This is a genomic window from Flavobacterium sp. LC2016-13 (assembly GCF_009707955.1).
In the GTDB taxonomy this organism is placed as follows: domain Bacteria; phylum Bacteroidota; class Bacteroidia; order Flavobacteriales; family Flavobacteriaceae; genus Flavobacterium.
On record NZ_WMDQ01000003.1, the window covers coordinates 288,358 to 346,028 of the forward strand.

Annotated in this window: 34 protein-coding genes (2 of these 34 only partly in view); 25 read left to right on the forward strand and 9 right to left on the reverse strand. The window is 33.9% G+C overall.

The window, feature by feature from the left end; genetic code table 11:
- The 10 genes from GKZ86_RS08395 to GKZ86_RS08440 form a co-directional block, all read left to right on the forward strand.
- A protein-coding gene (locus GKZ86_RS08395; RefSeq protein ID WP_154782666.1) for a hypothetical protein crosses the window boundary here: on the forward strand, positions 1–330 show its 3' portion. 309 nt of this gene lie to the left of the window's left edge; 330 of the gene's 639 nt are visible here — the last part of the coding sequence; its start codon lies off the left edge, out of view; its stop codon occupies positions 328–330.
- A gap of 410 nt (positions 331–740) precedes the next feature.
- On the forward strand, positions 741–1,340 hold the full coding sequence (locus GKZ86_RS08400) for an RNA polymerase sigma-70 factor (RefSeq protein WP_154782667.1): 600 nt from the start codon (positions 741–743) through the stop codon (positions 1,338–1,340).
- 67 nt (positions 1,341–1,407) lie between these two features.
- A complete protein-coding gene (locus GKZ86_RS08405; protein WP_154782668.1) occupies positions 1,408–2,508 on the forward strand; it encodes a FecR family protein in 1,101 nt (366 codons plus the stop codon).
- Positions 2,509–2,520: 12 nt separating this feature from the next.
- Positions 2,521–5,871, forward strand: coding sequence for a SusC/RagA family TonB-linked outer membrane protein (locus GKZ86_RS08410; protein ID WP_154782669.1), 3,351 nt, complete (start codon positions 2,521–2,523; stop codon positions 5,869–5,871).
- Positions 5,872–5,875: 4 nt separating this feature from the next.
- Complete coding sequence (locus GKZ86_RS08415) at positions 5,876–7,333, forward strand: RagB/SusD family nutrient uptake outer membrane protein (protein ID WP_228526568.1); 1,458 nt, start codon at positions 5,876–5,878, stop codon at positions 7,331–7,333.
- Positions 7,302–8,783: a hypothetical protein gene (locus GKZ86_RS08420; RefSeq protein WP_154782671.1), complete on the forward strand. Its 1,482-nt coding sequence runs from the start codon at positions 7,302–7,304 to the stop codon at positions 8,781–8,783. The genes GKZ86_RS08415 and GKZ86_RS08420 overlap by 32 nt, the downstream gene beginning before the upstream one ends.
- Positions 8,784–8,856: 73 nt before the next feature.
- Positions 8,857–9,999, forward strand: a complete 1,143-nt coding sequence (locus tag GKZ86_RS08425) for a cytochrome-c peroxidase (protein ID WP_228526567.1) — start codon at positions 8,857–8,859, stop codon at positions 9,997–9,999.
- A gap of 414 nt (positions 10,000–10,413) precedes the next feature.
- A complete protein-coding gene (locus tag GKZ86_RS08430) occupies positions 10,414–11,685 on the forward strand; it encodes a DUF6624 domain-containing protein (protein ID WP_154782672.1) in 1,272 nt (423 codons plus the stop codon).
- A 194-nt stretch (positions 11,686–11,879) separates the two neighbouring features.
- Entirely contained in the window at positions 11,880–12,497 is a 618-nt protein-coding gene (locus GKZ86_RS08435; RefSeq protein ID WP_154782673.1) for an outer membrane beta-barrel protein, read from the forward strand.
- A gap of 32 nt (positions 12,498–12,529) precedes the next feature.
- Positions 12,530–13,006, forward strand: coding sequence for a hypothetical protein (locus GKZ86_RS08440; RefSeq protein ID WP_154782674.1), 477 nt, complete (start codon positions 12,530–12,532; stop codon positions 13,004–13,006).
- Between the two features lie 64 nt (positions 13,007–13,070).
- Here GKZ86_RS08440 and GKZ86_RS25445 read toward each other — a convergent pair whose 3' ends face one another.
- The 5 genes from GKZ86_RS25445 to GKZ86_RS08465 form a co-directional block, all read right to left on the reverse strand.
- The gene (locus tag GKZ86_RS25445; protein ID WP_228526566.1) at positions 13,071–15,950 is read right to left on the reverse strand and encodes an RICIN domain-containing protein; all 2,880 of its coding nucleotides are present in this window, start codon (positions 15,948–15,950) and stop codon (positions 13,071–13,073) included.
- 256 nt (positions 15,951–16,206) lie between these two features.
- On the reverse strand, positions 16,207–17,832 hold the full coding sequence (locus GKZ86_RS08450; RefSeq protein WP_154782675.1) for a glycosyl hydrolase family 18 protein: 1,626 nt from the start codon (positions 17,830–17,832) through the stop codon (positions 16,207–16,209).
- Between the two features lie 178 nt (positions 17,833–18,010).
- Positions 18,011–20,680, reverse strand: coding sequence for a beta-1,3-glucanase family protein (locus GKZ86_RS08455; RefSeq protein WP_154782676.1), 2,670 nt, complete (start codon positions 20,678–20,680; stop codon positions 18,011–18,013).
- Between the two features lie 173 nt (positions 20,681–20,853).
- Positions 20,854–24,807 carry a family 16 glycosylhydrolase gene (locus GKZ86_RS08460; protein WP_154782677.1) on the reverse strand — a complete coding sequence of 1,318 codons (3,954 nt, stop codon included), beginning with the start codon at positions 24,805–24,807 and terminating at the stop codon, positions 20,854–20,856.
- Positions 24,808–25,269: 462 nt separating this feature from the next.
- Entirely contained in the window at positions 25,270–28,176 is a 2,907-nt protein-coding gene (locus GKZ86_RS08465; RefSeq protein WP_154782678.1) for a triple tyrosine motif-containing protein, read from the reverse strand.
- Between the two features lie 321 nt (positions 28,177–28,497).
- Between GKZ86_RS08465 and GKZ86_RS08470 the strand changes: the two genes are divergently transcribed.
- Positions 28,498–29,259, forward strand: coding sequence for a hypothetical protein (locus GKZ86_RS08470; RefSeq protein ID WP_154782679.1), 762 nt, complete (start codon positions 28,498–28,500; stop codon positions 29,257–29,259).
- Positions 29,260–29,370: 111 nt separating this feature from the next.
- Here GKZ86_RS08470 and GKZ86_RS08475 read toward each other — a convergent pair whose 3' ends face one another.
- On the reverse strand, positions 29,371–30,009 hold the full coding sequence (locus GKZ86_RS08475; protein ID WP_154782680.1) for an HAD family phosphatase: 639 nt from the start codon (positions 30,007–30,009) through the stop codon (positions 29,371–29,373).
- A gap of 81 nt (positions 30,010–30,090) precedes the next feature.
- On the reverse strand, positions 30,091–30,558 hold the full coding sequence (locus GKZ86_RS08480; RefSeq protein ID WP_154782681.1) for an NUDIX domain-containing protein: 468 nt from the start codon (positions 30,556–30,558) through the stop codon (positions 30,091–30,093).
- Positions 30,559–30,903: 345 nt separating this feature from the next.
- Here GKZ86_RS08480 and GKZ86_RS08485 point away from each other — a divergent pair, with 345 nt between their 5' ends.
- Positions 30,904–32,073: a DUF4861 family protein gene (locus GKZ86_RS08485; RefSeq protein ID WP_154782682.1), complete on the forward strand. Its 1,170-nt coding sequence runs from the start codon at positions 30,904–30,906 to the stop codon at positions 32,071–32,073.
- A gap of 187 nt (positions 32,074–32,260) precedes the next feature.
- Here the strand turns inward: GKZ86_RS08485 and GKZ86_RS08490 are convergent, their stop codons facing one another.
- Positions 32,261–33,298, reverse strand: a complete 1,038-nt coding sequence (locus tag GKZ86_RS08490) for a substrate-binding domain-containing protein (protein ID WP_370456754.1) — start codon at positions 33,296–33,298, stop codon at positions 32,261–32,263.
- A 200-nt stretch (positions 33,299–33,498) separates the two neighbouring features.
- Here GKZ86_RS08490 and GKZ86_RS08495 point away from each other — a divergent pair, with 200 nt between their 5' ends.
- From GKZ86_RS08495 to GKZ86_RS08555, 13 genes are all read left to right on the forward strand, one after another.
- Positions 33,499–33,948, forward strand: a complete 450-nt coding sequence (locus tag GKZ86_RS08495; protein ID WP_154782683.1) for a YhcH/YjgK/YiaL family protein — start codon at positions 33,499–33,501, stop codon at positions 33,946–33,948.
- Positions 33,949–33,952: 4 nt separating this feature from the next.
- The gene (locus tag GKZ86_RS08500; protein WP_154782684.1) at positions 33,953–34,615 is read left to right on the forward strand and encodes a bifunctional 4-hydroxy-2-oxoglutarate aldolase/2-dehydro-3-deoxy-phosphogluconate aldolase; all 663 of its coding nucleotides are present in this window, start codon (positions 33,953–33,955) and stop codon (positions 34,613–34,615) included.
- A 206-nt stretch (positions 34,616–34,821) separates the two neighbouring features.
- Positions 34,822–35,634 (forward strand): SDR family oxidoreductase, encoded by an 813-nt coding sequence (locus tag GKZ86_RS08505; protein ID WP_154782685.1) that lies wholly within the window; start codon positions 34,822–34,824, stop codon positions 35,632–35,634.
- A 271-nt stretch (positions 35,635–35,905) separates the two neighbouring features.
- Entirely contained in the window at positions 35,906–37,090 is a 1,185-nt protein-coding gene (uxuA, locus tag GKZ86_RS08510) for a mannonate dehydratase (RefSeq protein WP_154782686.1), read from the forward strand.
- A 236-nt stretch (positions 37,091–37,326) separates the two neighbouring features.
- On the forward strand, positions 37,327–38,958 hold the full coding sequence (locus tag GKZ86_RS08515) for a hypothetical protein (protein WP_154782687.1): 1,632 nt from the start codon (positions 37,327–37,329) through the stop codon (positions 38,956–38,958).
- Positions 38,959–39,127: 169 nt separating this feature from the next.
- On the forward strand, positions 39,128–43,231 hold the full coding sequence (locus tag GKZ86_RS08520; protein WP_154782688.1) for a hybrid sensor histidine kinase/response regulator transcription factor: 4,104 nt from the start codon (positions 39,128–39,130) through the stop codon (positions 43,229–43,231).
- Positions 43,232–43,443: 212 nt separating this feature from the next.
- Entirely contained in the window at positions 43,444–46,446 is a 3,003-nt protein-coding gene (locus GKZ86_RS08525; RefSeq protein ID WP_154782689.1) for a TonB-dependent receptor, read from the forward strand.
- Positions 46,447–46,640: 194 nt separating this feature from the next.
- Positions 46,641–48,155 carry a RagB/SusD family nutrient uptake outer membrane protein gene (locus GKZ86_RS08530; RefSeq protein ID WP_154782690.1) on the forward strand — a complete coding sequence of 505 codons (1,515 nt, stop codon included), beginning with the start codon at positions 46,641–46,643 and terminating at the stop codon, positions 48,153–48,155.
- Positions 48,156–48,326: 171 nt separating this feature from the next.
- Positions 48,327–49,505, forward strand: coding sequence for a glycoside hydrolase family 88 protein (locus GKZ86_RS08535; RefSeq protein ID WP_154782691.1), 1,179 nt, complete (start codon positions 48,327–48,329; stop codon positions 49,503–49,505).
- Positions 49,506–49,655: 150 nt separating this feature from the next.
- Positions 49,656–52,079: a glycoside hydrolase family 2 TIM barrel-domain containing protein gene (locus tag GKZ86_RS08540; protein ID WP_154782692.1), complete on the forward strand. Its 2,424-nt coding sequence runs from the start codon at positions 49,656–49,658 to the stop codon at positions 52,077–52,079.
- A gap of 156 nt (positions 52,080–52,235) precedes the next feature.
- Positions 52,236–54,053 (forward strand): glycoside hydrolase family 2 protein, encoded by a 1,818-nt coding sequence (locus GKZ86_RS08545; RefSeq protein WP_154782693.1) that lies wholly within the window; start codon positions 52,236–52,238, stop codon positions 54,051–54,053.
- Positions 54,054–54,115: 62 nt separating this feature from the next.
- A complete protein-coding gene (locus GKZ86_RS08550; protein WP_154782694.1) occupies positions 54,116–54,676 on the forward strand; it encodes a DUF2911 domain-containing protein in 561 nt (186 codons plus the stop codon).
- Positions 54,677–54,793: 117 nt separating this feature from the next.
- Positions 54,794–56,197: a serine hydrolase gene (locus GKZ86_RS08555; RefSeq protein WP_154782695.1), complete on the forward strand. Its 1,404-nt coding sequence runs from the start codon at positions 54,794–54,796 to the stop codon at positions 56,195–56,197.
- 602 nt (positions 56,198–56,799) lie between these two features.
- Here the strand turns inward: GKZ86_RS08555 and GKZ86_RS08560 are convergent.
- Positions 56,800–57,671: the final stretch of a xanthine dehydrogenase family protein molybdopterin-binding subunit gene (locus tag GKZ86_RS08560; RefSeq protein ID WP_154782696.1), read on the reverse strand. 1,339 nt of this gene lie beyond the right edge of the window; only the last 872 of its 2,211 coding nucleotides appear in the window; its start codon lies beyond the right edge, outside the window; it ends in the stop codon at positions 56,800–56,802.

A 57,671-nucleotide genomic window follows, 5' to 3' on the forward strand; every position in this document is an offset into this window, starting at 1 on the left:
TTGAAACAGAATATTAAAAAACTCACCATTACTCCAATAATAAGAGAAGATTTGTATAAAGAAGGCGCATCGTATACTATAAACGATTATTTATTAGGCAAATATCCATCTCTGGCAAAATCAAGATATTATTTTGAAGAGCTTCCTGAGAATAGAAAAAATCTTCCGTTGCCTGCTGACGGGTTCGAAAGGCAGGAATATTTTACGATGTTATATTCAAAACAAGAAATTATTAAAAATGCTGAACTTGTGCCCTGGATCTTGAACAATAGTCCTAATCCTGAATTAGCGCCGAGATTATCAAAAAACATAGACCTGATTCTGAATTGATTTTCACCATAATATTTTTTAAACCATATAAGTGATATAAGTTCATTTAAAGCTTTGTGTTTTTAGACAATCTTTTTTGATTTTTTTTTATTACGACTGCTTTTAACGGATTAAAATCCATTCTACGCAAACAAAATCGCCAATCTTTACGGAGTTTCTAGTGTGATCTTTCCTTCGTCAAGATGACAAAAATGCTACGACAAAAACAAACGTATAACTTAAAATGAACTTATATCACTTATATGGTTTAAAAATTTACGCATATTCTGAATAAATTTTTCTGGATTGTTCTTTATTTGAATTTTATTTAGAATTAATATAAATAATATTTTACATTTGCCGCATTCTAAGCAATTTCGGGTGGTTTTAATAAATTACTTATATTGCTTCTCAAAAATGAATTCCAGTAAATGAGCGATAATACCAGTTTTGAATCTAATCTTTTTGAATCTTTTAAAAAAGGAGATCAGGCTGCGTTTACTTATTTCTACGATAAATATTTTAGAAGAATTCAATCTTTTAGCGTTCAGTTTATTTATGATAAAGACGAGGCTGAAAATCTTGCTCAGGAAGCTTTGGTTTATTTATGGCAAAACAGAGAAAGTGTCGAATCTATAAACGGCATACAAGCTTTTCTTTATACTTACGCCAAATCGAAATGTTTAAATATGATTCGTCACAATAAAGTGAAAGATAAATTTAAAAGCGATGTTTTAAATCAAAAAGAAAGAGAACTTGATATCGAAATCTTAAACTCGATTCAGTTTGATACTTTAGAATTAACCGAATTAGAACGTATTATTCACGAATCTATCAACGATCTTCCACCAAAAACCCGCGAAGTTTTTATAAAAAAGCGGTTTGAGAATAAAAAAAATGCAGAAATAGCCGCAGAAATGGAAGTTACCTTAAAAGCTGTCGAAGCCCACATGACAAAGGCTTTGAAGATTTTAAAAACCAAATTATCTGATTATTTATTTTTAATTTTCATCCTTATTTGTAATAATTAAAAATAAAGGGTAGGGTTTTTTATTTCTGAAGTGTACTTACTAAAACGAGAAGTTTAAAAACTCATATATGACATCTGAAATTATTTATAAATATCTTTCTAACGAAGCTTCAGAACAAGAAGTTCACGCACTTTTTGAATGGATTGATGCTTCTGAAGAAAATAAAAAGCATTTTATAAATTTAAAAAAGACCTGGGCAATAGCTTCATTATCTGACGATATTAAAAGTGATGCTGCTCCGGTAATTTCAATTAAAAAGAAAAATAAAGTGGCAATCTATTTAAAATTTGCTGCGGTATTTTTAGTTCTTTTTGGCTTAACAAAACTGGCTTTTAATTTTACTCAAAAAACAAAATCTAAAGAAATTGTTTTAGAATTAGCCGATGGAAGTTCTGAATCTATCACCAAAAACAATCAATCTACATTAGTAAATGATAAAGGTGATTTGATTGCTAAAAAATTTCCAAACGAAATTATTTATTTCGGAAAAGTTCAGGATGAAAAGGTTTTATACAACTCGCTTACTGTTCCTTACGGAAAAAGATTCAAACTTATACTTTCTGATGGAACTGTCGTAAGTTTAAATTCAGGAACCACTTTAAAGTATCCGGAACAATTTGGCATTAACGGAAAAAGAAATGTTTTCCTGACGGGGGAAGCTTTTTTTGAAGTTACCAAAGACAAACAACATCCTTTTATTGTAAATGCAAATCAGGTTGATATTGAAGTTCTTGGAACTAAATTTAATGTGAGTGCTTATCCTGAAAACCCAACGGTTAATAGTGTTTTGGTTGAAGGAAGTATTCAAATATCTGAAATTGCAGATACTTCGAACTCAGTTTTATTAGCGCCAAACCAAATGGCAACCTGGCAAAACAATTCGAAAAAATTTGTTACAAAAGCAGTTGATGCAACCTTTTATTCAGCGTGGACAAAAGGAGAACTTGCTTTTAAAGACACTCCATTTTCTACTATTGCCAAAATAATTCAGCGAACGTACGACGTTGAAATTATTAATGAAAATGCTGTTTTGGCGAAACAGAGTTTTACGGGAACTATTAAAATCAGTGAGTCTAGTGTCGAAAATATTTTAGAACTTTTAAAACGCGACACGCCATTTAATTATACTATTAAACAAAACACCATCATCATCACCAACCAGCCATAACTTAAACTAAACATGACATTTTCTATACCCAATTTAAGAAAAATTCTATTTTTCTTAGCCCTGCTTTTATCCTGTTTTAAAGGTTTTTCTCAAAATAAATTAATCACTTTAAACGTAAAGAACAAACCTATAAGTTTGATAATCAAATCGATTGAAGAACAAAGTGATTTTAGGATTATTTATAATGCCAGAAAAATTGATGCTGATCAATTGGCTGATATTAATGTTCAGAATGCGACTTTAGAAACGGCTTTAACGCAGTTATTCAACGGTAAAAACATTTCATTTTATATTCAGAAAAAACAGGTTTTATTAACCAACGCTGCTCCTGCTGAAACTTCTAATACGCAGGAAACAGAAAGATTTATTAGTGGAATTGTTTATAATGCAAAAGATAAACTTCCGCTTCCGGGAGCAACAATACGTGTTCTTGGCACCGGAATGGGCGCAATAACAGACTTTAACGGTAAATTTGTTTATCAGTTAAAAGGAAATAATATTCAAAACATTGTGCTTGAAGTTTCATTTTTAGGAATGCAGACTCAGACTCAAAAAGCAGATCATAAAACAACGTTTGTTTTTAATCTTGAAGAAATAACGGATGAATTAAATCCGGTTGTAATCACTTCATCTTACGGAACTACAAAACTAAAAGAGGAAATTGTTGGGAGTATTTCTACTTTAAATGCGAAGGATATTGCCGTAGAACAGGCTTCTGAAAGTTTTGACAAAATGATTACGGGGCAAATTGCCGGAGTTTTAGTTGAAAACACTTCGGGTGTTGGTGGTCCCGTAAAGATTAATATTCGTGGACAAGGAACTTTACCTTCGTTTACAAATGCAAGAACGGGAACTTCTACGCAACCGCTTTTTATTGTTGATGGTATTGTAATGAGTGAAGAATCTGGCTTAGACGCTACTTATTTTACCGGAAATGGTGATTCTGCAGAGAACTTTTCTAATCCGTTAATGAAAATTGCTCCGGAAAATATCGAAAGTATTTCTGTTTTAAAAGATGCTGCCGCTGTTGGTATTTATGGTGCTGACGGTGCAAACGGTGTAATATTAATTACGACAAAAAAGGGTAAAAAAGGTAAAACGCAATTTGGCTTTTCAAATCAGCTTGGTATTTCATCAGCAATTAATCAAATTAAATATTTAAACGGAGAACAATATACGGAGTTGCGAAACGAATATGTAAAAAATACATCTCCGGGAAGTGTGCCTACTGCTTATAATGGTATTAATACTGATTGGTTTGATTTGCTAAACCGAACTGGTGTTTATAATAAGTATAACTTTAATGTTTCGGGATCTACATCAAAATTTTCATACCGTACTAATATCAGCTATACAAAAATAGATGAGCCTCAAATGGGCAATAATTTGAAACAATTAAACGCTGGAATTAATTTAGGGTACAGTCATAAAAAACTGGATATAAACTTAATGCTTAATCCTAGTTTTATTCAAAAAGATGCACCAAATATCTTTTATTCTTTTGCTTACCTTCCTACTCTTTCTCCTTATAATGCAGATGGTTCTTATTCGTATTTAGGCGCAAGCGGTGTTACGAGAGGAAATCCTCTTGCAGCTATTGAACAGAACAAAAATGAAACTAATACTTATGGCATTTTAGGAAGTTTAAATATTGGTTATCAAATTAATAAAGCCCTAAGATTCTCTACTCTTTTTGGACTTGATTATACCGATAAAGAACAAGATCGCTATTTTTCTGGTGAAAATGAAAGCGGACAGTTTCTAAGTACGTTTACATTAGGCGGAAATACTTACTCAAGATGGGGACGCAGGCTTATAAATCAAAGAAATTCTACAAAATGGAACTGGCAGGGACAACTTTTGTTTGACAAGCAGCTGAATGAAAACCATGCTATAGATGGCGTTATTGGTTTTGAACTTGCTCAGGACAAAACAGATTTCAATTATAAATCTGCAGTTGGTTTTGTGAATCCAAATCGAATTAATGCAATTTCAGATGCTATAATTGATGATAATCCGAATACTCCGTTGGATGAGTCAAAAAACAATCAAACTTTTGGAGATGATATCAATTATAATTCGAGAGTTTCAGCATTTTCTCAGGTAAATTATAATTACAAAAAACGTTATTACTTTTTAGCCAATTTCCGTCGTGACGAAAGTTCTGTTTTTGGCGATGATACCAATGTTGCCAATAATGGCGGAGCTGGTGTAAGCTGGATTTTAAGTAATGAAAAATTTCTTAAATCGAATTCGTGGATTGATTTCTTAAAATTAAAAGCGAGTTACGGTACAACAGGAAATTCAAGAATTGGTTCTTACAGATCAAAAGGTTTGTATACGATTCATCAAAATGGTTATAACGGTCTGGATGGAGCTGTTACGGATTTACCACCAAACGGAAATTTGAGCTGGGAAAAGAACACTAAATTCAATACCGGAATCGATTTTAATATTTTCAACAGACTTGATTTTTCTGTTGAATATTACTATAACGATTTGAGTGATTTAATTACAACTAGAGATATACCTACTGAAACAGGTTATAGTTCGCTTCAATTAAATGCTGCAAGTATGTATAATAAAGGTTTTGAATTTTCTGCAAGAATTAAATGGGTTAAAACCGATTCGTTTAAGTGGACATCTTCATTTAATATTTCAACAGTAGAAAATAAGGTTACAGATTTAAAAGGTTTAGGAAGCGATTATTCTCAGGCCGAAGTAGCTCTTGCACAAAAAGTAGGTTACAGTACTACAACAATATGGGGTATAAAATGGGTTGGAGTTGATCCTGCAACAGGAAGAGATCTTGTAGAAAAAAATGGAAAAATATATGATGCGATGACTTACAAATCTTTATATACTATAGCAGATTGGGAACCAATTGGAGACAGTCAGCCAGATGCTTTTGGAGGTTTTTATAATAGTTTTACATTTTATAACAATCTTGTTTTAGCGGTAAGAGGAGATTTTCAAATTGGAGGAGATTTCTTAGCACAAGATGTTCTTATCGATAAATACTCGAATACTTCTAACAGAAACCTTTCTGTAAATGCAGATGATCACTGGAGAAATCCCGGAGATATTGTAACACAATCTGCAGTTGCCAATTCGCCAATCATGGCAAATCTTAGTAAATATGTTTATGATGCTACCTATATAAGATTGAGCAATATTAATTTGAGTTATAATATACCTCTGAAAAATACATTTCTGGATGCGCTTTCTGTATTTGCAGATGCCACAAATGTAGCGTATTGGTACAAAGAAAAAAGCCCAAAAGGAATGAACGGAATACGAGAGTTTAATTATACTTATCCGCAAGCCAGAACAATCTCGCTTGGAATGAATGCTAAATTTTAAGACAATGAAATATTTAAAATATATAACAATTGCAATCCTGATTTTTTCAGTACAAAGCTGTAGTGATTTTTTAGAACAGGAACCTGGAAAAAAAACTTCTATAGATGAACTTTTGCAGAATAAAAAAGGCGTATTAACAGCTTTAAATGGTCTTTATCGTGATGTCGAAGCCAATACAAGAGGCGAACGTTATGCAGTTTATGCTGATTTACAAGGAGGAAATATAAAGTTTACTCCCACTTCATCAGGAAGCAGCAGAGGACAAATTACGCCGGGAACTAATATTAAAGACGCATATTCTTTTGAAGATTTAGCCGATACAAGCAACTTTCAATCATTTTATGATGATGGTTATAATATCATTAATGAGGCAAATTTAATTTTAGAATATACACCATCATTAAGCGATGCGACTGATAGTGAAAAAAATGAAATAATTGCCGAAGCTTTGACTATAAGAGCTTATACACATTTTTTATTATCATTAATCTACAGCCAAAATTACGGTTATACGCCAAATGCATCACATTTAGGTATTGTGTACAATACAGAATCTATTAAAGCAGGCTTAAAATATCCGGCAAGAAAAACGGCTGCAGAAACCTATTCTTTAATTATTAATGATTTAAAAACGGCTTTAAGTAATTATTCTGACAGTTCAGGTTTAACAGGACCATCTTACTCATTCTTCAATAAAAATAATACAAAGGCGCTCCTTGCAAGAGTTTATCTTCATAAAAATGATTGGGCAAATGCTTATGAAACAGCAAATAATGTCATTACAAATTCCGGTTTTACATTAGTAAATTCTTCTGATCTTATAGCACAATGGTCACAAACAGATCTTCCACTTTCTGAAACATTATTAGAATTTTCAATTCCAAAAGATTCAGAAGGTACCGTAGGAGCATCAATGTCTTCTTATTTTGGGTATAATGGAACAAATTATGCCAAATATGTAGCATCAAATGATTTATTAGATTTATACGAAACTAACGATTTAAGAAAGCAATTATTTTTTACTGCTTCACTTTCAACTTTAGTAAACGGTGTAATTGTTGGGGCAAATTACAATTTTACTACAAAGTTTCAGGACAACGCTGGTTATGTAGCTTTTAGATTAAGTGAAATGTACTTAATTCGTGCCGAAGCTGCTCTTGAAACCAATAGACCTGATCTTGCAATGGATGATATCAATACGATTCGTGCACGCGCAAATGCTACTTTACTAACAAACACAACGAATTTAAAAGATAATATTCAATTAGAAAGAAGAAAAGAATTATGCTTTGAAGGACATTTGTTTTTTGATTTGACTCGTCATCAAAAAGGAATTACCAGAAACGATGGTTGTATTGCTAACAATTGCTCCATAACGTATCCGTCTCTAAAATTTGTACTGCCAATACCAACTTTCAATATTAATCTTAATGAAAACTTACAGCAAAATGAATCATATTAAGATATTCAGCATATTAGCTCTGACAGCGTTAATTATTTCTTGTTCAAAAGATGATTATAAATTAGGCTCAGAAATCGATCCTCATTTAAGGTTTAATTTTTTGGTGAAAAGTGATAATACACCTTTAGAATATCCTGCAATAAACGCAGCTTTAGTTCCTCAGTCGACTTATGTAAACAAATCTATAAAAACATTAAAAGTTCCTGTTGCACTAACAACACATTCTTTAAAAGATGCGGTTACGGCTAATTTTAGCACTAAAATAGTTGGTGACAGTGAAGGTTTTAGATTAAATCCGGTTAACGAACTTGTTTTTCAGGGAAATAAATTAACGGATACTATTTTTATTTCTTTTGATAAAAGATGGGCAGCCAATCAAAGTATTACTTTAAAACTTGAAACAGTATCAGATCCTGCTATTCATATTGGAAATTTAAATACTGAATATGTAAATGATACTTTCAAAATTGATTTAGCTACAATAGCAACTAATTATACATTTCCTGTAAACCGATTTGTTATTAAAGGAGAAGCTGGTGAAAAATTCGATTTTGAAGTAAATTTCCCAAATGGATATTTTCCTTCTGAAATGGAAAATCTTGAGATTTTTAAATTTTTAGATGGATTTAATTATTCCCTAACTCATGATGATTTTAAAGAAAACAGCAATTCGGTTACTTATCATTTTACCCTTTTAGAAAACATTCAAAATGATGATGTTTATTATGAATCGAGTATTTCGCTGGTAAATGCCGGAGATTACACGGCAACAGGAAATATAATTCTTCAGATTGTAAAACCTATCAAATCTACAAGAGATATAAATGCAAATCCTGCATCTAAGTTTTATGATTTATCAAATCAGTTTTACCTGACTTATGGCGAAACATGGTTTGACAAAAGTGGTGTTTGTGCCTGGCAGGCTTATAATGCCTTTACATTTCCTATTGTAGTTACAAAAGATCATGAAAATGCTATTTTATACAGCGATAAGGGAACTGCAAACCCTAATGATGATGTTTATCACGACGCCTTCAGAATTGGATTTAATGTTGCTTCAGGAACAAATACTACAAATTCATTCAACTTAAAAAGATGGTTTAGCAATGAAAGTACAACCGGAGCAAATTCTCCTGGTTTCAACATTACATCGGCTTTAGAATTTTTCCCTGAAAATGGAAACAGTAAAACAAACGGAAATGTTTTAGTAATTCCACAATACATTACCATTATGGGAACTAATAAAAATAGTCACAGCATTGCTATTTCGGGAGCCGGAACATACAAAGAAATCAGTACAGGTTTATTTGAAATTTCTTTTGAATTAAAACTAACTAATGATGAACTTTTTGGAGGAACCGTTACTGCACAATATAAAATGTACAATAACAAAACTTACCCAAAACCGACAGCGTTAAGTATTGATTGTCCAAAAGAAGTTGATCTTTAAGTTTTAAATAAAAAATAAATTAGTTTCAAGTTGATGCAGAACATGAAACCTGAAACTTAAAACAAAAAACAAATTGAAAAAAATAATTTTCCCTATTCTATTCCTACTGATTTTAACTGCTTACAAAAGCGTTGAACAACCGGATTATATTGATATTACAGAATTGCGAAAACTGTATTCCAGTGGAGATTCATCGAAATGGCCCGCTGCAGCATTACATGAAAGCATAGACAAAAAAGCATTTCAGGATATTGGAGTGCTTTCTGCTGTTCCATATCCTGAGTATAATCCGTATTCGAAAGAGAAAGAAGCTTTGGGGAAAATATTATTTTTTGATCCAAGATTATCAACGAGCGGACAAATTGCCTGCGCTTCCTGCCATAATCCTGAATTGGGCTGGACAGATAATTTAACGCGTTCCTTTGGTCATGATCGTCAAACGGGAAAACGTAATTCGATGACGATTTTAAACTCGGCGTATGCCAAAACTTTATTTTGGGACGGACGTGCATCAAGTCTTGAAGATCAGGCGCAGTTTCCGATTGGTGATCCGTTAGAAATGAATGAAAAACTAACAATCGCGGTTGATAAAATTGCCAAAGTAAAAGGTTATAATTCTTTATTTCAAGCTGCTTTTGGAGATAAAAAAGTTTCATTGCAAAGAATTCAATATGCGATTGCCACTTTCGAAAGATCCATCAATAGTCCGAAAAGTAAATTTGATCAGTTTGTTAGCGGAAAATCTGAAGCTTACACCGATTCACAAGTAAAAGGTCTGCATTTGTTCAGAACCAAAGCGCAATGCATCAATTGTCATAATACACCTTATTTTAGTGACAATCAGTTTCATAATGACGGACAGACTTTATTTGGAACAAAAAATGAAGATTTCGGTCGTTATAATGTGACCAAAGATGTAAAAGATATTGGCAAATTCAGAACGCCAACGCTCCGTGAAGTTGGAAATACAAGACCGTGGATGCATCACGGACATTTTCCGTCTCTCTTAGATGTTGTTGAATTGTACAATGGCGGAAATCCTTCTCCTGTTCAGAAAAAATATTTGGGAACCGCAAGAGATTCCCTGATTCCAAAAGTAGATCCAATGTTGAAAAAACTAGATTTAAGCAAAGATGAAATCACTGATCTTTTGGCTTTTATAGAAACATTGAGTACGCCAACAAGAAGAATTATGATTCCGGAAATGCCAAAGTAAAAACTTAAAAATATTAGTGAATCATCCCCAGAATTCACCATTCAAAAGTCTATTTCATTATTTGAAATAGGCTTTTTTTATTTTTCTAATGTTAAGATTTACGCAAAAGTGTGTCATTTCGACCAAAGGGAGAAATCACATCCAGAGAGCAACGCATTGTAAACACATAGCAAACCCGACAGTCCCGAAGCCTTGGGATTAAAAACCTGTCAGGTTTAACGGTAAACTTTGTGTACAAACGTTATGTGATTTCTCCTCCGTCGAAATGACACAAACTTTGTCTTAATTCATTTTTTTTGCCTTAACCAAAGAACTAATTAACTTAAAATAAAACACTTAAGCTCATATATCCGAATTTTTAATTTGTATTTTCGTTTTAGCAAAAAAATATTTTTCCTAATAAATAAGCCAAGAATGAAACACTATTTATTTTTTACAATAGTATTTTTTCACTGCATTTGTCTCAAAGCTCAAACAGACAATCGTTACGAGGCGCTTATTGCTGAGGCGTCTTTATTTCATCTTCAAAAAGATTATAAAAATGCGATTACAGTTTTTGAAAAAGCATTTTTACTACAACAACCAGATGCATTAAATGCTTACAAAACTGCAGGAGTTTATGCTTTGGATGAAAATAAAAATGAAGCTTTTCTATATTTAAATTTAGCTTTGGATAAAGGCTGGACAGAAAATGATAATTTATTAATTGATCCTTACTTTGATTTTCTACGTAATAATTTTAAGAATGAATGGACATTAATTGTAGAGAAAGCTAAAAATAAAGAAATGCAATATGAGAAAACATTAAAATTTCCGGCATTGCGAAAAGAGATTAATTTAATGACTATTAATGATCAAAAATTAAGGTTCAAAAAGAGTCAGACTAATAATGCTGCACAATTAGATTCAATCAATCAAGAGATTAACAATTCAGATTACAAAAATCTGATTCGGGCCAAAGAAATTATTAAAAAATATTCCTGGCCAAAAATATCAGAAATAGGCAAAGATGGAGAAAATAATTTCTGGCTAATTATTCAACATGGTGATCAGGACATTCTATTTCAAAGATTGGCTTTAACCGAAATGAAAAAATTACTGGCAACTACAGAAATTGATAAAGAAAATTATGCTTTTTTGTATGATCGTGTTCAATGCAACCTCAACTATAAACAACTTTATGGAACTCAGGTCAACTGGACTGAAAATGGAAAGGCTTCTGGTTTCAGACCCATTCTAAAAGAAGATTTAGTGGATAAAAGACGAAGTAATTTGGGACTTTTACCTTTAAAAATTTATGCTCTCAATTATGGTTTTCAATACTCAAATATAGCTTCTGAACAAGCTTCAAAAAATGATAGAAAAGATATAGAAGATGCTTCAAAACTTATTACCGAAGCGCAGGATTTCTACAAAGCTAAAGAGTTTCAAAAAGTTTATGATAATTACAACAACGCTTCTATGATTTTAGGCGGCATGTCTAGTCTGCAAAATTATGACGCTGCACTATTATTTGCCAATATTTACAACCAAAACAAAGAAGAACAATATCGCAGTATTGCACTTGATTTTTTAACATTACTTTTTTACAGAGGCGATTTATCCAAGAAAGAATTATTGAATCAAAATGAGTTCAAAAGTTTTTATTCTGAAAAAAGATGGATCGAAATTTTTGAAAACATATAATTTATTTTTTCCTTAAATCATCTTCAAAATCCTATAAAACACACATTTCTGTTCAAAAATTGTTTCATTTTCTAATTTGAAACCAACTTGGTACGCTTAAAAATATTTTATACAGAACTAAAATTAATTTTGCTTTAAGTTTAAAAAATATCAGTAAAAACTTACTGATAAAGAATCGAATTAAAACCAAAATTATGAAAAAGTACAATCTGTTATTCGTTATTTTTTTATTTTCATTTTTTGCAACAGCGCAACAATCAAAATCATTTTTACTTAATCTGTATGGTGGTTATACGTTTTCAGACAAAGTTGAGTACGACAATACGTATGGCTATGTAGAAGATGGTTTTGAATATGGAGCTGGTTTAGAGTATTTTTTTATCGAAAATAGTTCGGTCGAATTAAAATACAACAGGCTAGACACAAAATTGCCTTTGTACGGACCTTTAGGAACACAAATAAATGCCGGAGATGACAAAGGTGCTATTAATTATGTTTTATTAGATTACACACATTATTTTGATACCGGTTCTAAAGCATTGCCCTATCTTGGTGCAGGTGCCGGTGTATCAATTCTTGAAACTCCTCAAAGTGGCACGGGAACTTATTTTGCATGGGAAATAAAAGGTGGCTTAAAGATCAAAACTGATTCTCCTTTATCCGTAAACATTAATGCGTATTTACAATCGATGTCTGCCGCTGTTGGCAATAGCTATTATTGGACTTATTATGGTGTTGTTGGTGCTACTGATTATGTATCGACATACCAATTTGGTTTAGGAATTTCTTTAAGTTATGATTTTACCAAATAAAAAAACATCTCTAAATTTTAAAAAATAAAACTATGAAAAAATTATTTCTATTATTAGTTATTACAGTTTCGTCTACTCCTGTATTTGCTCAATCGTCTGATGATATAGCAATTATTCAAAGTGTTTACGGTAAATCGAAAACAGAATTAGTAAACGATTATTTGAACTTATCAGAACCGCAAGCTACTGCATTTAAGGAAGTTTATACTAATTATGAAACTGAACGTAAGGCTCTGGGGCAAAAAAAGATTGAGATAATTAATGATTATGCTGCAAATTACAATAATCTGACAGATGAAAAAGCGGATGAAATAGCAAAGAATAATTTGAAAAATAATGTAGATCAGGAAAAGCTTTTTTCTAAAACCTACGGTAAAGCTAAAAAAGTAATTGGAGCTGTTAATGCTGCAAAATTTATTCAATTAGAACAATACCTGCAAACTACGATACGAGCTGAAGTTCAGGACGCCATTCCTTTTATTGGTGAATTGAAAAAAATAAAAAAATAAATACCAACTTTTTATAATACAAAAGGCTGCCATTTCTGACAGCCTTTATATTTATAAGAAAAACTTATTTTTTAATAAAACGCTTGATCGTTTGTTTACCGTCTTTATCAAAAATAACAATATATATTCCTGTTTTTAAACCCGAAACATTAAGATTATTGTCATTGATTTTTTTCGATGCAACCAAACTTCCTGTTTGAGAATCAACTACACTTACATTTCCTCCACTTACATCTGTAGTAAAGAAAAGTGTATCTGATACCGGATTTGGATATATATTGAATGCAACATCAGTAACTTCTTCATCTGCAATAATTGCTGACGATTGCGGAGTTGCTGCTGCACCAATTTTGGTAATTCTTATCCAGTTTAGATTAAAACCTGTATTTTGAACATATATTCCAAAGTTGTATGTTCCGGCATTTACGCTTACGGTTTGTGTAACCGTTTGCCAGTTTTGCCATCCTCCTGTATTTGGAACATCAACATTTCCTAAAATAATGGTTCCTCCGTTTAAATCAGATGATAATTTACCGCCCGTTACGCCACTTGCAACTCTGTATTCAATTAAATAAGAGCCTGTTGTAGGGAAATTGATATTGTTATATGCCAACCAGTCTCCGGTTTCAGTATAACCAACGTTTGAACCTCCATCAGTATCTGTCGTAGCTTCAACCTGAATACCGCTCATGGCAGAATAATTTTCAGCCTGAATTAAAGTCGAAGTTTGTGCTGTACTAGTCGCAATCAATTTCCATTGTCCGCAAGTCTGGTTGTTATTATCCCATTGCTGAACATTGGCACCATTTGCCGTACTTGCTCCTGCAACCTCAACAATTCTACCACTATGTCTGGCAACAATTTTATAAAATCCATCACCTGTAGAAACCAATACAAATTGCTGGTTTGTAGTTCCGTTATACGGATATTGCTCTACATTGGCGCCATTCGCTTTATTGAAGTTATTTACATCTAAAGACTGCCCGCTATGATTCGCAATAATTTTATACAATCCATCGCCTAAATGCGTAAAAGTATATTTTTGATTGTTTCCTGTATTTACAGTTCCTTGTGCAATATTGGCACCATTTGCTAAACTCGCATTCCAAACATCCATGTTAAGTCCGCTGTTTCTGTTTTGCAAAAAGAAAGTCTGATTTCCTAAAGTAGTAACTCCATTTGCCAAAATACGAATCGAACTCACTTTATCATTCCAGGTTGTGTTTAAACATGAATTATCAGAATTAATTACAGTTGAAGCTCCTGTAAAATTATCATCCTGATATAAAATTGCCTGAAAACCTTGTGTAATTCTAAGTGAAGAAATATCATCATTTAAAACGCCCAAAGAATTTAAACGTGCCAGATTATAATCTCCAATCGTTAATCCGCCAGAAAATCCTGTGTAGTTACAATCTTTATAAACTGTAATTACATCTGTAGTTGCACTTATATTTCCTCCCGGTGGAATTGTTCCTGTAACCGAATAACTTCCAATAGAACCATAAGCAGAATATCCGCCATAACCGGCACTTCCTGCTCCTGTACCATCAACACCAATAAAATATTTACCGGCTGGTAAGTTTACATTCATAGAAGCATTTAAAGCAAACGGATCTGAATTCCAATACGTTCCCATTTCTGCTCCTGCTGAATTATATAATCGTATTAAAAGATGCAGATTTCCGTCTCTTGAAACTGTATTTGCATTGATCGAAACATTTCCTCCGCCAGTTGTAAACGTAAAGAAATCGTAATCAGCTTCACTAGAAATAATTCCGTTTTTCTGATTGATAGCTCCGCTTGCATTATAATCTAAATTAGCGGCAGAAGCTGTATTATCTCCGTAATCATCGCCTCTGTATCCTACACCAAATTTAGAACCTGCAATTGTAGCAACATCATCCTGTTTGTTATTAGCATAATCATATTCTCCTTTACTCCATTGCACAACCGGTCTGTAATAACCAGCTCCCATAATAGGCGCCCACGAAGTATTGTTTATCCCTACAAAATAATCTTCCGCAGGATTTGTACGTCCGTCATGGCCAAGATCAAAAGTATGACCAACTTCATGCGCCGAGGCATCTCCACCAGATTTTCCAGAGGTAATAAATACCCAACACGGCACATCATTGTCCCAATTGAAGGAACCAATATAAGCCACACCTCCTGCTCCCGGAGCTGCAGTATTGGTTGGAGTTACCACCACGCGCATTCTTCTGTTTCTTGGATAAGAATTAAAAACGGCTTCGCTTGTAGTCACGTTTACATTAAAAGGTCTGTAATCTTCTGATACTACTTCCCAATGTTGTTGTACATCTGCATCGCTCATTCCTGATGCAGCTGCATTAATCGCGTTTCCGTTATTCCAAAGATTTCCTGCCGGCATATTATAACCGTCAAAATCTAACATTACACAACCTGCAGCGCCCGGTAAACTTTGTAAGTTTAATAAAGCCGGAGCAATTGCAGCTGCTACTGCAGTTTTACTGGTTGATTTATTTGTGCTTTCAGGAACGTTTCTGTAATCGATACAAACCAAAGTATTTATATCAACTTTAGAAACATAAGCGTTCCCTTTTGCATCAGAATAATATTTGTAAGCTTCTTTTGTTTTCTTAAAAATAATGTGGCCTTCAAGCGATTGATCCTTTACTTTAATGTAAAAAGAAGATTCTGCTACATTCTTGATTTCTCCAATCAAAAACTCACTTGAAGCATTTGATTCTTTGTAATTAATTTTTCCGTTAAAGCTTTTTGAGTTTTCTACTTCAAGCAAAACTGTTTTTTCTGTCGTTTTTGAAGTGGCAGAAGTCACCAGTTCTTTTTTAAGATTGTTCATAAAAGTTTTACTCGAACCTAAAGAGGTCTGCCCAAAGGCAAAATTTCCTAAAGTCAGAATCAAAAGTAAACTTAACAGAAATCTGTAATTGTTTTTCATTTTATTTGGGGTTTGGGGTTACTGTTTAATCTATTACGTGTTTTAAACACATAGGGACATAGATATTTTTAGCTAAAAAGATGTTTCACTTGTTCTCAATTCACATAGATTTGTGCTGTAATTTTTCACGCAGATTTTGCAGATTGAGCAGATTTTTTAATTCTGAATTTTTAATTTTTCCAATCTGTATTTAAAAAAACAAAAGCACTATTCCTTCTTTTTATAAAAAAGAAAGAAATAGCGCTTTTTGAAAAGATTATTTTTTGATAAAACGTCTTACTGTTTTGATTCCGTCTTTTTCAACTAAAATCAAATAGATTCCGCTTTTTAAACCTGCAACATTAATACTGTTACTATTGGCTTTTTGTGATGAAATTGTAGCACCATCCTGAGAGTTTATGATGCTTACATTTGCTCCTGAAACCTCTGCACTAAAGAAAAGTTCACTTTCTGTTGGGCTTGGATAAACATTCAGGCTTTCTATTTTATCTGCTGAAGCTGATTTTGCTGCTAAAGCCGATCCTGATTTTGTGATTCTGAACCAGTTTAGATTAAAACCTGTATTCTGAACATATATTCCGAAGTTGTATGTTCCGGCATTTACGTTTACAGTTTGAGTAATCGTTTGCCAATTTTGCCATCCTCCGGTATTTGGAACATCAACAGCACCAAGCTGAATTGTTCCTGCAGTTAAATCTGAAGATAATCTTCCTCCGGAAACTGCACTTGCAACTCTGTATTCAATTACATAAGAACCTGATGTTGGAAAATTGATATTGTAATACGCCAACCAGTCACCTGTATCTGCATAACCTACATTTAAACCTCCGCCAGTATCTGTTGTAGCTTCTGTTTGAATTCCGCTCATTGCAGAGTAACTTTCTGCTTGTATCAAAGTACCTGTTCCTGTTGGTGGCTGACTTCCTGTAATAACCTGATTTACGGCTGTTAATAATGATTTTGAACCAGTTGCATCCTGAGATAATTCCCAAATCATAACTCCTCCTGCATTTTGAATTGCAAAAGTTGTTTTTGCTTTGATAGTTGGAATTCCGTTATAGTAAATCGTGTTTCCTACCTGATCTACATTTTCAGCTCCAGGATATTGCGCTACAATGTTAGCATAAGAAATTCCCTGATTGGCAGAAGCTCCAAAACCATATCCGTAAAACGGAAGTCCGATAATAGCTTTGCTTGCCGGTAAACCTCTTCCTGTCCAGTAATTAAACTGATTTACAGCCATACTGTATGGAGAATGCTGTCCAGGACTTCCGGGAGCCCAAGGACCTGTTGCATCATAAGCCATAATATTAATCCAGTCGTAAGCAGCAAAAGTAGAAGCTGGTACATTGGCACCGCCATACCCTTCTGAAAGTGCGGCTGAAATTAATTTACCATTTGCATGCAATTTCGCAGCTAATGCAATTACAAATCCTCCATAATCACCATTGATCGCAGGACCTTCAAGATCTACGTCGATTCCATCAAAATTGTGGGCTACAACGTAATCATATAATTTTTGAATGAAAGCTGTTCTGTTTCCAGGCGTAATCAAATTGAAATAATTGTCACGAATGGCACCGCCTTCAGAAACGGAACCTCCTCCAAGCGAAACAAAAACTTTTATTCCTTGTCCGTGCGCTGCATTAATGATGGTATTACTTCCTGAATTGAAAGTTAGATATCCGTTTGCATCAGGATTTTCGAACGCAATATTAATATGCGTTAATTTACTGTACTGAATGGTGCTTGAAAATGAATTCAGATCAATCCAGTTTGGAATGTAAGCGATTACTTTTTTTTGGGCGGTTGATAGATTAATAACACCCAGAACGAAAATCAAGATCCATTTTAGCTGGATCGTTTTGTAATTGTTTTTCATGGTAACATTTTTAATAGATTAATAAATATTTGTAAATTTTGGGGGAGAACTTAATAATATTGTTGATCTTAGATTTTAGACTATTAGATTTAAGAGGCAAGAAACAAGATTTTAAGTTTTAGATTGATTCAAAAAATCTTGACTCTTGTTTCTTTACTCTTAATTTTATAGTCCTTAATTATTTCTTAATAAAACGTTTTACTGTTTTTTGTCCGTCTTTTTCAACAACAAGTAAATAAATTCCGGTTCTTAAACGCGAAACATCTACACTGTTATTATTGATTTTTTGTGATACAACTGTAGCTCCTGTTTGAGAATCTACAATACTCACATTACTTCCACTTACTTCTGTACTTATGAAAAGTGTATTTTCTACCGGACTCGGATATATGTTTAATACCGTAGCAACTGGCTCTTTTTCTACTGAAGCCGAAGCTGTTTTTGCAGCTAAACCGGCACCTACTTTTGTAATTTTAATCCAGTTGATGTTCATTCCGGTATTTTGAATGTAGATTCCAAAATTGTACGTTCCTGCATTTACATTTACAGTTTGAGAAACGGTTTGCCAGTTTTGCCATCCTCCGGTATTTGGAATATCAACGTTTCCTAAAACGATAGTTCCGCCATTTAAATCAGAAGATAATTTACCGCCCGTTACAGCACTTGCAACTCTGTATTCGATTAAATAAGAACCCGTTGTTGGAAAATTAATGCTGTTATACGCCAACCAGTCTCCAGTTTCAGTATAACCAACGTTTGAACCTCCGCCTGTATCAGTTGTAGCTTCAACCTGAATTCCGCTCATAGCAGAATAATCTTCGGCCTGAATTAAAACAGATGTTTGAGAAGATGTTGCCGGAACCAGTTTCCATTGTCCGCAAGTTTGGTTGTTATTATCCCATTGTTGTACAATTGCGCCACTTGCTGTGCTCGCTCCTGCAACCTCAACAATTCTACCGCTGTGTCTTGCAACAATTTTGTAAAATCCATCGCCTGTAGAAACCAATACAAATTGTTGGTTGGTTGTCGCATTGTAAGGATATTGTTCTACACGTGCACCATTAGCTTTATTAAAATTATTTACATCTAATGACTGTCCGCTATGATTTGCTATAATTTTATACAAACCATCGCCTAAGTGCGTAAAAGTAAATTTTTGATTGTTTGCTGAATTAAGAGCGCCTTGATTAATTCCTGCTCCATTTGCTACACTTGCATTCCATACATCCATGTATAAATTGCTGTTTCTGTTTTGCAAAAAGAAAGTCTGATTTCCTAAAGTTGTCGTTCCGTTTGCAATGATTCTGATAGAAGTTACTTTATCATTCCACGTTGTGTTTAAACAAGCATTATCAGAATTAATTACCGTTGAAGTTCCTGTAAAATTATCATCCTGATATAATATCGCCTGAAATCCTTGTGTGATTTTAAGTGAAGAAATATCATCATTTAAAACGCCTAAAGTATTCAAACGTGCCAAATTATAATCTCCAATTGTTAATCCGCCAGAAAATCCTGTATAATTACAATCTTTATAAACCGTAATTACATCTGTTGTAGCGGGAACTGAAGGAACTGTTCCTGCATATCCTCCAAAAACAGCAATAACTTTTGTTGGTTGTGGTGTATGAAGCGATGGTGATTGATCTGCCACATCATCATAAGCAAATCCATAAGCCAGATTATCAATACTGATTCCCGGTAAATGCCAGAATTTAGAATAATGATTGGTTGGGTTTGTTTGATAAAATTGTGCCGCATTATACCAGTTTTGTTGTCCCGGATTTGCTGTTGTCGTATTTACCATGTGTCTGTTGATCGCTGCAGTTAATTGTGCCTGAACCACAAGATCTAAATCTCCGTCAACAAGTCTTCTGTCCAGAACACCTTTTCCTTCAAGCGCTTCCTGCGTTGTTGGTCTGTTTTGAACTCTTCCTGTACGGCCAACAAAACCGCCGGATTGTCCAACAACTTCTAATTGTTCTCCAATTACTCTTCCTTTAAAAACTCCCGCATCTCCGGCATAAAATATTAAATCTTCATTTTTATATTTATTCCAGATGGCATCGATATACGATTTTAAATAATTGGCTTGAGCACCAACAGTAGTTCCTCCTGTTCCGTCTGCAAAAGCAGGCGTTTTAGATGGAGCAGTAATTTCGCCTGTTGTATTATTTACACAACCTTGAAATTCTGCCGGAACATTTGCTTTAAAAGCAGCAACAATATCAGCGTGGTTTTTTAATTCACCAACTTTTTTCTGATATCCGTTAGCACCAAATAATTCTAATCCCATTGGATATTTATACGAATCAACTCTCGAAGGATTTCCAAAGAAACCATATTGATTGTTTGTTAATTCAATAATTTCATATAAAATTCCCTGATTCGGATCTGTAGCATTCAACGGATTTGGTGATGTATATCCGGAAGGCGCGCCACTTGCTCCAAAAAAGTAAAAATACAATTGTTGTCCTTTGGCTATAAAAACCCTACAGCCTGCGATTAAAGGCAATGTGAAAGTTTTGTTTGGAATCTCGCTTAATTTGGTAAAACAAGCAGCATATTTTGAGTTTTGTCCCGGTCCGGTATTGCCGCCAATTGTTGGGCCCGTAACAGTATTATAAGACGAATTCATGGGCAAAACCTGACTTGTTTTGGCATTTACCCAAACGTGATTTCCGGTTGTGTAATCAATACCAACAATCGCTACATACAATTCATTATCATTAAATGTAGAACTATTGGTAATTGTAAATGGTATGGCGCCTTGCCCGTGCATAAAATTTGAAAACACAAAAAACAGTGCAATCAGAATAGGAATTTTTGTGAGTTTAATTCTTTTCATATCTAAATTAATTTTGGGGTTACGTAAATAGATTTTTAAACCTAAAGTCAGCTTTGTAATATGACTTTATTAATCCGTCAGGTGAAATTGTGGTGCTATCCTTTTTAAATTTAATTCCAAGTCATTAACAAGAAGATTATTTTTAAACAAATTACACCCAACGGATTTTTTAGTTATTTCTTAATCAATTTTTTAGTCCAGCTTTTTTGATCTGATTTAAAATTCAGGATATAAATTCCTTTCGGAAGCCTGCTGATATCAATAAAACTTTCATTGGCAGCTGCATCAACTTTATTCTGAATAATTAATGTTCCTGTATTATCATAAATTGTTACCACTTTATTATCTAATTTTTCAGGTAATGAAAGCTGTACATAATTACTCGCCGGATTTGGATACAGTACAAAAACAGTTTCTACTTCTTCTGCTTCGATAACAGCCGCTTTTTTGGCAGCTGAAGCAGATCCGTAAGCTTCGATTTCAAACAGAGAATATCCGTATGGAGCTAATGCTTTGGCAGTACATAAAATTCTAATGTATCTTCCCGTTCCGCTTACCGCTAAATCATCAGTTCCGCCGTCGCTTGCTGTTTGCGTATTAACCGTTTCATTTTCGGTGAAAACATTATCCGTAGAAATCTGTACTTTATATTGGGTTGCAAAAGCCGCTTCCCATTTTAATACCACACGGTTGATATTGTAATTACTTCCTAAATCAACATAAATCCATTCGCTTGCATTAGCAAAACTACTTGCCCAACGAGTTCCTGCATCTCCGTCTGTGGCTTTCGCCGAAGAATAAGTAGCATTTTCTTCTGTAGAAGCTGTTGCTGTTTTTGCTAAAGCTAAATTGACATTTGGATTTGCCGTGATATTTCTAACAATAACATCACTGAAAACTCCCGTTGTCAACGTTCCGTTTGCGTGAGATGTTACAGCCATTCCTGCATAAATTGTATTTGCCATAACAATTGTTTTTGGCGTTCCAAGTTGTGTCCACGTTGTTCCATTATCAGAAGTATAAGATGTAAATACATTTCCTGATCTTACAATACGAATCCATTTTGGAGCCGTTCCTGCAGCTACATCAGCAGTCGTAATTCCCGAAACAGCATTTCTGGCTAAAAACTCTACACCCGCCGCTGCACTAACATCGGTCATGGCATGTTTAGAAGTTGGCGTAAGCGTTTCACGGAACATAACTCCCGCTTTGGCATACGTATTTGTGTTGGTCAATGAATTTACTTTGGCAATAATCTCTGCATCACCGGTAATAGGTTGATTTACAAATTGAAATTGATCGCTCGTTTCCCAAATATCTGTTCCTGATCCTTTAATCGTAAAAGTTCCGTTAGCATGAGTTGCTTCTCCTGCCGGAGTTACAGCACCTAAATCTGTACTAACCCACGGCGCAGGTAAAGTTGCCGGAGGATTTTCTGTAGAAACTAAATTTACAGCTCTGATATTATCAAAATAATACGTGTTTCCGGAATTTGTTCCAGGTTCTAACAAGAAAACAAAACGATTCACTTCATTGTCTAAAGTCGAAGCATCCGGAGAACTTGCATACGTAAAAGTTACTGTATGCCATGTATTGGTTTGTTTTACAACACCTTGATAAATACTATGTCTTCCCGTAGGATAATTTGAAGGAATCGAAGCGCTGCTTTCTGCCTGCCATGAAATTACAGATCCAACCGGAGCCGAAGTGTAAATATCCATAGCGAATTTTTTAGTTCCGTTTTTGAAATCTGCAATGTTGGTTAAAGTCGTATTGAATGAAAAATTATCATACAACTCGGTTGATTTTCTAACATATTTTCCAACATTCGAAGACGTATTAATTCCGCTTGCACTTGGATTTGCAGTATTTGGAGTATAAGTTCCGTTAGCGTCTCTAAACGTAATATTATGAACGGTTTGATAATCTTCATACACAACACCTGGCGTGAAAGTATCAGGAAGTTTGGTTGTACCAATTCTGATATTATCAAAATAATAAGTGTCACTTGTATAAGAACCTGAATTCGCTAATATTACCATTTGGTTGATGGCAAGATTTGAAGTTCCAGCATCCGGACTTGAATTGTAATAGAAAGTCAACGTTTCCCATTGATTTTGTTTCGTCGTGATCGCTACATAATTACTATTTCTTCCTGTTGGAAAATTAGCCGGAAGCGATGTTGCACTGTTTTCTAAATTCAAACTTACAACCGTTCCAATTGGTGCAGAAGTATACACATCGATCATGATTTTATTCGTCTGATTTTTTAATAAACCAGCATCTTCAATTGTGCTTTGTGTATTGAAGAAAAGTACATCATATTGTTCAGTTACATTTCTAACATATTTTGCCACATTCGCAGATGAGTTAACCGAATTAGTTCCCGGATTTGCTACAACAGAATAGGTTCCGGTTGTAGTTCCTTTTATAATTTTGTTGATGCCATCGTAGTTTTGTAAAACATCTGTAGCAATAATTGGTTTTTCAGGTGCGGCTTTCGTTAGCAAATTATCAAAATAATACGTCGTTCCTGCATTCGAATTCGATTCAAAAAGGAAAACGACATTATTTATTGTTAAAGCACTTGTGTTTGGATCGATAACTTTTTCAAATTCAAATTCAATAGTTTCCCATTTGTTTTGAACCGTTGTTGTGGCTTTGTAACCGCTATGTCTTCCTGACGGAAAATTTGTTGCTGTTGTTACAAGACTATTTTCAAGTTGCATCGAAATTTTAGTTCCAACCGGAGCTGAAGTATAAATATCAAAAGAGATCTTTTTTCTGCCATAAACATAATCATTGGCATTACTGATCGTTACATTTTTGATATTCAAAACATCGTATAATTCAGCTGTGTTACGAACATATTTTCCAACTAAAGCAGAAGTATTAATTCCCGTAGCCGATGGATTTGCAACGGCTTCTGTTAAAACTCCTGTTTTAAGTCCGTAAACAATATTCCTGTTTGATTGAAAATCTTCGTAAATTCTTTCTACCGGTAAAGGAACTTCGGTAGTTACAGCCAATTTATAAGTATTAGCAGTACATCCTGAAACTGTAGTCGCTACCGAAACATCTCCCCCAGAAGTTCCCCAGTTTACAGTAATTGTATTTGTTCCTTGTCCTGAAGTAATGGTTGCGCCTGCAGGAACTGTCCAGTTGTAAGTTGCGCCTGCAATCGTATTTATAGAATACGTTTTTCCTGTTTCGTTGTTGTATACTTTTGCATCACCAAGAACGCCGTAAGTAAAACTTCCGCTGTAAACGCGAACATAATCGACTTGCAGTTTTGCCGGAAAATCAGCCGGAATTGGTTCTACACCTGCACCGTTTACACTTGTATAAGGCGTTCCACCGCTACCAACAGCCAGATTTAAAATGATATAAAACTGTTGATCATTAAAAGGCCAGCCTCCATTTACAGTCGTATTTGGTGTAGCAGTATGAAATAAATTGCCGTCGATAAACCATTTAATGATATTTGGTCCCCATTCTACCGCATAAACGTGAAATTCTGTCGATAAATCTGTTGGAGAGCTATAACTTCTTCCTGTATAATGATATCCGCCGCCATCGTAATGAATCGTTCCATCAATCGATTTTGGGTTTCTGTGTTTGGCTTCCATAATATCAATTTCACCTGTAAAAGGCCAATTTGATGTGCCGGCAGGTAACATCCAGAATGCAGGCCAAGCTCCCGTTCCGTTTGATAATTTCATACGGGCTTCGATTCTTCCGTACTTTATAGCGTATTTTCCCTCTGTAGTAAGTTTTGCTGAGGAATATGGTTGTGACGGAAATGATGCATTCGGTTCATATTTAGCCTGAATGTTCAAATAACTGTCTGATCCTTCTTTTACAATTGTGGCCTGATTCGGATCATAACGTTGTGCTTCTGCATTTCCGAATCCGCAAAGTGAGGGACAACCGTTTCCGGAAATACTTTGCCATTTGGTTAAATCTACGGTTGTACCGTTAAATTCATCTGACCAAATTAAAGTGTTGCATTGTGCCTGAAGTTTAAAAAAAGGTGTAAGAAAAAATAGTATCAAAATAATACACCTTATTAAAAAATAGTAATTGCTTCCCGGTGGTCGGCCGAAAAAAAAGTCTTTTTGTTTCATTTTTTTTGTTTTTTGTTAGTAAAGCTTATTAACACAACAAATCTTCTGTTTTTCTACAAACAGATCTATATTGTATTAATAAGATGACAATATTAACAAATAAACTGCCTAAAATTAACATTTATGGCTACGGTTTGACTACGGTGTTTATAAAAAAATGTAATAATTAGCCGTCAAAAAGCGTAAAACTACTTAGGATTTTACTGATACTAAAAAACGCGCCAGGTATTGGTTTTAAACAGATCGAGAAGGAATTTTATTTGTAAGAATAGGTTAAAATGTTTACCGCTGAACAAAGGATTGAAAGATTTCTTTCATGCAGATTCTACAAATTGAAGCAGATTTAAATTTGGATAATTATCTGTGCGCATCTGCTTAAATCTTTTTTAAATCTGCGTGAAAAATTACAGCAAATCAAAAATCTGCGAGATCTGCCAAATCTGCGAGAAAACATTAAACACATTAAAAATTAAGAATAAACTCCGTAATATTAGTATCTGACGGAAGCTGCATTTTTTTTCGAATACGGTATCGGGTATCTTCAACGCCCCTTACGGAAATCCCTAAAAGTGGAGCGATTTCTTTTGTATTGAAATTCATTCGCAAATAAGCACACAAACGCATATCGCGAGGAGTCAGTTCCGGGAAAGTCGTTTTTAAACGTTGCATGAAGTTATCATGAAGCTGATTAAAGATTTCTTCAAACTCATTCCAATGTTGATCGCCTTGCAATTCGTGATCAATAATTCGGTTGATTTTTGTCAGTAAACTAAAATTAACGTTAGGTTCGTTTTTCTTATCAATCTGACCAATAAGGTCTTTTATAGAAAGCAGGATTTCATTTAAATGAATAAGATTCACAGTATTCGAAGCTACTTTTGCATTTTTAAGATTAATAGTCGCTTCCAGATTTTCCTTTTCTAACAACAATTTCTGTTCATTAAATTCTGCACGCGTAAATAAAAGTTCTTTTTCCTGATTAATAATAAGTTGTGAACGTTTGCGTTCTGCAAGGTTTTTTTGATATTTGATAATCGTATAAATCAAAACGCCAAAAAGCAGTAAATACAAAATATAAGCCCAGGTCGTTCTGTACCACGGCGGTAAAATTTCAAATTTAAAAACAGCTTCTTCACTTACAACATCATAAATATTTTTTGCCCTTACATGAAAAACATATTCGTTTTCAGGCAAGTTCGTATATTCTTTTTCAGTCTGCAGACTGTATTCTGACCATTTAGGTTCAAAACCTTCCAGCCAATATTCGTATTTTGTTGCATCGGCTTCATCATAACAAAGTGAGGCAAACGAAAAATGCAAGGCGTTATTTGAATGCGATAAAGTAGGACAAAGTTCTTCACTAGTTTCATTATGTGACGGAAGTACATCATATCTGCTCGAAAATAACAAACTGTCTTTCGGAAAAATACATTTAACCTCTGAAATAACAGCTTTGTATTTTGCTTGATATTTTTTGTTTTTGGTTATATTATAATGAATCAAACCGTCTTGTGTACCAAAAAATACATCTCCGTTTGAAGTGGTTTGAATATTTTCGAAACCCGGAATATATAAATATCTTAATTTTCTAAAAGGCAATTCTTCTTTAGTAAATTTCCCGTCTGATTGCTGCGTCATTTTTCCGGTATTTTCACCAGAAACGTACCAGATATTATTTTGATTATCTTCTTTAAGTAAACGAATATGATTATCAAGTCCGAGATATTTTTTGAAAACAGGATCAGGAATCATTCTTTTTGAAGTTGTATTTCGCTTGTAAACTCCCTTTGTTGTTCCAAAAAGAATCTGATTATTGATTTTGAAAGTATTCAAAAACAAACTCGACGGAAAACCAGTTCTTTGATCATAAAACTGAATGTTTGAAACTGCGTCAAAGGTTTTATTAAATCTAATTTTAAAAATTCCTTTATAACCGTGCGCGATCCAAATGTTTCCTGCTGCATCTTTTTCAATTACCCTGCTGCTTTCTTCAAAACCTTTTATTTTATGTTGAAAAACCCAGGAACCATTTATATTTTTCAATAAATACAATCCCGTATATCCGCCAACAAGCAATAAATCAGGATGATCAGGAATAATTATACCTTTCCATGCGCCATCGGTTTTTGCAATTAATTGAGCCGAATTTCCTTTTACTTCGAAAATTCCATTCTTTTCAAAAGCTAAAAGTGAGTTACCAAAAACACCAATATTCCAGACATTTTCAGACATTCCCGAAATATATTGAAAGTTTGCATTTTCTCGTTTTCCATTTTTGTATGCATTCCAATCAAGCCAAAACAAACCATTATCTGTAGCGATATATAGCTTATTCTGATAAATCTGACTGCAATATATCTTGGTTTCTGAATTTGATGTATCTAATATTCTTGACAAAGGCGAAGAAATCTGAATCAGGGAAATACCTTCTTTTAATGTAACCCAAAGATTTCCTTCTTTATCGGTTTTAAGATTGGTTACATATTCGTTTTGCAAACCCATTTGTTTGTTGACATGTTGAATAAGATGTCCCAAACTATCTATAACTATCAATCCCGTTTGTCGCGTCCCGATTCCGAAATATCCGTCAGAAAGCAGAATTCCGGTTGTAATTTGATTTTGTTTCAGTAAATAATCAGCTTCGGTTACAAAAGGCTGTATTTGATTGTTTTTATAAATAAAAAGTCCATTTTTTTGGGTCAGCAAAATCAAACCATCTTTGGTTTCAAATGCTTTTCGAATCTTCATTCCTGAAAATTTTTGTCCGTCGATTATGGGTTTCAAAACATCATCTTTAAGTTTCAACAATCCTTTTTCATTATCTAAAACATAGACAGCATTATCGGTTTTAAAAAATTCATCAAAATTAGAATCAGACTTTATTACTTTGATTTTGTTGTTTTTATAAATAAATAGTCTTTCGCTGGAGAAAAAAACCACTTCGTTATTGAACATAACCGTATGCAAAACATCGCCAAAATTTTTAGCAGAATCCGGAAGCAGTTTTACTAATGAAGTATATTTATATTGTCCGTTTGGTAATTCCACCACAAAGCCAAAATCGCCCTGTGCGCCAACATACATTTTATCATTTTTATCGATCGCAAGAGAGCGAACCATACTTTTATTTTCCGGTTGTGTTATGATACTCCATCGTACTCCGTCAAACTGCATAATCCCGAAATGATTGGCAAAAAACATCATGCCTTTAGAATCCTGCAAAAGATCCCAATTCTCAGAAGCTGCTTTATACGTTTTCGGATTGTAATTGGTGATAAATGGAACTCCGATTTTTTTAATTTGGGCGCTAAAAAAATGGGGCAAAAAGAATATCGATAAAACTAAAAATCTAATTGTAAAATTCGTCATTTCGTTTTTGTCTGTAGGTTACTTTACGGCCTTAAAAACCGCAATCTTAAAAACAACCGCTTTGGGAGAAATCATTTTTAAGTAATATAAATCGTTTATTTATTAACGCTAACATTAATAATTTAATATTTTAAGTCACAAAAAAAGCGAATATCTAAATTCAAATATATAAAATTTTATTTTATTGTAACAAATTACATTGATAATTGGGAATATGCGAATTCAAAAAGTGTACAATTAAGAAATATAAAATCAAAGTCTATACAAATAGTTATTTATAGATTAGTTATTTGTTAATTTGCATTCGTTTAAAAACCAAACATGAAAAAAATCCTTTGTTTACTGAGTATTATTTTACTATCGTTTTCTTCCTGCACTAATGATGATAAGGAATCATCAAATTTACAAGAGCCTATTTTTGTAAAAGAAACGGCGGTTAGTATTAACGGTAAAACTTATACACAAAAAATGTCTTATGATGGAAATCGAATTCAAAGTATTACTTTTCAAGACGGATCTAAAACTAATTATATCTATACTGGTGATGTAATTACAAAAGTTGAAGATGTTGATGCACAAGGAAAACTTTTTTCAATTAGAGAATATAAATACGTTAATGGCAAAATTTATTCTTGTTTGAGTGCTGATTACGATTTTGGACCTCAATACAAAAATCTCGTAAAGTATTTTCATAATGAAGATGGAACTGTTACGTACCAAAAATATAACGTTAATTTCATAACGGGCGAAGAAGAAGAGGAAGATCCTATTTCAGGTAAGTTTTTCTTTAAAAATGGTAATATTATTAAAGATGAACAATATTTGAATTCTGTATTAGAAAGTTCGCTATTATATGAATATGATACTAAAAATAATAATTTAAAAAATATTTTAGGCTACAATTTGTTATTAAAACTTGAGTCAACAGTTAATAATATTATTAAAACAACTTCTTTATATAAAACAGGTTATATTGGTACCGTGATTAATGTGTATGAATACAATTCAAATGGTTATCCTACTTCAAAAATGGTCGATGTTGTTAACGGAACACCATATTCAATAGTTAGATATCAATACTAATAAAAGAATCTTTTTTTAATTTTAATATAAGTAAGACTTCCATTAATGGAAGTCTTACTTATAAAATCAATATATAGTTGAAAGAATAAGCTATAGAAACTAAGTATAAAATTAAAAACGAAGCACTTTATCCAACTCTTCATAACTATCAAAAAGTACCGCTCCTTCTTCTAATAAGTCATCATTATTATAACCGTTAGCAAAACCGTAAACTTTAAATCCTCCCGAAATTCCGGCTTTTACTCCGGCTTTACTGTCTTCGATTACAATGCAATCTTTGACATCAAAACCCATTTGTTTTGCAGCGTGGAGAAAAATCCCGGGATCTGGTTTCCAGCTATTAATTTGATAGGAGCTAAATATTTTATTTTCGAATTTATCCATCAAACCCGATACTTCAAGATTTAATCGGATTTTGTCAACGGGACCGCTGGAAGCTACACAATACGGAATTTTTAATTTATTGAGAAAATCAACAATGCCTTCCATAGGTTTTACCTGAGTTCTGAAGGCTTCAAAACTCTTTTCGCGATATTCAGCTTCAAAATTATCAGGAAGTTTTTTTGCAATTGCATTTTCTATATGAAGGAAACATTCTTTTAAGTTACGACCGTTAAAGTCGCGATAAGCATCTTCAAGTTCCATTTCGAAACCATGTTCTGCCGCCATGGAAAGAAGAATTCCATTTCCTATTTTTTCAGTATCCACAAGAACTCCGTCGCAATCAAAAATTATACATTTAACTTCCATATTTTATTCTTTACATTTAAAATTATTCGGCTTGACCGAAAATGTAAATTACAAAAATTATTTTAGAAAGTTATGCGGATTTTAAAGCGATGTCGAAATTTTGGAAATGATCTGAACTATAAAATCAGCCTGTGCCGGGTTTATTTTTTTCAGGGCTTCTGCAGTTTGAAACCATTCGGCTTTATCAATTTCAGGAAAACTTTGCAGATTTCCGGATTTGGGCGGCCACTCTATTTCAAATTCATTACTTTTTACCAAAGCAACATCAATATCAAATTCTAAAGCCCAGGCAAAAACTGTTTTTCCTGATTTGAGTTTTACATATTCTAATTTTATAAAATCATCTCCTTCCAGCTCAAAACCGGTTTCTTCCTTAAATTCACGTTTTGCAGCTTCAAGCGGATCTTCGTCATCTGTAAATTCTCCTTTTGGAATCGACCAGCTTTCTAAATCTTTATTTTTCCAAAATGGTCCACCGGGATGAACCAATAAAAAAAATATGGTCGAACCAATAAATTTGTAAAGTAATATGCCGGCACTTTGTTTCATGAAAATGATTTTATTTTTTTATGATGATTAAAAAGATCTATTTCAATTCCATCAGATTGTGGAATTAATCTTAAAAATTTTTCAAATCTTATATTTAAGTTTTTGTTTCTTCCAATAAAAATAATTCTTTATTTGTTAAATATAAGTTTTCAGAATCGATATATTTTAGATAACCCGAATTACTTGATTTTTAGAACTTAAATTCAAATAAAAACTTCCTTTTATTAAAATGAAAAATATTTGCAATCTCATTTCTGTACATATTTTATACCTAATATGTATTCCTGCTTACGATTTGATTTGTAAATTTATAATTCAAATAACCACAATTAAAATCTTCCTATTTTGAAAAGACTTTTTTTATTAACCGTACTTCTGGCAAGTAGTTTTGCCGTTCATTCTCAAAATAAAATCATAACTGTTTCAAATTCTCTTCCCATAGATCGTGAATTTGAAACTGTTGAACTCACCAAAAAATCATTGGGATTACCCTCTTCTGCAAAACTTGAAGATTATGCTGTGAAAGAAGTCACCACAAATTCGTTTTTGGAAACCCAAACTGTAGATAACGATGGCGACGGAATTATGGATGTTTTATTATTTCAACCCAAAATAAAAGCTTCTGCAAAACAGGATTTTGAAGTTTTAGTTGGAACAAATCCATCGGCATCAAAAACAATTAATTGCTATTCGAGATTTGTTCCTGAACGAACCGATGATTATGCGTGGGAAAACAATAAAGTTGCGTTTAGAACTTATGGTCCGGTAGCGCAAAAAATGGTCGAAGATAAAATCGCTGGCGGAACTTTAACAAGTGGAATTGATGCGTGGCTAAAAAGAGTCGAATATCCTATTATTAATAAATGGTACGAAAAAGCAACTAACGGAACGGGAACATATCATAAAGATACTGGCGAAGGTTTAGATAATTTTCATGTTGGTGACAGCCGCGGCGTTGGTGGAATTGCCGTTAAAATCGATGGCAAATATTATTTTTCTAAAAATTTCGTAAGCTGGAAAACCGTTACAACGGGACCAATTAGAACCAGTTTTATTTTAACGTATGCTGATTGGGATGCAAAAGGAAACAAAATAACCGAATCTAAATTGATAAGTCTTGATTACGGAAGTTATCTTTCTCGTTTTGAAATTAATATTACAGGAACAAAATCGATTGCTGCGGGATTAACGCTTCATGACAAAAAAGGAACTATTGGTACAAACCTTAAAGAAGGCTGGATAAGTCATTGGGAACCAATTGATGATTCTGAAATTGGAACAGGATTGGTGGCTCCAAAAAGCACTTTAACGAGTTTTGATAATTATGTAACCAACGATAAAGACTTAAGTAATTTGTACGGAAACATTGCTGTAAAAAACAATAAAGCGATTTATTATGTGGGTTTTGGATGGAAAAAAGGAAGCCCGTTTCAGACTAAAGCAGAATGGGAAACGTATTTGAGTTCCTTTAGTAAAAAGATAAATAATCCGCTTTTGGTTAAGGTTAAGAAGTGATCACAGGTACAGCACCAAAGATTATAAACACAAAATACTTAAACATAGCCTGCGGTTTCAACCGTAGGAACGCAATCATTATTAAAACGCAAACCTCACTATGGTTCCCGCGGTTGAAACCGCGGGCTATGTTTGAAAATTGCAAAGGAGATTTTGTGATCAAATTTTATTGTCGTAATCTTCTTTTTTATCGAAGCTTCACAGGGAAATAATTTTCTTTCAGGATAATCTCTAACGGAATATAATGGGTATTTTCGACCGTTTCTTGTAATACTGTTTTTTTATACAAATGATTGATTCCCATATATCCTTGTTCTTCCGGTCTTTGGTTGATTAAGAAATCAATTATTCCTTTATTTAGGTATTCAATATTATCCTTTAATAAATCGTAACCAATAATTCGAACACCTTTTATATGGTTTTGTTCCAGAAATCTTGCCACAATGTAAGCTCTTGAATTGGGTACAAAAACGCTGTTTATTCCGGAAAACATTTCGAGGTTTAACTGATCAATCCCGGAATCTTTAATGGTTATTTCTGAGAATTTAAAATTCGTAAGTTCTTCATTATCTTTAAAGAAAGAATAAAAACCATCAATGCGTTGTAAATAAACCGATGTACTTTCTATTTCTCTGGTGATTTTAAAAATCAGGATTTGTCTTTCATTTTTTACGGCAAAACTAATAAGTCTTCCCGCCAGATAGCCACTCTGAAAAGCATCTTGTCCAATGTAGGCATGTTCTATATTAGTACCAATATTAGAATCGATCATAACAATCGGAATATTTTTCTTTTGATATTCGTTTAAAAACTGAACTGATTCTTCGTAAAAAATCGGTGCAAACAATAAACCGTCGCACTCAAAATCTAATACTTTTTCGATTTCTTTTTTAAAGGAAACAGCATTAAAATCGTAGAAAAAATAATCGAGAACAACACCGAATTTTCCAAATTCAACAGCCGCTTTTTCTATTCCTGTAATCTGACTTTTCCAATATTCGATATTTTCATACTTGGGAAGAAAAACTGCAAAATGAAATTTTTTATTTAATGCGAGATTACTTGCTAAGATATTTCGTTTATAACCAAATTTTTCAATTATAGCATTTACCTTATCTACATTATCCTGCGTTACCTGTCCACGATTATGAATGATTCTATCCACCGTTCCCGGTGAAACATTGGCTAATTCCGCTATTTTTTTTATTGTTATGATAGTGCTTATTTTAAGGTTAAAACGATTTTATGAGTTCGTAAAATTAATTTTTTTTATTACAGATAAGTTGTTTTAGTTAACTTTTTCTATACATTTGTAACAGCCCGTGTGCGTACACGCAAAAATACATAATTTACATACAAAACAATCATTTATTTAGTATTTGTAAAAAAATTACAAGTAAAAAAATAAATTATAAAATTTAAAATATGATTATAGACATTTTAAGCAATGCTTCAAAGTACTTCGGTTTGCATCCTAATTTTAAAAGAGCATTTGAATATTTAAGTCAAAATGATATTAGTAATCTGGAAAACGGTTCATTTGAAATTGCTGATGGTTTAAGGGTAATTGCAATTTCCGGCGAAGGATCAACCAGAGAAGAAAGTATTAAAGGTTTTGAATGTCATGACCAGAATATCGATATTCAGTTTTTGATAAAAGGCCCTGAAACTTTTGCCTGGAAACCGAGAGAAAAATGCGTGAGTCCAAATGGAGATTACAGCGATGAAAGAGACGTTCGTTTTTTTCATGATAAACCGGATATGTTTTTTGAATTACAGGAAGGACAATTTACGATTCTGTTTCCTGATGATGTACACGCCGCTATGATTGGCGAAGGATTATTGAGAAAAATAGTCATTAAAGTAAAAATATAAAACCATGAATACGATCTCGAACTCAATTGATGTTATTGCAAGACAAGGGATTCTGCCTTTGTATTTCAATACCGATGAAACTATTACGGTAGATGTTTTAAGAACGCTTTACAAAGCAGGAATCAGAGCTGTAGAATATACAAACAGAGGTTCTGAAGCATTATCAAACTTCAAGAAAATGGTCGCTGTTCGAAATGCCGAATTACCCGGAATGTTACTGGGAATCGGAACTATTAAAAACTTAGAACAGGCAAAAGATTTTTACAGCGCCGGAGCTGACTTTTTTATCAGTCCGGGTTTTGTTCCTGAAGTTGCAATTTTCCTAAAAAGCAAAGAAGTTTTATACGCTCCTGGATGTATGACGCCAACAGAAATTATTGCGGCTGAAAATGCCGGAATAAAACTCGTTAAACTTTTTCCCGGAAATATATTAGGTATCGATTTTTTAAGCAGTATAAAAGACATTTTTCCATCGTTGGTTTTCATGACTACCGGCGGCGTTGAAGCTACTCATGCAAGTATTGAAAGCTGGTTTTCTGCCGGAGCTTCTGCTGTTGGGCTTGGAAGTAAACTGATCAGCAAAAAACGTATGGAAGAAAGAGATTATGATGTAATTGAAAATGAGACCAAAAAAGCAATTGAAATAATTCAGACCATAAGAAAATAAATCTGATCAAAATATATTTAAACACATAGAAACATAGTTTTTTCTTTATGTAAAAAAGAAGATCAACTAAAACTCGTTTCTCACACATAGTCCCGATCCCGAAACTTCGGGACGGGATTGTTAATGCAAATGAAACGCCTTTTAACAGTAACAAGATCTATGAATCTATGTGTTAGAAAAAATTACTATAAATCATAAAATTTAAAATGGATTCAATATTTAATCTAAAAGGAAAAGTTGCATTAATTACCGGTGGTGCGGGCGTATTGGGAAGCAATTTTGCAAACGTTTTGGCAAAACAAGGCGTTATTACAGGAATTGTTTCACAATCGATCGAAAAAGCGAATAACACTGTAGCTGCTATAGAAAGCAACGGTGGAAAAGCTTTTGCGATACAAGCCAATGTTTTAAACAAAGAAGAACTGGAAAAAGCCAGAGATTTTATCGTAGAAAAATACGGCCGACTTGATATTTTAATCAATGCTGCGGGCGGAAATATGCCGGGCGCAACGATACAACCAAATCAGGCGGTTTATGACATGCAGGTTGATGATTTGCAAAAAGTGGTAGATCTTAATATTATTGGAACCATGCTTCCGTCGCAAGTATTTGCTGAACTTTTTGCAAAACAAAAACAGGGAATTATTATCAATATTTCATCGGCATCGGCGCAAAGACCTTTAACAAGAGTGGTTGGATATTCGGCTTCAAAAGCGGCGATCGACAATTTCACACAATGGATGTCGGTTGAACTTGCTTCAAAATATGGTGAAGGAATTCGTGTAAATGCGATTTCACCAGGATTTTTTATCGGAGAACAAAACAGAGCTTTATTGCTTACGCCGGAAGGAAAATTAACGCCAAGAGGTGAAAAAATTATCGAACATACTCCAATGGGACGATTTGGAACACCGGAAGATATTGATGGTGCGCTTTTATTTTTATGCAGCGACATGTCCAAATTTGTAACGGGAACAATTATAAAAGTAGATGGCGGATTTGCCGCTACAAGTATTTAAAGATTTGTTACGTTCCTGCAAGGTTTTAAAAACCTTGTAGGTTTACAATAACTAGTTTGTGATTCTTTTACGCGGGATGACACAAAATGAAAAATGCTTCTTATGAAAACGAATGCCCTAGCCCCGATAGAAGTGGAAATCCTTTTGTGCCGGTCCCGAGGCTTCGGGAGGCACAAAAGATTGTAGCGGATAGCGGGAATAGCTTCTTAAAAACATTAATAATTATACCTACAAGATTTTGAAAACCTTGCAGGACGAAAAACACATAAAAATGGAACAAACGTTAAGATGGTTCGGCCCCAACGATCCAGTTTCTTTACAAGATATTAAACAAACCGGAGCAACCGGAATCGTAACTGCTTTGCACCATATCCCGAACGGGCAAGTATGGGAAATTGAAGAAATTATTAAACGAAAAGTAGAGATTGAACATGAAAATGGTGATCCAAAAAAAGGAGCTTCAGGTTTAACATGGTCGGTTGTAGAAAGTATTCCGGTTCATGAAGACATTAAAAAACAAACCGGGAATTATTTGCAATACATTGAAAATTATAAAGAAAGCATTCGGAATCTGGCTTTATGCGGCATCAAATGCATTTGCTACAATTTCATGCCGGTTTTAGATTGGTCAAGAACGGATTTGTCTTTTGAAGTTACTGACGGATCAAAAGCGTTACGTTTTGATATTAATGCGTTTGCCGCTTTTGAATTGTTTATTTTGAAAAGACCCGGAGCAGAAAAAGAATATTCATCAATACAAATTGAAAAGGCGTCTAAATACTTTAACGCCATGAATGATGCTGATAAAGTAAAACTTCAGCAAAATATTCTGGCAGGACTTCCTGGCGCCGAAGAAGCGTATTCTGTAGAAGATTTTCTGGTTACTTTAAGTGGTTATAACCATATTGACAGACAAACTTTAAAGGATAATCTTTTCTTCTTTTTAAAGGAAATTATTCCGGTTGCAGAAAGTAAAGGCGTTTTGATGGCCATTCATCCTGACGATCCGCCCTACCCGATTTTAGGTTTACCAAGAGTTGTAAGTACTGAAGAGGATTTAACAGAATTAATGAATGCTGCGCCTTCTAAATCAAACGGATTTACGATGTGTACGGGTTCATACGGCGTAAGAGCTGATAATGATTTACCGGGAATTGTGAGACGTCACGGCGATAAAATGAATTTTATTCATTTAAGAAGTACGCAACGAGATGAGGAAGGAAGTTTTTACGAAGCCAATCATCTTGAAGGCGATGTTGATATGTACGAAGTCGTAAAAGCGATTCTTGAAGTAGAGAAAAGAAACAATACCGCATTACCAATGCGTCCGGATCACGGGCATCAAATGCTGGATGATTTAAATAAAAAAACAAATCCGGGTTATTCTGCGATTGGCCGTTTAAGAGGTTTAGCAGAATTACGCGGACTTGAATTAGGGATTAAGAGATCTCTATAAAAGGTTTTGCCACGAAGGCACTAAGGGACGAAGATTTTTTTAAGCCACAGATTAAAAAGATTTTGTTTCACGCAGATTCTGCAGATTAGAGCAGATTTAATTTTAATTTTTTTTGAGATAAATAATCTGCGCGTATCTGCTTAAATCTTTTTAAAATCTGCGTGAAACGAAAAAAAATTGTGCCTTAGTGCCTTAGTGGCAAAACCAAAAACTAACTAACCAAATAACCACAAACCATGAATCGTCACGCCCTTATTATTTATTGCAGCGTTTTTGTAAATAGTATTGTAATGGGGCAGCAAACTCCTAAAATACTCACAGATTCAAAAACAAATTACCTGCCTGATTTTAGTTACGCAGGGTATCATTTTGGAGAAACAAATCTTCCTGAACCACAAGGAAAAATTATCAATGCTACTGATTTTGGCGTAAAAGCAAATGACGGTTTAGATGATTCAAAAGCATTATTGAAAGCCGTAAAAGCAGCAAATGCTGTCGAAGGAAATGTGATTTTGAAATTGCCCGCAGGAAAAATTATCCTGAGTGATATTTTATATATTGAAAGAAGCAATTTTGTACTTCGCGGCGCAGGTTCTGGTGAAAACGGAACTGAAATTTATTTTCCAAGACCCATGATGTATCTTAAAAATCCTGAATCATTGGCAGAACTTCGTGAATATTTAACTTCTTTTGATAAAAGACAACGTGAACCTGAAAACAATGTCGATTTGCCATTTTCGCAATACGCGTGGTCCGGCGGATTTATCTGGACTCAAATTCCCAATGAACGTGTAAAATCATATCTGGACAAATACGAACCAACTCCAAATCCTTTGGCAAAAGTAAGTTCCGGAACTATGGGCGAACATATTATTACGGTTTCAGATGTAAAAGGCTTAAAAGTAGGCGATATTGTCGAATTGCAATTGTTTAATAAAGATGGTGAAAATGGCGAAATCATTAAAGATTTATATAAAGGTGCAAATGTAAAACCGGGTTCTCATCATTGGAAATTCCCAAAACTTCCGATTGTTAGGCAACAAGTTGAAATCACTAAAATTTCAAATTCAAAAATAACGATCAAAACTCCTTTGACAATTTCGATTAAACCCAGTTATCAGGCACAATTGGTGGAATGGAAACATTTAAATGAAGTTGGAATTGAGCATATTCGCTTTACTTTTCCTGATATTCCAAGAGTTGCACATCACGTAGAGCCGGGAAATAACGCGATATTTTTAACGCGTGTTTTTAATAGTTGGGTCAAAGATGTTGTGATTACAAATGCTGACAGCGGAATTTTAGCTGAAGAAATTTCGAATGTTACCGTTCAGGATATTATTACTGATGGAAGCCACATGGCACATTATACCGTAACTTTAGGCGGTGTGCATAATGTTTTGGTCAAGAATCTTAAAATTTACAACAAAGCGGTTCATCCTTTGAGTTTCAACACTTTTGCGACTAAAAATGTATATCAGAATTGTGAAATATTTGAAGATGCACTTTTAGACCAGCATTCGGGAGCAAATCATCAAAATCTATTTGATAATATTACAGTTCATATCACCGCAGATAAAAACAATAGTTACTATTTATTTGGCGGCGGCGGCGCTGATTATTGGAAACCATCTCACGCGCCTTTTAGCACTTTTTGGAATTTGAATGTTCAGGTTTCAAATCCTTCTGATAAACCTGTTTTATTATATGGAATGAAAGATGGGCCTTTCGCCAGAATTATTGGCGTGAACGGAAACGCCAAATTCGAAGTAAAATATGAACCTGACGTTTATATTGAGTTTTTGAATACATCAATGGAAAAAGTTCCCTCGTTGTATGATTATCAATTAAAAAAACGAATAAAATAAATGTTTCTTGCCACAGATTTCACAGATTCAAAAGATTAATTTCTATGCGCTAAATAGCCACGAATTCACGAATGATTGCGCACAATAAATTATAAAAATTCGTGAATTCGTGGCTAAAAAACCTTTGAACCTTTGCAGCTCTGAACCTTTGCACCTAAAAAAAAACGCTATGAAATACAAAATAGCCTTTCTATTAATCCTATCTGTTTTCGGAAATATATTTTCCCAAAATAAATATCGTCTCAAAAATATTTCTACGACTGACGGACTTTCGCAGAATTCTGTTATTGCTATACATCAGGATAAATTTGGGCAAATGTGGTTTGGTACGCGTGATGGTCTCAATAAATATGACGGCAGCCGATTCACCATTTATAGAAATGATGTTACTAACAAAACGTCTATTAGTAATGACATCTTATCTATTGAAGAAGATGATTCCGGAAAATTATGGATTGGAACTTATAATGGGCTGAATTGTTATGATCCGGTTAGCAATACTTTCAACCGATATTTGCATGATAAAATCAATCATACTATAAATAGTAATACCATTTGGTGCATAAAGAAAATTGGAGATGAAATGTGGTTTGGAACTTCAAAAGGATTAACTGTTTATAATAAAAGAACAAAACAGTTTGCTTCTGCTTTTCATTCTTCCAAGGATAATACAACGATTCCAAGCAATAATATTCTGAGTATTTTAAAAACCAAAAAAGGTCAGATCTGGCTTGGAACTACTAAAGGATTATGCTTGCTAACAAGCAGAAAAAACGGGAAATTTTCTTTTAAAAATTATCCGCTAAATGATATTGATTTACTCAATGTATCATCTGTTGTTGAAGACCGCTTTAACAATATCTGGGTTGGAACAAAAAACAAAGGGCTTTTAAAATTTGATACTTCAAAAAACAGCTTTGTTTCATTTTTATCTAACGAAAAATATAAGGAAATCAGCAATGAAATCCGGGCATTAGCTATTGACAGCAAAGGCTCGATCTGGATTGGTGCTTATGATGGAATCTATATTTTAGGAGAAGACAAGAGTATTCAAAAGATAAATAACAACAATAGTAATAATACCCATAGCAGTGGAATCGAAAAAGTAAAATCGATTTTCATTGATAAAAAAGGTTCTGTTTGGGTTGGCTGTTATTACAAAGGCGTAAATATGTGGGATATTTCGAATGCGAATTTCTTCAATTATGATCAGAATTCGAAAAAGATTCCGATGAGTTATGATGTGGTGAGTTCAATTGTTACCGACAAAAATCAGAATATTTATTTTGGGACCGAAGGTGGCGGCGTCACTGTTTACAATAAAAATACAGAAGCTACGAGTTACATCAGCAACAAAATTGGACAAACACCCATAAATGACATTAAATCAATGTGGATTGCAGAGAATAATATTTTGTGGATGGGAACTTTCTCTAAAGGAATTTCAGCGTATAATACGCTAAATAAAAGTTTTGAAAACGACCGAATTTCGCCTCAATTAAAGGATTCATTAAAAGATGTAGGTGTTTATTCCATCAAAACAGAAGGAAACGGAATATTGTGGATGGGGACTTTTAGTAAAGGATTAATTCGCTATAATACGGTTTCTAAAGTTTTTCAATTTATTAGAAATGAAAATGCCAAGCCAAATTATCTAAGCAATAATTATGTGCGAACGGTCTTAGTCGACAAACAAAAAAGGCTTTGGGTAGGAACACTGAGCGGACTGAATCTTATTGGTCTTCAAAATTTTCAGCCAAATAAATACGCTGTAAAACATTTCTTTTATGATGATATTACTTTATCAGGAGATGATATTCTGACATTGTTTCAGGATTCTCAGAATAAAATCTGGGTAGGAACAAAAGCAAAAGGATTGCATTATTTTGATGGAAAGAAATTTAACCGAATCAACCTAAAAATTGGAAATACGGTTATTACAGCGATCCATTCTATTTTGGAAGATGATAATAAAAATTTATGGATTAGTACCAATCAGGGAATTATAAAATACAGTACAACCCGAAAAACAGTTGTCAATTATGATCAAAAAGACGGTATAATAAATAATGAATTTAATGATAATGCGGCTTTAAAACTTGATGCTAATAGATTTTATTTTGGAAGCCCGTCCGGAGCAACTTATTTTGATACCCGAAAAATTTCAATAAATCAACACGCGCCTCAGGTTTTGATTACTGATTTGAAAATCAAAAATGAAACTACAAACCCAAATGATTCTTTAGGCATTTTAGAAAAAAGTATTGGTTATACCAAAACTATCACTTTGGATTATGACAAGGCTAATTTTTCAATCAATTTTGCGATTCCGAATTACATTCGATCCAAAAAAAATCAATACAGCTACCGTTTAACCGGACTGGAAAATAACTGGACACTTACAAAAAATACAGAAGCCATGTATGCGATTCAGAATCCGGGAACGTATGTTTTTGAAGTTCGTGGCGCCAATAATGACGGCGTTTGGAATAAAAACCCAACCACTTTAACGGTTGTTGTAAAACCGGCTCCGTGGCGCAGTATCTGGGCATTTTTATTTTACGGAATTGTGATTGGTTTAGGTTTATACGGTTTAATCTGGATTATGAAATCGAAAGCGAGATTAAAACAAAAACTGGAACTGGAATATCTTGAAACCAAACGTATTGAAGAAAACAACAGGGCAAAACTGGACTTTTTTACCAATATTTCGCATGAATTCAGAACGCCTTTAACTTTGATTTTAGGACCGTTACAACAAATTCTGGCCGATTATAACGGAACGAATGAAATGTATAAAAAGTTGTTGGTTATTGAAGGAAGCGCCAATCATCTTTTGAGTTTGATTAATCGCTTAATGGATTTTAGAAAACTCGAAAATCATCAGGTAACTTTAGAATCTGCCAACGGAAATATTGTAAAATTTACCAAAGAAATCTTTTTGTCTTTTATCGAATATGCGAAAGACGGCGGTTACAATTATACTTTTGAAGCTTCTGAAGAAGAAATTCTGGTATATTTTGATCGTTATAAACTGGAACGTGTTTTTTATAATTTGATTTCGAATGCATTTCGTTATACCCCAAAAGGCGGAAACATCAATATTAAAATAAATCACGATCACGAAAATCTTTTTATTGCCGTAGAAGATTCCGGAGTTGGCATTGCCGAAGAACATATTGATAAAATTTTCGATTTATTTTTTGAAGTTCCGTTGCATAATAACGTTCAGAAAAACTACAATAAAGGAACCGGAATTGGATTATCTATTGTAAAAAACATTGTCAAACTGCATAAAGGAACGATCGATGTAACGAATAAAAAAACGGGTGGTGTTGTGTTTAAAGTCGCGCTTCCGTTGGGCAGAGCACATCTTTTGGAAACTGAAATTATTCAGGATTTCAAAATAAGTGACGATATTGTACAATATACTGCTCAACTTGAAACGGCAGAAATAACAGAACACGAAGATATTGACGATTTTGTAGTAAATGCCGAAAAACAAACCATTCTGATTGTCGAAGATCATAAGGTTTTGCGATCTTTTATGAAAAATTTACTCAAAAAAGAATACAATATTATTGAAGCTGAAAACGGAAAAATTGCCTTTGAAAAAGCATTGCAATATGTTCCTAATTTAATTATCAGCGATGTTATCATGCCTGAAATGGTAGGAACAGAACTTTGCTCGAAAATCAAAGAGAATCTAAAAACAAGTCATATTCCGGTAATTCTGCTAACATCAAGATCTTCTTTGGTTTATAAATTTGAAGGACTCGAAAGCGGTGCCGATGATTATATCAGTAAACCTTTTAATTTAATTGAATTTAAACTTCGCGTTAAAAATCTGTTGAATTCAACCGAAAGATTAAAAGCCAAATTTTCTAGCGATGATAATTTTGTTCCGTCAGAAATCACAGTTTCATCACTTGATGAAGAACTGTTGAAAAAAGCATTCAAAATTGTAGAAGAAAATATCTCAAACGAACAATTTGACATTCCGTTTTTCTGTTCAGAATTGGGTGTAAGCCGCACGATGTTATTCTTAAAAATAAAAGCGTGGACAAATTATACGCCAAACGAATTTATTCATGAAATAAGATTAAAACGTGCTGCTCAATTATTAGAACAAAACAAACTTAATGTTTCTGAAGTAAGTTATAAAGTTGGATTTAATAATCCGAAATACTTTAGTAAATGTTTCCAAAAAAGATACGGAGAAACACCGTCACAATTTGCTGACAAATTTTCTAAATCTGTCTCCGTACTGTAAAAATCCTCTGTTTATAAGGCTTAAAAAAGGGTATCTGTATTTTTAGATACCCTTTTTTGTATTTCTATATCGTTTGCGCCCTATACATTTGCGATATGAAAATCAGAAAAACAAAATTCATGTTACTGCAAATTCTATTTGTCATGCTAATCATTGGAATGAGTTTATTGCTTTTTTACTTTATCTAAATTTAACTTAAAACCACAAAATGAATGTTTACAAACCTCAAAATTAAATCGCTTAAATGGTATTTTATGGTACTTTTTGTACTTGTAAATATTGTTGTAAATGCACAGGACAAAAAAGTCACCGGAAAAATCACTTCCAGCGAAGATTTACTCGGACTTCCTGGTGCTAATGTTTATATCAAAGGATCATCAGTTGGAGGATCTGCGGATATGGATGGGAATTATACTGTAATAGTTTCAGAAAAAAATGCTGTTTTAGTCTTCAACTTTGTAGGATATCAAACTGTAGAAGTTCCGCTTGGAAATAAAACAGTAGTCAACGTAAGTTTAAAACCAGACACAAAAGCACTTGATGAAGTTATTGTAGTAGGTTACGGAACTCGTAAAAAAAGTGATATTACGGGATCTGTATCTTCTGTAACAGCAAAAGAATTAACCGCTTTTCCGTTATTAAGTGCAGAACAGGCTTTGCAAGGGCGCGCTGCAGGGGTTTCGGTACAATCTAATAATGGTGGTGAACCTGGCGCTCCTGTAAAAATCAGGGTTCGTGGAGGAACTTCGATCAATGCGAGTGGAGATGCACTTGTAGTTGTAGATGGTTTTGCGGGCGCTTCGATGCCGCAACCTCAAGATATTGCTTCTATTGAGGTTTTAAAAGATGCTTCTGCAACTGCTATTTACGGATCAAGAGGTTCAAACGGGGTTATCATGGTTACAACTAAAAAAGGAAAACCAGGAAAACCGGTTATCGAATTCAGTAATTCAACATCAGTACAATCAGTAAACAATAAACTTGATTTATTAGATGCAGATCAGTTTGTGGCATACAGAAAAAGTTTTACAACGCATACTTCTAGTGGCGCTAACACAGATTGGCAAGATGTTATTTATCGCGAAGGAATGATTTCGAATACTTCATTATCATTTTCAGGTGGTTCAGATACGGTTAAATATTATGTTTCCGGAAATTACTTCAACCAAAACGGTGTTGTTATAAATTCAGGAATCGATAAATACACGATCGTAAGTAATCTTGAAGCTGATTTATCATCGAGATTTAAAGTGGGGCTTAATTTATTTCAAAGCAAACAAAACAAAGAAGGAATTATCAGCCAGACTGGCGCCGGAGGAACTGGTGCTGCGGGTGTAATTGCTGCGGCGTATCGTTTTATGCCGGACAAAGGAATTTATAATGCAGACGGAAGTTATACATCAACGGCTCCGATTGGAGATGATATTGATAATCCGTACGCAACAGCTATGGAAAATGTTTTAGAAACGGTTTCTATCGTAAACAGATCGAATTTCTTTGCTCAATATAAAATTACAAAAGACCTTGATTTTAAAACTACTTTAGGATTAACAGATAATAATTCGCAAACCGGAAGATTTATTCCGTCAACTTTAATTGCAGGAAAAAATATCAAAGGAGAAGCTTCTGTAAACAACACACGATTTTCTTCTTTCCTTACAGAAAATTATCTAACGTATAAAAAAGAAATTATCGACAAAGGAATCCTGACAGTTCTTGGTGGTTATTCATATCAAAAAAACAAAAACGAAAGCTCTTTTGCCGCTTCAAGAGGATTTTTGACCAATACAAATTCATACCATAATTTAGGTGCAGGAACAGTATTCTTAAAACCGGGATCTGCTTTATCTGAAACAGAATTAATATCGGCTTTCGGAAGGTTGAACTTTGATTATGATGATAAATATTTACTAACATTTACAGCGCGTCGTGACGGTTCTTCAAGTTTTAGTAAAAATTACAAATACGGAACTTTCCCTTCTGGGGCAATTGGCTGGAATATTGGTAAAGAAAATTTCTTAAAAGACAGCAAAACGGTTTCAAATCTTAAATTAAGAGCGAGTTACGGAGCAACAGGAAATCCATCAATCGATGCCTACTCTACTTTATCACGATTTTCAGAAATTTATGATGTAAGCGGTGACGTCATTGTAAATGCGGTTCAATTGACTTCTTTAGATAATCCGAATTTAAAATGGGAAACTTCATACCAACAAGATTACGGTATTGATTTAGGTTTATTTGATAACAGAATCAGTATTACGGCAGATTATTACAAAACAATTACCAAAGATTTATTGTTCAGCAGACCTTTACCGGCAGTTTCCGGAATCGCAACTCAGCTTCAAAACGTTGGAGAATTAGAAAACAAAGGTTGGGAATTGGGTATTACGTCTAAAAACTTTACAGGTCCTGATTTTACGTGGTCTACAAATTTTAATATTTCTTCAAACAAGAATAAAGTATTAAAATTAGCCGATAATAAAGATCTTATAATTAACTCTACGCCAGGACATTTCCTTGCTACAGATTCTCAAATTTTAAGAGTTGGTGAACCGGTTGGTTCTTTCTACGGATTTATTTATGATGGTGTAATTCAACAAGGCGAAACGGTTCTTCCGGGTAACTTTGAAACGATTGCGGGTGGAGAAAAATTCAAAGATGTTAATGGTGACGGAAAACTGGATTCTAACGATAAAACGCTTATCGGAAACCCAAACCCTGATTTCATTTTTGGTTTGAATAATGATTTCACTTATAAAAATATCGACTTGAATATTTTCTTTCAGGGTTCAGAAGGCAATCAAATCTTAAACTATACTTTGATGGAATTGGCATCTGGAAACAACAATGCAACTACTGAAGTTTTAGATGCATGGACACCAACACATACCGATACTAATGTGCCTATTAATGCGGCAAGAACAAAAAGAGTTACGTCAAGATTTGTTTATGATGCGAGCTACATCCGTTTAAAAAACATTTCTATCGGATATAGTTTAGATGAAAAAGTAGTTTCGAAAATTGGATTGAGCAAAGTTCGTTTCTACATCAGTGCACAAAACCTTTGGACGATTACAAACTATCCTGGATCAGATCCTGAGGTGAATTATCTTAATGATACTAACGCCAGAAGTAATACCAATTTAGGTTTAGATTACGGAAGTTATCCAAATGTAAGAACCTTCACTTTTGGTTTTAATTTAAAATTCTAGTTTTAAAATAATATTAAACACATAGAAACATAGATTTTTCTTTCTCAAAAAAGGAAATAAAAAAAACTAGTTTTCACACATAGCTATACGCAAAATGCTATGATTATTAATGCAAGTGAAACGCCTTATTTAGCGTTCCAAAAGCTATGTTTCTATGTGTTAAATTATACACCCAATACCTAAAAATTAATATTATGAAAAAATATATAGCCTTATTTTGCTTGGGAATATTCGCTTTTGGATGCTCTGATCTTGAAGAACATCCGGTGGGAGTTATTAGTCCTGACAACTTTTTTAACAATACAGACGACTTGCAAGCCGCTGTAAATGGAAGTTTCGCCAACATTGCCCACAATAATTACTGGGGAAGAGAATTTACAATTGCATTAATGTTACGCGACGACATGGCCGATATTGGTGACAGAACCACTCAGGCAGCGCGTATTGATGTTAATGATATGAATATGAATGATACAAACGCACTTGTTGCTAACTTTTGGCCGCAATCGTATATCATTATTACAGCAGCAAATCAGGCCATCGAAGGTGCTAAAAAAACACCCGGAGATCCTGCAAAAATAAACGCAATTGTAGCTCAGGCTTATTTTGCAAGAGCTTTTACGTATTATCATTTGGTTCGAATTTTTGGAGATATTCCGTATGTTGATTTTGTGGTAAACGACGTTTCTCAGGTAAATTCTTTAAGCAGAATGAAAGAAGCTGAAGTTTACCCAAAAATCATTGCCGATTTAGAATTTGCAAAACAATGGCTTGAAGACAAACCAAAAGTGAAAGCGGTTCCCGGAAAAGGTACTGCAGCAGGATATTTAGCCTCTGTTTATTTGACATTAGGAAACTACCAAAAAGCTTATGACGAAGCTAAATATGTTATTACAAACGAAGCTAAATTTGGTTTAGGATTAGATGCTGATTTTCAGGATTTATTTAATGCTACAAAAACTGCAACATTAAAAGAGCCTTTGTTTACGATTGACTTTAACAACTTGGTTTCAGGAAATTACGGTCAGGATTATACAGCGTTTTTTACAGGTTCTTTAAAAGATGATAGCTACAGCTATGGTCAGGGGTTTTCTGTAGCTGTGCCATCTCTTAAAGTATTTAACGACTGGGATCAGAGAGATTACAGAAGAGCAGTAAGTTTTGATACTATTATCAGAAAGAAAACCGGTCCGGGCGGAGCTTTACAAGTTTTTCCATCAAGTGATAACGAAAAAGCGCCAAGACCGCACATTGCCAAATACTTTCGTTTTCCGGGGAAAGCCGGAGCAAACGGAAGAACTTCTCAACACAACTATATCACAATGCGTTACGCTGAAGTTTTATTGACGGCTGCCGAAGCTTTAAACGAAATTACACCGGGAACTTTAGAAGCTGACGGTTATGTAAACCGAGTTCGCGCCAGAGCGAGAAACAAAGCAGGAAAACAAGTTTCGTTTCCGGCAAATGTAACTCCGGGTTTATCTCAGGCTGATTTTAGAAAAATGGTTATTAATGAAAGACGTTTAGAATTGGCTTTTGAATATATCAGATGGTATGACATTAAAAGGTTGAAAAACGGCCCTGAAGTATTTGGACCAAATGGTTTTGAACCACACGCTTTTAATCCAAATAAAGATTATTTATTTCCATTACCGGGAACTGAATTAGCCATAAACCCAAATTTAAAACCGAATAATCCTGGTTATTAATTTTAACTGAATTATTATTCTTGAACGCAGATGAAACGGATTCGCTATTGCGAAGACACGGAAAAAAACGGATTTTAAAAATAGTTTAAAAATCAGCGTTTTTGCGATAGTAAATCCACTTCATCCGCGTCTAAAATTTAGTCTAGAAGCTAAAAAAAATTAATTAGTAATATGAATAAAGTTAGTTTCATTTCTTTAATTCTTGGGTTTGCACTGCTTGGGACGGCGTGCAAATCCGGAATTAATTCTCCGACAAAAGCTACCGCAGCAAATGCACAAAATCTTCTGGAAAACCGATACAAAATGCTACTCGATTATCCGGTTGATTCGATGTCGATGCCGAGAAGCATGAGCATCAAAACCAATTTAATTAAAAAAGTACCGTCAAGAGACTGGACAAGCGGATTCTTTGCCGGAAACTTATGGCAATTATACCGACTTACAGGCGATGGCAGATATAAAGATCAGGCTGAAAAATGGACACTTTTTAGCAAAAAAGAAAGCGTTAATAGTAATTCACACGATGTTGGGTTCAAAGTGTTTTGCAGTTTTGGAGAAGCGCTAAAAGTGGAAAACAAACAAGAATACAAGGACGTAATTATTAAAGGTGCCGAAACTTTATGCACTCGTTTTAACGCCAAAGTTGGCGCAATACGATCTTGGGATTTCAATAAGGAAATTTGGGATTATCCCGTTATCATCGATAATATGATGAACCTTGAATTGCTTTTTGAAGCCAGTAAATTATCCGGCAATAAAAAGTATGAAAACATTGCCATTCAACACGCCAATACAACTTTAAAAAATCAATTTAGGGAAGACAACAGTTGTTATCACGTTATCGATTACGATCCGGCAACTGGCGCCGTAAGAAAGAAAACAACTCTTCAGGGTTATAACGATGATTCGGTTTGGGCACGCGGACAAGGCTGGGCAGTTTATGGTTTTACGATGTGTTATCGTTATACCAAAGATCCGGCTTATCTAAAACAGGCCGAAGCAACCGCAACGTTTTTTATCAATAATAAAAACCTTCCTGAAGACGGAATTCCGTATTGGGATTTTAAAGATCCGAGTATTCCAAATTCACCTCGCGATGTATCTGCTGCAACCGTTATGGCTTCGGCTTTGTATGAACTTTACGGGTATACTAAAAATAAAAGTTATCTGGCTTTCGCCGATAAAGTAATGACTTCGGTTCAAACCGAAAAATACATTTTAGATGCTAAAATTAAAGCGCCTTTTTTATTGGATCACAGCACCGGAAACTGGCCAAAACATGACGAAATTGACGAACCAATCATCTACGCCGATTATTATTTTCTGGAAGCGTTACTTAGAAAAAAGTGACAAAGGTTCAGAGCGACAAAGGTCTTTAGCCTTTGAACGTTTGATACTTGCTTTTTTTGAGCTTATGAACCTTTGTACCTCTGAGCCTTTGTACCTCTGAACCTTTGATCGCCTTTGAACCTCTGAACCTTTGAAACTTTGAAACTATTTATGAAGAACTACCTGTACCAACATAATACATTTTTAACTTTTGCGCTTTTTGTTTTTTTTCAGATTTGTCTGAGCAGCAGTTTTGCTCAGACAAAGATGAATATTGATGAAAACTGGCTCTATTTAGAAAATAGTACATCAAATCTAAATGATGCTCAAAAAGCTTCAAACTGGATTTCTCTAAATTTACCACACACCTGGAACGCCGAAGACGCAACAGATTTAAATCCGGGTTACAGGCGCGATGCAAGCTGGTATCAAAAAAAACTGAATATTCCTCAAATAGATAAAAACCAACGTTATTCTTTATATTTTGAAGGATCGAATGTAACGACAAAAGTATACGTAAACGGTAAAGAAGCCGGCGGACATATTGGTGGCTATATTGGTTTTTCGATCGATGTTACGAATTTTATAAAAGAAGGAAACAACGCTATTTTTGTACGCGTAGATAACAGTTATGACATCGAAATAATTCCATCGCAAAAAAGTGATTTCTTTATTTATGGAGGAATTACAAGAGATGTCTGGTTAGTATCTCAATACAAAAATCATATAGATAATTTAAAAATTACAACGCCTGAAGTTTCGGCTAAAAAAGCTTCGGTACAAATTATTTCTTCGATAGTAAATCCTGAAAATTCAGCTTTATCATTAACGGTGATTCTTAAAAATCCAAAAGGAAAAAAAGTCGCCAGCAAAACGATTTCAGTTTCAGATAAAACATCAAATATCATATTCGAAAATATCAAAAACCCGGAACTTTGGGATACCGATAATCCAAACTTATATTCCGTTTCAGCTATTTTATCAGAGAAAAACCAAATCAAAGACAGCGTTTCTGAAAAAGTAGGTTTCAGGTGGTTTGAGTTTAAAGATCACGGTCCGTTCTTTCTTAACGGAAAACGATTACTGCTTCGCGGAACACATCGCCATGAAGAACAAGCAGGAGTTGGTGCCGCCATGAGCAACGCACAACATCGTGCTGATATGGAATCTATTAAAAAAATGGGTGCAAATTTTGTTCGTCTGGCGCATTATCCGCAAGATCCTGAAATTTATAAAGCTTGTGATGAACTTGGTATATTAGTTTGGGATGAATTGCCGTGGTGCCGCGGCGGAATTGGTGATGAACTTTGGCAAACGAACACCAAAAATATGCTGGCAGAAATCATCAATCAAAACTATAATCATCCAAGTATTATAATCTGGTCTTTAGGAAATGAAATGAACTGGTTACCTGATTTTCCTGACGGCGATAATACGGAAAGAACAAATGTGTTTTTAACCGAATTAAATAATATAGCACACAAACTTGATCCAACGCGAAAAACGGCAATTAGAAAATATTACGAAGGTTCGAAAATTGTCGATGTCTTCTCCCCTTCTATTTGGTCTGGCTGGTATTCAGGAAGTTACAAAAGTTACCAAAAAGCCATTGATGTTTACAAAAAAGAATACAAACATTTTATTCATGCTGAATATGGCGGAGACAGTCACGTTGGGCGTCACAGCGAAAATCCAGTTACAGGCGAAGGCGTAATAAAAGCAGAAGGCTGGGAAGAAGCAATTGTACAAACTAAAGTCGCAAATGTGGCTCAAATTGGCGATTGGAGCGAAAACTACATCGTCGATTTATTCGATTGGCATTTGCATATATCCGAGAACGATCCAACATTTGTGGGTAATGTTCAATGGGCGTTTAAGGATTTTGCAACGCCATTACGTCCCGAAGATGATATTCCGTATATGAATCAAAAAGGACTTGTAGACAGAAATGGAGTTCCAAAAGACGCTTATTATGTTTTTAAAAGTTATTGGGGAAAAGAACCTTTTGCCTATATCGAATCGCATACCTGGACCGAACGCCAAGGACCTGAAAATTTGCCAAGAACAATTAATGTTTTTAGTAATTGCGAGAAAGTAACCTTGTATCATGAAGGAAAATCACTTGGAGAAAAACAAAGAAATCTTTCTCTATATCCTGCAAATGGCTTAACTTGGGATGTTAATTTTATAAAAGGAGAAAACAAACTGGTTGCAATTGGGAAAACGAAGGATGGAAAAACGGTTTCGGATACCTTAAAAGTAAACTATCGTTTTAATAAAAATGATACGGCAACTTCGTTACAATTGTCTTTTGAAAAATTAAAAAATGGCCATTATCTGGTTACGGCAATTGCCATTGACAATAACAATTTGCGTTGTCTGGATTATGAAGAAAGTGTTTATTTTCAATGTTTGAAAGGTGGAAAAACAATGAAAAACCAGGGAACTCCAACAGGAAGTGAATCAATAAAAATGGCAAACGGAAAAGCTTCGATTGAAGTTATTCCGGATGGCTCAAATAATCCGATTGAAATGACGGCTCTGAATCAGAGTTTTAAAGGAGAATATTTAAAAATAATGCCACAAAGTCACTAAGACGCAATTTTTTTTTCTCACGCAGATTTTGCAGATTGAACAGATTTAATTTTAAAAACTTTGCAAATAAATAATCTGCTCAATCTGCAAAATCTGCGAGGAAAAAATCATTTTAATCTGTGGCAGAAAAACATAAAAACAAATACAACTTTACCAATGAAAAAACTATTAACCTCATTACTCTTAACCTTATCCTTTTTGGGATTTGCGCAAAATCAAAACTTAATCTCAAACGTTCCAAACCGACATACAACTTCTTTAAACGGGGTTTGGAATTATATTGTCGATCCATACGAAACTGGATATTACAGCTTTCATCATGATGAATATGACAAACAGTCAAAACCATCAAATGCGGCATATTTTAATAATTATCATGCTGTAAACAAACAGGAATTGGTAGAATATGATTTTGATAAATCACCTAAAATTAATATTCCGGGCGATTTTACTTCTCAAATTCCGGAGCTTAAATATTACGAAGGAAACGTTTGGTTCAAGAAATCTTTCGATTATGATTTAGCTGCTAAAAAACGTCTTTTTCTGTATTTGGGTGCGATCAATTACAAAGCTGATGTTTATTTAAACGGTAAAAAACTAGGAACTCATATCGGTGGTTTTACGCCATTTAATTATGAAGTAACGTCGATTGTAAAACCAAAAGACAATTATTTGGTTATTAAAGTAGACAATACACGCCATAAAGAAGATGTTCCGACTATTAATACGGATTGGTGGAATTATGGCGGAATTACGCGTGATGTTACTTTAGTTGAAGAAGAAACTTCATTTGTTGAAGATTACAACATTCAGCTTAAAAAAAATAATGCAGCTTTGATTTCAGGTTTTATTAAAATCAATAATCCTGATGCAACTCAAAATCAGGTTTCGATTTCGATTCCGGAATTAAAAATAAATTATAAAGGAAAAGTTGGTGCTGACGGGATTTTGAATTTTGAGATTCCGGCTAAAAAAATCTCATATTGGTCTCCTGAAAATCCGAAATTATATGATGTTGCGATCGATTTTAACGGACAAAAATTAAAAGATAATATCGGTTTCAGAACGATTGAAACAAAAGAGGACAAGATTTTATTAAACGGAAAACCAATCTTTTTACGCGGGATTTCGATTCACGAAGAAAATGCAAAAGGCGGACGTGCGAATTCTGAAGAAGATGCTTTGCGTTTATTAAACTGGGCAAAAGAATTGGGTTGCAATTATGTTCGTCTGGCTCATTATCCGCATAATGAAAACATTATCAGAACGGCTGATAAAATGGGATTAATGGTTTGGGAAGAAATCCCGGTATATTGGACAGTTGAATTCACCAATAAAAGTACGTATCAAAATGCCGAAGATCAATTAACTGCCGCTGTAACAAGAGATAAAAACAGAGCTTGTATTATTATTTGGTCGATGGCAAATGAAACACCAATTTCAGATGCGAGAAATACTTTTATTAAAAATCTGGTCGATCACACAAAATCTTTAGATAATACAAGATTAATTAGTGCGGCATTATTAACACAAAGCGGTGCTGACGGATTTGGAACTATCAATGATGCAATTGGCGAATATTTAGATATTATTTCATTTAATCAATATTTAGGCTGGTATGGCGGAAAACTGGAAGATGCTGAAAAGATTTTCTGGAAAACGAAATACAACAAACCTGTAATTGTTTCTGAATTTGGCGGTGATGCCAAACAAGGTTTTCACGGAGAAAAAAATGAGCGATGGACAGAGGAATTTCAGGAATACTTATATATCCAGAATTTAAAAATGATCGAAAAAATACCTCATCTTAGTGGTTTAAGTCCATGGATTTTAGTTGATTTCAGATCTCCAAGAAGGCTTTTACCGGGAATTCAGGACGAATATAATCGTAAAGGTTTAATCTCAAACGACGGTGAAAAAAAGAAAGCTTTTTATATCATGCAAAGCTGGTATGAAAAAAAGAAAAAGGAATAACAATTTGATTCTTCTTATTGTTTAATCTCTTATTTTTGTATGAAACAAAAAACTCTTATGTTATGAAAAAATTCAGTTTATTGACCTTAATCTTTTTGATTGCGCTTTCTGTTAATGCTCAAGAAGTAAAATTTGCGCCTCTTGATGCCAGTCCGGCTGATATTGCTTATTTCCCAAATAAAGCTGTAAAATTTAAAAAAACAGATACGCCATCACCATTAATTAAGGTTATTTATTCGAGACCTTCTGCAAAAGGACGTGCTATTTTTGGAGAATTAATTCCTTTTAACGAAGTATGGCGTGTAGGTGCTAACGAAAATACAGAAATCAAATTCTATAAACCGGCAACTATAAACGGTGTTGCTGTTCCTGCTGGAACTTATAGTTTATTTGCTATTCCTGAAAAAGACAAATGGACGATCATTATCAATAAAGAAGTTGATTTATGGGGAGCGTATCCTTATGATTCAAGCAAAGATTTAGTAAAAATTTCTGTTCCGGTAAAAGCACTGGTTACTCCGGTTGAAGCTTTATCAATTGCTTTTACTTCAAAAGATAATTTGGCTAATTTAGTTATCGGATGGGATAAAACATCTGTTGAAGTTCCGATTACAATAAAATAATTTATATTTTTTATCGGTCAAAATAAAAATGAGACACTAATTTTAATATATTAGTGTCTCATTTTTTATTTGTAACCCTAACTGAACCATAATATTAACCAAATTCTAGTTCAAAGCATGAAAAAGAAATATTTACTTCTACTGTTTTTATTGGCAGCAAATTTTGGGAATTCCCAACAAAAAAATAAAATTAGTTATGAACAGCTAAAAGAGTATGAAGGCAGTTATGAATACCTCAACAAAACCACGCTAAAAATAGCTGCTTCACCAAAAGATACTCTTTTATATGCTATAATCAATGAAAGTAAATATCCTTTAAAATTTACCGAAAAGGATGTATTTCAAAATATGTCTAAAGAAAATGTGACATTTTTGAGAAATAAATTAGGAGCAATTACCGGCTATTCTTCTGAAGGAAATACTTTTAATTTATTAAATAAAAAGGTTGTCTTTCCTAAAGAAATGTGGTACCCAAGACTTAATGTTACTAAAGATTATAAGTACGCTTATATTCCTCCCAAAAAAGATCCACTTGATGGTTTAGCAACGGGCACGCTTGACAATTCCGGATTAGACAAAGCATTGTTGAATGAAATGATGCAGAAAATTGTGACTGGTTCTTATCCAAACGTTCACAGCGTTTTAATCATTAAAGACGGCAAACTTATATTTGAAGAATATTTTTATGAATACAACAAAACGAAGTTACACGAGCTTCGTTCTGCAACAAAAAGTTTTGTGTCTGCCCTTACAGGAATCGCTATTGATAAAGGTTTGATTAAAAGTAAAGACGAAACTGTTCTTTCTTATTTTAAGGATTATACTTTTAAGAATCTGACTGATGATAAAAAAGAAATCACAATTGAAGATTTGCTTTCTAATGAAAGTGGATTAGATTGTGATGTAAGTAATCCGAAAGCAGAAGGAAATGAAACAAAAATGAATAATTCTGATGACTGGATTCAATATACATTAGACTTGCCAATGATTGATGTTCCTGGCGCAAATGGAATGTATTGCTCCGGCAACCCAATTGTAATGGGTAAAATTATAGAAAGAGCTACAAAAATGGCTTTACCTGATTTTGCAAAACAAACGCTTTTTAAGGATCTTGCCATTACGAATTTTAAATGGAATTTTAAACCGGATGCTTCAAGTGCTGAAACTTTTTGCCAGTTGTATTTAAATTCAAGAGATATGGCAAAATTAGGTTTGCTTTATCTGAATAAAGGTGTCTGGAACGGTAAACAGGTTATTTCTAAAAATTGGGTACAAGAATCATTTACCAAACATTCTGTTCTTCAAGGCGTTAATTATGGCTATTTGTGGTGGCTTAAATATATCGAGGTCAACGGTGTTCGCTATCAGGGAAAAGTAGCGCAAGGAAACGGCGGACAGAAAATTTATGTTTGGGAAGATCAAAATATGATAACGGTTATTACAGGCGGAAATTATAATTCGCAATCATCAAGCGATGAATTAATTCAGAAGTATATTTTGCCTTCTTTTACAAAAAAATAATTTAAAAAGTAAGAATCTATAGTCGTAAAACGTAAGAAAATTTTTCAAGAATAAATTCAATAAATAAGGCTGTCAAATAAAATTGGGAGCCTTATTTATTTTAAGCTTTTTTATGAGATTATACAGGCTCAAAATATCTATTTTAAGTTAAAAAGTGGGAATTATATAACATTTAAGCAAAATTATGTAAATAGTATTTGACCTATAATTATATATTTGGCTGTATACAATAATAATTAATCGATTACATTGTTCCACAAACCTACCAATCAAGTTAATTATTATTATAATAAAACATGACCAAAACCAAGTGCAAATGATGCAGTATCGTACAGTCTTAATAAAATTTCGCAATAAGTTTATGCAGTGAGAATGCAATTAAAAGAAACTACTTATGTCCCCCAAATAATAAGATAGGTTCTTTCGATTTATGCCCTAAATCTATTCGTATTTATTTTATGATACCTGCATCATTTATTTTTTTAGAGAAATCAAACCGCTACATTTATTTTTTCTAAAAAAAAGTCCCTTTAATTGCAAAATATTTTTTTGCGCTTAAAGGGATATTTTTTTTAAAAGAAATTTTTCTTTCTTATCTAGTTTTATGCTTTTGCCGTAGATACATCTAAAATCTTATCTAATGTAATTGGCAAATCGCGAACACGTTTTCCGGTCGCATTAAAAACGGCATTTGCAATTGCAGGCGCCATTCCTACCAAAGCAGTTTCTCCAAGTCCTTTTGTCCCCATCGGGTTACTGACAGGATCTTTTTTATTGACAAAAAATACTTCCTGTTTTTCAATATCGGCATTGACCGGAACATGATAATCTGCAAAATTATTATTTATCGGACGACCAAAACGATGATCTATTTCCAAGGCTTCCATTAATCCCATTCCGATTCCGCCAACTGCACCTCCAAACATTTGTCCTGCCGAAGTTTTTTGGTTAATTACAGTTCCAATATCTGCACAGGAAACAACATGGGCAATTCTGATTTTACCTAAATTCGGATTCACTAATACTTTTACAAAATGTACAGAGAAAGAATAAATTGAATATTTCTTGGCTTCTTCTGTTCCTTTTGATTCTTTTTCTACAGCCAGTTCTTCTAATTTATTATCATTTAATAATGAAATTAAAGAAACCGTTTTAGCGCTGTTTTTGGTAGAAGTAATCGAACCATTGGCAAAAGCTAAATCTGTAACCGGAATATTTTTAAAATTCTGGTTTTCAGTCGCAAGTCCAAGTGCTTTACTAATCAATAAATTACAGGCATCATGCACCGCAGAACCTACAGATGACGTTGTTGCAGAACCACCTTGTGTTGGTCCTTTTGGCAGGCCGCTTTTACCCATTTCAATTACCACATTTTCAGCAGGAATTCCTGTTATTTCAGCTCCAATTGCCGTCATCATTGTTGCCGTTCCCGGTCCCATATCGTTAACACTGCATTGCAAAACCAAAGTTCCGT

Coding starts and splice junctions, on each gene's coding strand:
- GKZ86_RS08400 (WP_154782667.1), top strand. CDS start 741: ATGAGCGATAATACCAGTTTTGAATCTAATCTTTTTGAATCTTTTAAA.
- GKZ86_RS08405 (WP_154782668.1), top strand. CDS start 1,408: ATGACATCTGAAATTATTTATAAATATCTTTCTAACGAAGCTTCAGAA.
- GKZ86_RS08410 (WP_154782669.1), top strand. CDS start 2,521: ATGACATTTTCTATACCCAATTTAAGAAAAATTCTATTTTTCTTAGCC.
- GKZ86_RS08415 (WP_228526568.1), top strand. CDS start 5,876: ATGAAATATTTAAAATATATAACAATTGCAATCCTGATTTTTTCAGTA.
- GKZ86_RS08420 (WP_154782671.1), top strand. CDS start 7,302: ATGAAAACTTACAGCAAAATGAATCATATTAAGATATTCAGCATATTA.
- GKZ86_RS08430 (WP_154782672.1), top strand. CDS start 10,414: ATGAAACACTATTTATTTTTTACAATAGTATTTTTTCACTGCATTTGT.
- GKZ86_RS08435 (WP_154782673.1), top strand. CDS start 11,880: ATGAAAAAGTACAATCTGTTATTCGTTATTTTTTTATTTTCATTTTTT.
- GKZ86_RS08440 (WP_154782674.1), top strand. CDS start 12,530: ATGAAAAAATTATTTCTATTATTAGTTATTACAGTTTCGTCTACTCCT.
- GKZ86_RS25445 (WP_228526566.1), bottom strand. CDS start 15,950: ATGAAAAACAATTACAGATTTCTGTTAAGTTTACTTTTGATTCTGACT.
- GKZ86_RS08450 (WP_154782675.1), bottom strand. CDS start 17,832: ATGAAAAACAATTACAAAACGATCCAGCTAAAATGGATCTTGATTTTC.
- GKZ86_RS08455 (WP_154782676.1), bottom strand. CDS start 20,680: ATGAAAAGAATTAAACTCACAAAAATTCCTATTCTGATTGCACTGTTT.
- GKZ86_RS08460 (WP_154782677.1), bottom strand. CDS start 24,807: ATGAAACAAAAAGACTTTTTTTTCGGCCGACCACCGGGAAGCAATTAC.
- GKZ86_RS08465 (WP_154782678.1), bottom strand. CDS start 28,176: ATGACGAATTTTACAATTAGATTTTTAGTTTTATCGATATTCTTTTTG.
- GKZ86_RS08470 (WP_154782679.1), top strand. CDS start 28,498: ATGAAAAAAATCCTTTGTTTACTGAGTATTATTTTACTATCGTTTTCT.
- GKZ86_RS08475 (WP_154782680.1), bottom strand. CDS start 30,009: ATGGAAGTTAAATGTATAATTTTTGATTGCGACGGAGTTCTTGTGGAT.
- GKZ86_RS08480 (WP_154782681.1), bottom strand. CDS start 30,558: ATGAAACAAAGTGCCGGCATATTACTTTACAAATTTATTGGTTCGACC.
- GKZ86_RS08495 (WP_154782683.1), top strand. CDS start 33,499: ATGATTATAGACATTTTAAGCAATGCTTCAAAGTACTTCGGTTTGCAT.
- GKZ86_RS08500 (WP_154782684.1), top strand. CDS start 33,953: ATGAATACGATCTCGAACTCAATTGATGTTATTGCAAGACAAGGGATT.
- GKZ86_RS08505 (WP_154782685.1), top strand. CDS start 34,822: ATGGATTCAATATTTAATCTAAAAGGAAAAGTTGCATTAATTACCGGT.
- uxuA (WP_154782686.1), top strand. CDS start 35,906: ATGGAACAAACGTTAAGATGGTTCGGCCCCAACGATCCAGTTTCTTTA.
- GKZ86_RS08515 (WP_154782687.1), top strand. CDS start 37,327: ATGAATCGTCACGCCCTTATTATTTATTGCAGCGTTTTTGTAAATAGT.
- GKZ86_RS08520 (WP_154782688.1), top strand. CDS start 39,128: ATGAAATACAAAATAGCCTTTCTATTAATCCTATCTGTTTTCGGAAAT.
- GKZ86_RS08525 (WP_154782689.1), top strand. CDS start 43,444: ATGTTTACAAACCTCAAAATTAAATCGCTTAAATGGTATTTTATGGTA.
- GKZ86_RS08530 (WP_154782690.1), top strand. CDS start 46,641: ATGAAAAAATATATAGCCTTATTTTGCTTGGGAATATTCGCTTTTGGA.
- GKZ86_RS08535 (WP_154782691.1), top strand. CDS start 48,327: ATGAATAAAGTTAGTTTCATTTCTTTAATTCTTGGGTTTGCACTGCTT.
- GKZ86_RS08540 (WP_154782692.1), top strand. CDS start 49,656: ATGAAGAACTACCTGTACCAACATAATACATTTTTAACTTTTGCGCTT.
- GKZ86_RS08545 (WP_154782693.1), top strand. CDS start 52,236: ATGAAAAAACTATTAACCTCATTACTCTTAACCTTATCCTTTTTGGGA.
- GKZ86_RS08550 (WP_154782694.1), top strand. CDS start 54,116: ATGAAAAAATTCAGTTTATTGACCTTAATCTTTTTGATTGCGCTTTCT.
- GKZ86_RS08555 (WP_154782695.1), top strand. CDS start 54,794: ATGAAAAAGAAATATTTACTTCTACTGTTTTTATTGGCAGCAAATTTT.